This is a genomic window from Roseofilum sp. Guam, from assembly GCF_017746735.1.
GTDB classification, from domain to species: domain Bacteria; phylum Cyanobacteriota; class Cyanobacteriia; order Cyanobacteriales; family Desertifilaceae; genus Roseofilum; species Roseofilum reptotaenium.
Window position 1 is genome coordinate 1 of the sequence record NZ_JAGHZN010000007.1, and the last position, 57671, is coordinate 57671.

At 45.4% G+C, this 57671-nt stretch carries 47 protein-coding genes, 1 tRNA gene and 1 riboswitch; of the genes, 19 read left to right on the plus strand and 29 right to left on the minus strand.

All coding sequences use genetic code 11. From position 1 onward, the window contains the following. The 5 genes from J7529_RS24620 to J7529_RS03600 all read right to left on the minus strand — a co-directional run. Positions 1 to 172 (minus strand): PD-(D/E)XK nuclease family transposase (locus J7529_RS24620; protein ID WP_413038800.1); only part of this gene is annotated, 172 nt, incomplete at its 3' end. A gap of 218 nt (positions 173 to 390) precedes the next feature. Continuing rightward, entirely contained in the window at positions 391 to 645 is a 255-nt protein-coding gene (locus J7529_RS03585; protein WP_318727861.1) for a hypothetical protein, read from the minus strand. Positions 646 to 1089: 444 nt separating this feature from the next. Next, the gene (gene glgX, locus J7529_RS03590; RefSeq protein WP_318727862.1) at positions 1090 to 3210 is read right to left on the minus strand and encodes a glycogen debranching protein GlgX; all 2121 of its coding nucleotides are present in this window, start codon (positions 3208 to 3210) and stop codon (positions 1090 to 1092) included. Positions 3211 to 3252: 42 nt separating this feature from the next. Then, positions 3253 to 3597, minus strand: coding sequence for an STAS domain-containing protein (locus J7529_RS03595; protein ID WP_318727863.1), 345 nt, complete (start codon positions 3595 to 3597; stop codon positions 3253 to 3255). Between the two features lie 25 nt (positions 3598 to 3622). Continuing rightward, a complete protein-coding gene (locus J7529_RS03600; protein WP_318727864.1) occupies positions 3623 to 5668 on the minus strand; it encodes a SpoIIE family protein phosphatase in 2046 nt (681 codons plus the stop codon). Between the two features lie 401 nt (positions 5669 to 6069). Between J7529_RS03600 and J7529_RS03605 the strand changes: the two genes are divergently transcribed. The 4 genes from J7529_RS03605 to J7529_RS03620 all read left to right on the plus strand — a co-directional run bounded on the left by J7529_RS03605 (position 6070) and on the right by J7529_RS03620 (position 12550). Further along, the gene (locus J7529_RS03605; protein WP_413038801.1) at positions 6070 to 7314 is read left to right on the plus strand and encodes an OFA family MFS transporter; all 1245 of its coding nucleotides are present in this window, start codon (positions 6070 to 6072) and stop codon (positions 7312 to 7314) included. 47 nt (positions 7315 to 7361) lie between these two features. Further along, positions 7362 to 8717, plus strand: coding sequence for a nucleoside recognition domain-containing protein (locus J7529_RS03610; protein ID WP_318727866.1), 1356 nt, complete (start codon positions 7362 to 7364; stop codon positions 8715 to 8717). A 376-nt stretch (positions 8718 to 9093) separates the two neighbouring features. Beyond that, positions 9094 to 10137, plus strand: coding sequence for an AAA family ATPase (locus tag J7529_RS03615; protein ID WP_413038802.1), 1044 nt, complete (start codon positions 9094 to 9096; stop codon positions 10135 to 10137). Further along, positions 10130 to 12550, plus strand: coding sequence for a S8 family peptidase (locus J7529_RS03620; RefSeq protein WP_318727868.1), 2421 nt, complete (start codon positions 10130 to 10132; stop codon positions 12548 to 12550). Before J7529_RS03615 ends, J7529_RS03620 begins: the two co-directional genes overlap by 8 nt. 52 nt (positions 12551 to 12602) lie before the next feature. On the opposite strand, the gene J7529_RS03625 is transcribed toward J7529_RS03620, so the two are convergent. Beyond that, complete coding sequence (locus tag J7529_RS03625; protein ID WP_318727869.1) at positions 12603 to 13196, minus strand: chromophore lyase CpcT/CpeT; 594 nt, start codon at positions 13194 to 13196, stop codon at positions 12603 to 12605. 126 nt (positions 13197 to 13322) lie between these two features. Here J7529_RS03625 and J7529_RS03630 point away from each other — a divergent pair, with 126 nt between their 5' ends. Both J7529_RS03630 and thrC read left to right on the plus strand, forming a co-directional pair. After that, positions 13323 to 13880: a cyclic nucleotide-binding domain-containing protein gene (locus J7529_RS03630; protein ID WP_318727870.1), complete on the plus strand. Its 558-nt coding sequence runs from the start codon at positions 13323 to 13325 to the stop codon at positions 13878 to 13880. A gap of 178 nt (positions 13881 to 14058) precedes the next feature. Further along, on the plus strand, positions 14059 to 15147 hold the full coding sequence (thrC, locus tag J7529_RS03635) for a threonine synthase (RefSeq protein ID WP_413038803.1): 1089 nt from the start codon (positions 14059 to 14061) through the stop codon (positions 15145 to 15147). Positions 15148 to 15216: 69 nt separating this feature from the next. Here thrC and J7529_RS03640 read toward each other — a convergent pair whose 3' ends face one another. After that, positions 15217 to 17757: a CHAT domain-containing protein gene (locus J7529_RS03640; RefSeq protein WP_318727872.1), complete on the minus strand. Its 2541-nt coding sequence runs from the start codon at positions 17755 to 17757 to the stop codon at positions 15217 to 15219. 427 nt (positions 17758 to 18184) lie between these two features. Between J7529_RS03640 and J7529_RS03645 the strand changes: the two genes are divergently transcribed. From J7529_RS03645 to J7529_RS03670, 6 genes are all read left to right on the plus strand, one after another. After that, positions 18185 to 19996, plus strand: coding sequence for an aromatic amino acid ammonia-lyase (locus tag J7529_RS03645; protein WP_318727873.1), 1812 nt, complete (start codon positions 18185 to 18187; stop codon positions 19994 to 19996). A gap of 503 nt (positions 19997 to 20499) precedes the next feature. Continuing rightward, positions 20500 to 22011 (plus strand): long-chain fatty acid--CoA ligase, encoded by a 1512-nt coding sequence (locus J7529_RS03650; protein WP_318727874.1) that lies wholly within the window; start codon positions 20500 to 20502, stop codon positions 22009 to 22011. A gap of 74 nt (positions 22012 to 22085) precedes the next feature. Then, positions 22086 to 23114: a methyltransferase gene (locus J7529_RS03655; protein ID WP_318727875.1), complete on the plus strand. Its 1029-nt coding sequence runs from the start codon at positions 22086 to 22088 to the stop codon at positions 23112 to 23114. Positions 23115 to 23329: 215 nt separating this feature from the next. Next, on the plus strand, positions 23330 to 25213 hold the full coding sequence (locus J7529_RS03660) for a thiamine pyrophosphate-dependent enzyme (protein ID WP_318727876.1): 1884 nt from the start codon (positions 23330 to 23332) through the stop codon (positions 25211 to 25213). Between the two features lie 129 nt (positions 25214 to 25342). Beyond that, positions 25343 to 26461 (plus strand): ketoacyl-ACP synthase III family protein, encoded by a 1119-nt coding sequence (locus tag J7529_RS03665; RefSeq protein WP_318727877.1) that lies wholly within the window; start codon positions 25343 to 25345, stop codon positions 26459 to 26461. 111 nt (positions 26462 to 26572) lie between these two features. Further along, the gene (locus tag J7529_RS03670; RefSeq protein WP_318727878.1) at positions 26573 to 27715 is read left to right on the plus strand and encodes a 3-oxoacyl-ACP synthase III family protein; all 1143 of its coding nucleotides are present in this window, start codon (positions 26573 to 26575) and stop codon (positions 27713 to 27715) included. A 190-nt stretch (positions 27716 to 27905) separates the two neighbouring features. Here J7529_RS03670 and J7529_RS03675 read toward each other — a convergent pair whose 3' ends face one another. Continuing rightward, positions 27906 to 30653 (minus strand): S-layer family protein, encoded by a 2748-nt coding sequence (locus J7529_RS03675; protein WP_318727879.1) that lies wholly within the window; start codon positions 30651 to 30653, stop codon positions 27906 to 27908. Positions 30654 to 31028: 375 nt separating this feature from the next. Between J7529_RS03675 and J7529_RS03680 the strand changes: the two genes are divergently transcribed. Then, positions 31029 to 32825: a ShlB/FhaC/HecB family hemolysin secretion/activation protein gene (locus tag J7529_RS03680; RefSeq protein ID WP_318727880.1), complete on the plus strand. Its 1797-nt coding sequence runs from the start codon at positions 31029 to 31031 to the stop codon at positions 32823 to 32825. Positions 32826 to 32839: 14 nt separating this feature from the next. On the opposite strand, the gene J7529_RS03685 is transcribed toward J7529_RS03680, so the two are convergent. From J7529_RS03685 to J7529_RS03710, 6 genes are all read right to left on the minus strand, one after another. Beyond that, positions 32840 to 33127, minus strand: coding sequence for a DUF2288 domain-containing protein (locus J7529_RS03685; RefSeq protein ID WP_271943598.1), 288 nt, complete (start codon positions 33125 to 33127; stop codon positions 32840 to 32842). 38 nt (positions 33128 to 33165) lie between these two features. Beyond that, positions 33166 to 33804 carry a lysophospholipid acyltransferase family protein gene (locus J7529_RS03690; RefSeq protein WP_271943600.1) on the minus strand — a complete coding sequence of 213 codons (639 nt, stop codon included), beginning with the start codon at positions 33802 to 33804 and terminating at the stop codon, positions 33166 to 33168. Between the two features lie 65 nt (positions 33805 to 33869). After that, positions 33870 to 34673 carry an ABC transporter permease gene (locus J7529_RS03695; RefSeq protein ID WP_318727881.1) on the minus strand — a complete coding sequence of 268 codons (804 nt, stop codon included), beginning with the start codon at positions 34671 to 34673 and terminating at the stop codon, positions 33870 to 33872. 6 nt (positions 34674 to 34679) lie between these two features. Next, positions 34680 to 35219: a hypothetical protein gene (locus J7529_RS03700; RefSeq protein ID WP_271943606.1), complete on the minus strand. Its 540-nt coding sequence runs from the start codon at positions 35217 to 35219 to the stop codon at positions 34680 to 34682. A 93-nt stretch (positions 35220 to 35312) separates the two neighbouring features. Beyond that, positions 35313 to 35780, minus strand: a complete 468-nt coding sequence (gene smpB, locus J7529_RS03705; protein WP_318727882.1) for an SsrA-binding protein SmpB — start codon at positions 35778 to 35780, stop codon at positions 35313 to 35315. Between the two features lie 183 nt (positions 35781 to 35963). Further along, on the minus strand, positions 35964 to 36230 hold the full coding sequence (locus J7529_RS03710; protein WP_271943611.1) for a YciI family protein: 267 nt from the start codon (positions 36228 to 36230) through the stop codon (positions 35964 to 35966). Positions 36231 to 36278: 48 nt separating this feature from the next. Here J7529_RS03710 and J7529_RS03715 point away from each other — a divergent pair, with 48 nt between their 5' ends. Both J7529_RS03715 and J7529_RS03720 read left to right on the plus strand, forming a co-directional pair. Next, the gene (locus J7529_RS03715) at positions 36279 to 36836 is read left to right on the plus strand and encodes a 2'-5' RNA ligase family protein (protein ID WP_318727883.1); all 558 of its coding nucleotides are present in this window, start codon (positions 36279 to 36281) and stop codon (positions 36834 to 36836) included. A gap of 65 nt (positions 36837 to 36901) precedes the next feature. Further along, a riboswitch (Glutamine riboswitch) is annotated at positions 36902 to 36971 on the plus strand. 51 nt (positions 36972 to 37022) lie between these two features. Beyond that, complete coding sequence (locus tag J7529_RS03720) at positions 37023 to 37481, plus strand: DUF4278 domain-containing protein (protein WP_278003177.1); 459 nt, start codon at positions 37023 to 37025, stop codon at positions 37479 to 37481. A 401-nt stretch (positions 37482 to 37882) separates the two neighbouring features. Here the strand turns inward: J7529_RS03720 and J7529_RS03725 are convergent, their stop codons facing one another. The 6 genes from J7529_RS03725 to J7529_RS03750 form a co-directional block, all read right to left on the minus strand. After that, positions 37883 to 38734: a hypothetical protein gene (locus tag J7529_RS03725; protein ID WP_318727884.1), complete on the minus strand. Its 852-nt coding sequence runs from the start codon at positions 38732 to 38734 to the stop codon at positions 37883 to 37885. A 50-nt stretch (positions 38735 to 38784) separates the two neighbouring features. Continuing rightward, complete coding sequence (locus tag J7529_RS03730) at positions 38785 to 39699, minus strand: serine hydrolase (protein ID WP_318727885.1); 915 nt, start codon at positions 39697 to 39699, stop codon at positions 38785 to 38787. A 98-nt stretch (positions 39700 to 39797) separates the two neighbouring features. After that, positions 39798 to 40427: a Uma2 family endonuclease gene (locus J7529_RS03735; RefSeq protein ID WP_318727886.1), complete on the minus strand. Its 630-nt coding sequence runs from the start codon at positions 40425 to 40427 to the stop codon at positions 39798 to 39800. 65 nt (positions 40428 to 40492) lie between these two features. Further along, positions 40493 to 41737: an O-antigen ligase family protein gene (locus tag J7529_RS03740; RefSeq protein ID WP_318727887.1), complete on the minus strand. Its 1245-nt coding sequence runs from the start codon at positions 41735 to 41737 to the stop codon at positions 40493 to 40495. After that, the gene (locus J7529_RS03745; RefSeq protein ID WP_318727888.1) at positions 41734 to 42576 is read right to left on the minus strand and encodes a hypothetical protein; all 843 of its coding nucleotides are present in this window, start codon (positions 42574 to 42576) and stop codon (positions 41734 to 41736) included. Before J7529_RS03745 ends, J7529_RS03740 begins: the two co-directional genes overlap by 4 nt. Before the next feature lie 53 nt (positions 42577 to 42629). Beyond that, entirely contained in the window at positions 42630 to 42812 is a 183-nt protein-coding gene (locus J7529_RS03750; RefSeq protein WP_318727889.1) for a hypothetical protein, read from the minus strand. A gap of 133 nt (positions 42813 to 42945) precedes the next feature. Between J7529_RS03750 and J7529_RS03755 the strand changes: the two genes are divergently transcribed. Further along, positions 42946 to 43935 (plus strand): serine/threonine-protein kinase, encoded by a 990-nt coding sequence (locus J7529_RS03755; RefSeq protein ID WP_318727920.1) that lies wholly within the window; start codon positions 42946 to 42948, stop codon positions 43933 to 43935. Positions 43936 to 44102: 167 nt separating this feature from the next. On the opposite strand, the gene J7529_RS03760 is transcribed toward J7529_RS03755, so the two are convergent. Continuing rightward, on the minus strand, positions 44103 to 44438 hold the full coding sequence (locus J7529_RS03760; protein WP_318727890.1) for a XisI protein: 336 nt from the start codon (positions 44436 to 44438) through the stop codon (positions 44103 to 44105). Beyond that, positions 44426 to 44893, minus strand: a complete 468-nt coding sequence (locus J7529_RS03765) for a XisH family protein (protein ID WP_318727891.1) — start codon at positions 44891 to 44893, stop codon at positions 44426 to 44428. The genes J7529_RS03760 and J7529_RS03765 overlap by 13 nt, the downstream gene beginning before the upstream one ends. Before the next feature lie 324 nt (positions 44894 to 45217). Here J7529_RS03765 and J7529_RS03770 point away from each other — a divergent pair, with 324 nt between their 5' ends. Beyond that, positions 45218 to 46492, plus strand: coding sequence for a serine/threonine-protein kinase (locus J7529_RS03770; RefSeq protein WP_318727921.1), 1275 nt, complete (start codon positions 45218 to 45220; stop codon positions 46490 to 46492). Positions 46493 to 46658: 166 nt separating this feature from the next. Here J7529_RS03770 and J7529_RS03775 read toward each other — a convergent pair whose 3' ends face one another. Further along, on the minus strand, positions 46659 to 46985 hold the full coding sequence (locus tag J7529_RS03775; RefSeq protein ID WP_318727892.1) for a XisI protein: 327 nt from the start codon (positions 46983 to 46985) through the stop codon (positions 46659 to 46661). Further along, positions 46973 to 47392, minus strand: coding sequence for a XisH family protein (locus tag J7529_RS03780; protein WP_318727893.1), 420 nt, complete (start codon positions 47390 to 47392; stop codon positions 46973 to 46975). The genes J7529_RS03775 and J7529_RS03780 overlap by 13 nt, the downstream gene beginning before the upstream one ends. Before the next feature lie 140 nt (positions 47393 to 47532). On the opposite strand from J7529_RS03780, the gene recG reads away from it, so the two are divergent. Continuing rightward, positions 47533 to 49971 carry an ATP-dependent DNA helicase RecG gene (recG, locus tag J7529_RS03785; RefSeq protein WP_318727894.1) on the plus strand — a complete coding sequence of 813 codons (2439 nt, stop codon included), beginning with the start codon at positions 47533 to 47535 and terminating at the stop codon, positions 49969 to 49971. Positions 49972 to 50017: 46 nt separating this feature from the next. Here the strand turns inward: recG and cruG are convergent, their stop codons facing one another. From cruG to ftsH2, 3 genes are all read right to left on the minus strand, one after another. Continuing rightward, positions 50018 to 51202 carry a 2'-O-glycosyltransferase CruG gene (cruG, locus tag J7529_RS03790; protein WP_318727895.1) on the minus strand — a complete coding sequence of 395 codons (1185 nt, stop codon included), beginning with the start codon at positions 51200 to 51202 and terminating at the stop codon, positions 50018 to 50020. Positions 51203 to 51218: 16 nt separating this feature from the next. After that, positions 51219 to 52133, minus strand: coding sequence for a gamma-carotene 1'-hydroxylase CruF (gene cruF / locus J7529_RS03795; RefSeq protein ID WP_318727896.1), 915 nt, complete (start codon positions 52131 to 52133; stop codon positions 51219 to 51221). Between the two features lie 179 nt (positions 52134 to 52312). Next, on the minus strand, positions 52313 to 54199 hold the full coding sequence (ftsH2, locus tag J7529_RS03800; RefSeq protein WP_271944080.1) for an ATP-dependent zinc metalloprotease FtsH2: 1887 nt from the start codon (positions 54197 to 54199) through the stop codon (positions 52313 to 52315). Positions 54200 to 54420: 221 nt separating this feature from the next. Here ftsH2 and J7529_RS03805 point away from each other — a divergent pair. Next, a tRNA-Arg gene (locus J7529_RS03805) sits at positions 54421 to 54494 on the plus strand. Positions 54495 to 54835: 341 nt separating this feature from the next. On the opposite strand, the gene J7529_RS03810 is transcribed toward J7529_RS03805, so the two are convergent. Further along, positions 54836 to 55744 (minus strand): hypothetical protein, encoded by a 909-nt coding sequence (locus J7529_RS03810; protein WP_271944081.1) that lies wholly within the window; start codon positions 55742 to 55744, stop codon positions 54836 to 54838. Between the two features lie 107 nt (positions 55745 to 55851). Further along, positions 55852 to 57513: a D-Ala-D-Ala carboxypeptidase family metallohydrolase gene (locus tag J7529_RS03815; protein ID WP_318727897.1), complete on the minus strand. Its 1662-nt coding sequence runs from the start codon at positions 57511 to 57513 to the stop codon at positions 55852 to 55854. Between the last annotated feature and the right edge of the window lie 158 nt (positions 57514 to 57671).

The window sequence follows — 57671 nt, forward strand, 5'->3', positions numbered from 1 at the left end:
TTAAGTTGAGAACTTGTCCCGGATTATAGGGGTTTTTGATCGTTAAGGATTGTATGATTTTTTCTCCATCATAAACGATGGCATTCAGAAAGCTGATTAATATTTTTTGGCTTTGTTCTGAGCCAAATATTTTTTTGAAGGCATAATCTATCTTGGGGTTGATAAATTTCATGATTTGTTTCTTTTGAGTCTTAAAGGATACTTTGAGTTTATCACAAGCCCTAACTGACTCAATCTTAACCCCGTTGCGGTCACTTGAGCAGAAAAAGTGACTCATCATTCGTACCTTCTCAAATCCCCAAACCCTGAGTACCACAAGTAGGGGCGAAATTTCTTTCGCCCCTACTGCCTTTTTTCTATTCCTTTTCTTACCAGCGCAAAGTTCTGTAATTAGCGTCCATTACCCCAATAAATGCCTGGAGCATAAGCTTCTTTCACTCGTCCAGTACGGCTACAAGTGAGTAGGAAATAATCACAGGACGGGCATTCAATTTGAGTTTGCTCTAACTTAACTAAGTGCTTGCGTTCAGCCGATGAACCGCAGTTCGGGCAGGGTATAGGTTGAATGAGAGGAATATTAAACTCTGAGGCATGGATATGCATGGATGAATGTTGATTCTCTGATGTATTTAAGGAGGTTTTCATGGTTTTTGAAAAATAAGTTTACAAAGTTGATTACTAAAGGGTTGAGCCATCTTCCGGTTTCCTTGAATTAAAGATCTTGCCTTAAGCGACTCAATAGAGTATTTATATTATAGTCAAATTTTTAGAGGTGTTACTTAGCCTTGAAATTCGTAAATCGTCCATTTCCCTTGATCCCTGACTGTTTGAAACCCTTTATTCATCAAGGTTTTGGACTGTTTCATGGAGCATAAATCCTGTATTAAGTTCTATGATCGAGATCTTAAAAATTTATTAAATTTAGTATTTTTTGATGGAAACTTACCTATTGATTCTAGAAGAAAAAGATGCTTATCACAGTTTATAGCCTTGAGCAATTAACTACATAATATCTTTATATTGTGGGGAGGTACAGACCCCAAATATAGGGAATCAACGGCGGTTAATCCCTAAAGAATAGAGGAATATTTATCGTCCTACGAGGATTAAGACAGAGCGATCGCACAATTCCTGTTCAAATTGGTTTTCTAAAACCATTTCTGTACCCGGTTTCCAGCTTTTCTGAACTGAAGTTAATCCTGTATCGGCAAATAAATGCCACTGTTTCTCATCCGGCAATTGGGGAACTTCAAACGTCAGAGGTTCCCAGTGCATATTCATCCCCACATATATATAGTCATCTTCCCCTTGCCCATCTTGGGTATGTTTGCCGCAGAGCAAAAAGGCGAGAGTCCGAGAATAATCAGCCCAGTCCACATTCCACGCTTGGGTTCCATGCCAACTAATATCAGCGTATCCACTGCCAACCATATCTTGATGGTGGAAATGGGTGCTGCGTCGCAGTACCAGATGAGCATGACGGAAAGCGATACAGTGCTGGAAGAATTCAAAAATATCTTGATTCGTCTCCAATAAAGACCAGTCTAGCCAATTCAGCTCATTATCATGGCAATAGGTATTATTATTCCCCTGCTTCGTGCGTCCCATCTCATCTCCCATTAAGATCATGGGTACACCTTGACTCACCATTAACAGGGCGATCGCGTTTTTCACCAGTCGTCGTCTAAGTTCATTGATTTCCGGATCGTCAGTCAACCCTTCCTCACCGCAGTTCCAACTAAAATTATCATTCGCCCCATCTCGGTTCCCTTCCCCATTGGCCTCATTATGTTTCTCTTCATAGGAGAATAAATCAATCAACGTAAACCCATCATGGGCCGTAATAAAATTAATTGAGGTTGTGGGGGGACGGTTCGTTTCAGCATACAGATCGGGAGACCCCATTAAACGATGGGACATCTCCCAAACCTCTGCATCTCCCTTGACAAATTGGCGCAACATATCCCGATATTTACCATTCCATTCCGCCCAACGGCCAAAGGAGGGAAATGACCCCACTTGATATAATCCACCTGCATCCCAAGCTTCCGCAATCAACTTACATTTGGCCAAAATCGGATCGAACGCCAAGACTTCTAATAACGGAGGGTTAGTTAAGGGAGTGCCATCGCGATCGCGTCCTAAAATCGAAGCCAAATCAAACCGAAAGCCATCAATATGATATTCAGATGCCCAATAGCGCAAACAATCTAACACAATATTGCGCACAATGGGATGATTACAATTGAGTGTATTACCGCAGCCACTAAAATTAAAATAATACCCCTCTGGGGTCAACATATAATAAACCTTATTATCAATCCCTCGGAAGGAAATCATTTGACCCAACTCATTCCCTTCTGCCGTATGGTTAAACACCACATCTAAAATTACTTCAATCCCATTTTTATGCAGCTCTTTCACCAATGCCTTTAACTCATCCACCTGCATTCCCAACTTTCCGGTTGCTGCATAACCCGCTTTCGGCGCAAAAAAACCGACCGTACTATATCCCCAATAGTTATAGAGTCGCTCCCCTGTGTGTGGATTAAATCGATGATTTTCAAACTCATCAAACTCAAAAATTGGCATTAACTCCACTGCATTAACGCCCAACGCTTTGAAATACTCAATCTTTTCCCGCATTCCCGCAAACGTTCCCCGATATTTCTCTTTCACTCCCGATGAACGATGCTGGGTAAAACTGCGCAGATGCATTTCATAAATCACCAAATCTTCTGGCGGTAACTCTAAAGGCCGGTCATTTTCCCAATCAAAATCATCAATCACAATTCGCGCCCGATGTTGATAGATATCCTTAAAATTGGGCATCTCACCCCAAACATCTCGGCCGCCAATCACTTTAGCGTAGGGGTCCATCAAAATTTTGCTCGGATCAAACCAATGACCTTCGGTGGTCTCATGGGGACCATCCATACGATAGCCATATTCAATATTTTCATAGTCCAAGTCAAAAACCATCATGCAGTAAACATTGCCAATCCGAAATTCTTCAGGAAAGGGAATTTCTACTAAGGGTTCTGGATCGCCTTTCGTAAAGAGGACGAGAGTACAGGAAGTCGCATGACTGGAAAAAATGGAAAAATTTACTCCTCCTGGCTTTAAGGTTGCCCCAAAAGGAAAGGGTTTTCCTCGGCGCAATTTAAAGGTTTTATAGGTGCGCGTGGGATGAATATCAATACGTTCCATTGTTATAAGTTACCCCAGAGAAGATTGGTAAAAGATCGTGATTTAAGACAGGCGACGAGCTTCATCTATGGTTTCACAAAGGGTGAAAAAGTCGAGGAATCCAGTAATGGACATGGTGTCCCGAATTTCTTCTGATAATCCAACTAATATAATTGGTATTTTTTGCTCATCTATGTTTTTTTCGGCGGCTTTGCGATGTAAGACTAATAAGGTTCTCAGTCCCGCACTGGACATAAAAGACACTTCTGTCATGTTGAGCAAAATTTTGGGGGCTGATTCGATCGCGGGTAGAATTTGCTCTTGCAAAGTAGAGGCAGTTTGTCCGTCAATGCTGCCTTTGACTTCTATAATCGTTACTAAATCTTCACTGTGAATGTTAATGTCCATGGGGGTGTTGGTCGCCGTTTAAGGATTAATGGGGAGAAACAGAAGCAACTGAGGGTTCCTGATTTTCCGAGGGAGCAGAGAGAAAGGATCGCCTCACCACTAATAGGGTCATATCGTCAAATTGATCCGTTTGATTGCGATGGGCGTTGATCCGATGGATAATCCGCTCTAGCAAGACAGTAGCAGATGTTGCGGGTTGTTCCAATATTGAGAGTAAGCTTTCTAGGGAAAAGGACTCACCTTGAGGCGATCGCGCATCGGTGATGCCGTCAGTGTATCCTAATAAAAGATCCCCTGGATCTAAGGTAACCTGATGACTTTTATACTCTGCTCCCATCTGAATTCCTACGGCTGGTCCTGTAGGAGGTAGGGATTCTTTTACTCCACCTCTTGACTTGAGAATAAATAGGGGTAAGTGTCCAGCATTGATATAGACTAAGTTACCGGTTTTTCGGTCTAATATACCAAAAAACAATGTGGCAAACATGCCTAAGTTTCCATGGTTTTTGGCTAAATAGTGGTTGGTTAACTCGACTGCTTTTAGGGCATTGATGTGATCGGCAGTATAAAGGTTGTGGTGTTCAGTGGAAGGGATCATATCATCCACCGTGAATTTTCCAGTTAAGACCAAACCATCTAAGCTGGTTTGTCCGGAAAAAATTCGGATTAAACTTTGAATTAAGGGCATAAATAGGGCAGCCCCGACTCCTTTATCGCAAATATCAGCAATGACTAAGCCGATGTAGTCCTCTTCTAATTCAAAAGCATCATAAAAATCGCCAGCTACTTGACGGGCGGGCTTAAACCAAGCTAAAACTTCCCAATGGGGAGGATTAAGAATGACTAAGGGTTTGGCTTCATCTCGTTTGGGTAAAAAATTGCGTTGAATTTGCCGACCTTTTTCTAATTCAAAGGTTAAAGTGGTATTGGCGGCATATAAGGCTTTATTAGCCGTTTCTAATTCCCTTGTCCGCCGAGTTACTTTGTCTTCTAGAGTTTGGTTGGCTTGAGCGAGTTGACGAAAACTCTTTTGAAGCTGGTCGGCCATGCGATTAAAGCTATCAACTAAAATCCCAATTTCATCCTCTCGATTGACCTGAATTCTCTGCTTTAGTTCTCCCGTACAAAGGGTTGTCGAAACGACAATTAAATCGGTGATGGGACGAGTGAAGCTGGTGGCAATGAACCACACGGCTGCACCAATGACCAATAGCGTTCCTAGGGTTAAATAGACGGAAATTTGCCAAAATTGCTCTTCGGGTTGGCGCAGTTCACGGGTTTGTTCTTGTAGCAGGAGAATCAGTCCATTATCCAGGGGTAAGGAGTAGCCTAACCAATCATTTCCATCGCGATCTTGTCGTTCAAAATGCTGTCCAGACGAGGTGAGGGTGGGTTGAAGGTCTGGATGATTTTCCCAAGAGATAAATTGGGGTTGGGAGAGAAGAGTAACATCGGGATGTACAAGAATGTAACCCTGACGATCTAAGAGCATGGCATAGCCAGTTTTTCCCCATCGTAGCGATCGCAGTTGGCTACTGAGGCTGACTAAATTCATACAACTGCGCAGGACTCCCATCACCTCCGTTTTCTCCCCAATGGGTACCGTCGAACACAAAACAGGCTGATTATAGGCTGGGGAAATGAAGGCTTCCATGGAGGTTGAACCGGCGATCGCCTGTTGAAACCAAGACCTGTTAGCCACATTTTCTCCGGTCTTTTCCCAGGTACTGCTCATCTCTTTGCCCTGGCGATCGAAGGTTTGTGCCCAAGTCAGTCCATAAGTCGCCACTACAAACCTTAAAATCGGTTCCTGACGCTCTTGGTTCATACTGACCATATCTTTAACTTGGGCAATATTACTGAGAATTTCCTCGGTTTTACTACTATAAGTGGCCAGTTGCTGGACGAGTTCCTGGGCGCGAATCTCCCTATTTTGTTTAGCACTCTGACGCATCCATGCTGTTGCCATAGAACGGGTTAACCACGATATCGCCAATAAACCGGGGATCACAGCTAACAAAACCAAGATCGTAAGCTGAAAGCGTAAACTATGGCTAGAAAAAGATTTCATAGAAAAAGATTCCATATCCTCACCTTAAGCGGTGAATGGCTGGGTGCCTTAGTTCCTGAGATTCCAATCTTCAGGTCATTAATCAGAGCGTGTGGAGGAGAGCAACAAGACAATCTCAGCTATCCCCTACCCTTAAGATGAGCTAGATTAACCTTTTATTTTAACTGAAAACGAGCCTTCTCAGGGAGACCGGTTTGGCTTAAACATAGACCGAACCCAGAATTTTGGGATATTTTAATAGTCCCGTTCAGCGTTTTGGAGTATTTTGGTTCATGGCAGATTCAACACTGTCCCCGATAAAATTTGCGATCGCTAAAGTGTGTAATCTACCAGCAGGTTTGTTGCTGAACTTTCCTTGCTCACCTGATTTAAACTCTTCATCCTTGGAGAAGTCAAAGCGTATGAATATAACCACGAATTATGAGCCAAAACTCAATATCTTGGGAATACCCGCAGATCGGGGCAGATGGCTTTTCATTCCTTTCGGGATGATTATCCTGCTGTGCTTGGGTAGTGTCTATTCCTGGAGTATTTTTAGAACCCCTTTAGAAAATGAGTTGGGAATTAGTGCAACTCAAAGCCTATTGCCCTTCACATTTGTTTTGGTTTCCTATGCCATATCGATGCCGATCGCGGGTTTTTATATTACTCGGATTGGGGTGCGTGTCATGACGGCGATCGGGGGGATTATTGTAGGCTTAGGCTATATTCTTTCCAGCTTGGCGACTGATATTGGAATACTTATCTTCACCTATGGGGTAATTGCTGGAACAGGGATTGGTATTGCCTATGGTGTCCCGATGGTTGTGGTCTCTCGCTGGTTTCCTGATAAAAAAGGGTTGGCTTTGGGGTTAACCATCGTCGGATTTGGACTTTCGCCCCTGATCACTGCTCCCTTAGCCAACTCCTTAATCGATACCTATACGGTTCGACCCACGTTACGCATTCTCGGTATCGCCTTTACAGCCATTATTCTCGCCATTGCCTTCACTTTGAAGTTACCTCCTAAGGGCTGGCATCCTCAGCAAAATAGCGTTTCGTCCCAATCAAGCGTTGTTTCAACCTATTCTGGGAACTTGCTCAAGAGTCGATCGTTTTATGGACTGTGGATTTGCTACGCCATTGGAACCATCATTGGTTTGAGTGCGATCGGCATTTCTAGCCCAGTTGGGCAGGAAATCATTAAGATTAATCCCACTGTCGCTGCAAGCAGTGTTGCCTTATTTGCGCTCTTCAATGGGGCAAGTCGTCCGTTGTTTGGTTGGTTGAGCGATCGCTTTAAGCCTCACTACATTGCCATTTTGTCCTATGTGCTGATCTTAATCGGTTGTCTGTTAATGGCGAATGCTCAAACGGGACAAGTGGCGACCTATCTGATTGCCTTCTGCCTGTTTTGGTTCTGTCTTGGGGGCTGGCTGGCCATGGCTCCAACGATTACATTGTGCTTTTTTAACCCCGATCAATATGCTCAAAACTACGGTATTGTGTTCACAGCCTATGGTGTTGGTGCTTTGATTGGAACCTTAGTGACCGGCCGCATTCGAGATCTATTTGGCACATATAATTATGTGTTTTACTTTATGGCGTTTTTAGCGATTATAGGGATCGCGATCGCCCAGGTAATGCTCAAGCGGGAAAGGAACTGAAGAAAGTCATCGACGTTATAAACACTCAACCCGATATCCCTCTTTAAATGTCTCAAGCAGATCAACCGTCAGGAAAACCCAGTGCCATAAATATTGTTTTTGTCGGCTTCATTGCTGTCGCCATTCTCTTTGCTGGTTATACAGGCAAAATGGAAGAGGTGACGAATGCCAGTTTCGACTCCGCCAAAACCGCAGTCAATCTAGCCATTGATTTAATTGGTGTGATGGCACTTTGGCTCGGTTTAGTACGGGTACTCGAAGCAGGGGGACTGATGTACACTCTGGCGAATCTCCTGAAGCCCTTGATGGTTAAGCTGTTTCCGGATGTACCCCCCACCCATCCAGCCATGGGGGCAATGATCCTCAATATTTCTGCTAATATGCTCGGATTGGGAAATGCAGCAACTCCCTTTGGCATCAAGGCAATGGTTGAACTCAATAAGCTTAATCCCCTCAAAGGGACTGCCACGAACGCCATGTGCTTGTTTCTGGCAATTAATACCTCTAGCGTTGTGTTGTTTCCCTTGGGAGTCATTGGAGTCAGAGTAGCCGCCAATAGTACTAATCCGGCAGCGATTTTCCTGCCTACGTTATTAGCCACCCTTTGTTCTACGGTTGTCGGGATTTCGGTTGCGTCTTGGTTGGGTAGAAGAGATTCTAGCTTCCAGGAGGTTGAGTCTATCACAGAGCCGTCCCCAGAGGAATTAGAGATAGACAGCAGCGATAATCGAGTGGAAGAAGTTGAAGAAGCGGATTATTCTCACCTGCTCTATCCCACAGGTAGAGCGTCTCAAATGATTGCTTGGTTATTTATCCTTGGGTTTAGTGGGACACTGATCTATGGGGTGATTCGCAGCGACACCCTAGGGGATTTCTTTAACCCAGATTTCATTTCTCATTGGCTAATGCCGATTTTGATCCTCCTCATTATTACTTACGGAGTCGGGCGAGGGGTAAAAGTTTATGAAGCCGTCACTGAAGGAGCCAAACAGGGTTTTGATATTGCCATTCGGATTATTCCCTTTTTAGTGGCTATTCTGGTTGCTATTGGGATGTTTCGCGCTTCTGGTGCGATGGAAGCCGTCTCTAATTTACTGAGTCCCTTGACTAATTTAATCGGAATGCCTGCGGAAGTTTTACCAATGGCACTCCTGCGTCCCCTTTCTGGTGGTGGTGCTTTTGGTATCATGAGCGAGTTAATTGAGCGATCGCCGGATTCCTATAGTGCCTTTGTTGCTTCTACCATGATGGGGAGTACAGACACAACGTTTTATGTTCTCGCCGTATATTTTGGGGCAGTTGGTATTACGCGCATTCGCCACGCTCTTGCCGCTGGACTTCTTGCCGATGCTACGGGACTTCTATCAGCTTGTATCTTTTCGAGTTTATTTTGGATGGGTTAACAGTTGGTGGGGAATGGGGAATGGGGAATAGGTATCAGGCGATCGCTTAATTTTTATTAATCTGAGAATGACCTCAAGGGAGTTTACCCGTATCCTTTTGAAGGAATTTGGTTACGGATTATCATAGGTTTTTGCTGAAAAATGTTAGGAATTTTAAAGTTGATTAGTCCTGGATTAATTCGTGAATTGATTGACTAATATTTTTCGCCTAATTAATGACCCAATTAAATTTCCTAATTTAATTTTTTTTAGATATTTAGCTCTTACCGGGTTTTAACTTTCGACAATGTTGATTTTTTATGCTACGCTAGACATGGCAGCAAATAGCGTGGTAGTATTTGCCAGTTACCAAAACATCCCACGCTTTTTATTGAAGATGGCGGCACGGGGCGATTTAATCAGAAAATTGTTTAGAAGCTTTTCGGAAAATGACCGAGAAGAATTTTATGCTGCGGCAAGGGAATTGATACAGGAAGAGCGTAACAAAAACCACCTTTTATTAGCCAAGGAATTAGAAAAGAGTTTGCAACTGACGATCCCGCAAAAATCAATTGCTTCTAATAATTCTCCCTGGCAAATTTATCCCGAAGTACCTAAAACTAAAGATACAGGTTTGCCGCTAATTACTGTGAAACAATACGATTTTAACTGGGGTGATGTTGTTTTAACGGAGAAAAACCGCCAAGTTTTACAAACCGTTGTCTTGGAAAATACAAAGCAAGATATATTAAGCGCTTATAATTTAAGGCCGAGGTCTAACCTTTTATTCTGCGGGCCTCCTGGATGCGGTAAAACGCTAACAGCTAAGGTGATAGCAAGCGTTTTATCTTTGCCTTTGATTTATGTTAATTTATCTGCCGTTTTTTCTTCTTATTTAGGAGAAACAGCAGTGAATCTTAAATTAATATTTGACTATATCGAACAAGGACAGTGGGTCGTATTATTTGATGAGTTTGACGCTCTTGGGAAAGATAGAAATGCAGCTAACGAACATGGAGAAATTAAGCGCGTAGTTAATAGCCTCCTGCAATTAATAGACTCAGTAAATAGTACCAGTGTTTTCATTGCTGCCACCAATCATTCCTCTATGCTAGATACGGCGTTATGGCGGAGGTTTGACGAAGTATTTTTATTTGACAAACCACATCCAAAATTGATAACTTCTTTACTGTCGAAAAATTTAGGAAGTATTAGACATCAACTAGATTTAAAATATTTTGCCGATCGCTTAGAGGGAGCAACGGGTGCAGATATAGAGCGGATTTGTCAGAATGCAATAAAATCGGTTATTCTTCGAGGCGAAAAAGTGTTAAAATCACGAGATTTGGAAGCAGCAATCCAACATTATCAAGAGCGGATGCGGGCGATCGCTATTTCCCAACAAAATCAAGACTTGCTTATAGAAAAAACGAATGACTAATTACGAGCATTTACGATTACCGAAAGTTGAGATAGAATTGCCCAGGAGACCTAGACGAGGTGGTGGCGGAAATAGCAAAAGGAGCGATCGATCTTCTCATGGCAGTTTGCTATTAACTCAACTTTCCTCCCTAAGTAAAGATATAGAGGAAAAAGAATATTTTGGCATTAACCCAAAACTGATTTTTAAGATTAAGGTTAGAGAAAATGATTCTTTAGAAAATCATCTGCCTTCTTTGGGTCTTAATCTTTTAGCGAAGGAACCTAAAGCAAAACAGGCGATCGTGGTTTTTGCTGATGACAACCGCCTCACTGAATTTCAAAACAAATTAGAGTCCTATGCTGGAACTGACGGCCGTCCCGGTTATTTAGACGATATCGAAAAACTAGTCCCACTAGAACCGGAAGATAGAAAGGGACTTTTGCTCAAACGCGACCCTTTAAAACCTGGCTTGGTTGTTCCCTTGGATATGGAATTATGGCATACAGGAAATAAAGAGGAACTGAAGATCTATATTGATGAAGTGGATAATTTCTTGCACGATATTGAACCGGGTTTAGGGATGAGAGTAAGCGATCGCTATATCGGTGAGTACATTTGCAACGTTCGCATACTCGTCAATTCAGAGATATTAGAACTTTTATTGCAAGAATACCAAGTTAAAGAAATTGACAGAAGACCCAAACCTGCTTTCGAGTCGCCGGCCGAGTACAATATCCCCGTGTCAGATTTACCAGAAATCCCATCCCCACCAGAAAAAGCTGCTGGAGTCTTAGTCATTGATTCGGGAGTGCAAAGAGGACACCCACTAATTGGCCCGGCATTAGGAGACGCTGATGTATTCCCCGATCTCGAACACAAGTGGGTTACTGGAGAACCAGACGATGGTGATACCTTGACAGGAGGTCATGGGACAGGAGTTTCGGGGATTGCCATTTATGGCGACGTGGCAGAATGTATAAAGAATAAGTTATTTCAACCTCAAGTCTGGCTCTTTTCTGCTCGTGTGACTAATCAAAATAACGAGTATGAAGAGGAATCTCTTTTAGAAAACCAACTTGAGGAGGCGATCGATTACTTTGTTAGAAACTATCCCAACTGCAAGGTTATCAACATCTCCCTTGGCAACTCCAGTTTAATTTACCAAGAAGGAGAAAAGCAATTTAGATTCGCGGCTATAATTGATGAAATCGCTTACCGACTCCAGGAGAAAAACCTAGTTTTTGTCCTCTCAGCAGGTAATTTTTGGTATGATTCAGACTCGCAAGAACTCATTTACAAAGATTATCCAGATCACCTCCTCCAAGGAGATGCCCGAATTATAGACCCTGCCACAGCAGCGATCGCTTTAACTGTAGGTTCTTTATCAATGGGAAAAGGTAGTTCCAAGTATCCTAACGATGCAAGGCTAGCGATCGCCAAAGAAGAAAAATATCCATCCCCTTTTACTCGGCATGGACTTGGGGTTGACGGCATGATTAAACCCGACCTGGTAGAGTTTGGGGGAGACTATATTTTAGACCGTGGTCGAATCGATTGCAATGACTCGGGGCCAGCCATAATAACCCTAAATAAAAACTTTCAAGGTTCCTCCTTATTTAAAGCTTATGTTGGTACGAGTTTCTCAGCCCCCCGCGTTGCCAACGTAGCTGCTAAACTTTTTACTAAGTTTCCCAATGCCTCATCAAACCTTATCCGATCCCTAATTGCCGACTCCGCTCAAATTCCTACCAATATTCCGTCTTCTCTGGATGAACATTTAAGCAAACAAAAAATTTATGGATACGGACAACCCAATTTTGAAAGGGCTGCTTACTCCACAGAAAATCAAGTCTTGCTTTTAGAAGATAATCAAAGCCTATCTGTTGGCAGTTATTGTATTTACGAAGTTCCAGCTTTACCGCCAGAATTTTTTAAAATCAGGGGAACAAGAAGGATATCTGTTACCCTAGCATTCGATCCGCCAACGCGCCATACAAGGGGAGATTCCTACCTTGGCATTACGATGGAATTTCACTTGTTTAAGAATATTGCAAAGGAAAAACTTGCCCAAGCATTTACCGATGCTAAAAAAAATGATGATTCAGACTTTACAGAGATTTCTATAACAGATTTAAAGCAAGAATGTGGTAGTAGTATAGAAATTCCACTTTTACCTAACGCAACAACTAGGAAAAAAGGAACCCTACAAAAAGGACAATTTGAAATTAAGAGAGCCAACTGGAAATATGATTATAATAAACCCTTGTATTTAGTGGTTTCTTGTAACAAAAAGTGGATCGATCCGAAAGAAATTCCAAGTCAGAGATACGCTTTAGTTGTATCCATTGCTCATTCCGATCCGGAAGTTGATTTATATAACCGAATGGAATTAAAAATCCAAGGAAAAGCTTCTGAAAGAATCCGAATTTAGAATATTACTGTTCGCTCTCCTTACTCCCCCACAAGGCACTGTAAATGGGTTGCTACTGAGTTTGCACTTCGTGGGCAAAGTTTTCCCAGCGCACAAACTCGAAGGGACCAGCAATCGAACCCCACACCCTTTCACCGGTTTCTAGGTCGCGTCCGCGATCTAAACTAATCAGTCCAGAAGGACTAACTTCAAATTCACTATCGAGATAAGTAGTTTTGCCGTTACGAACAACTACGCAACCTTTTCCCGGTTCTACTTTGGCTTTGAAACTCTTGCCTGTCCATTCAACTTGGAAGGTGCATCCCGGCAATTTTTCGATTCGGTCTGCGGTCAGGTTTTGGAGGCGTTCGGGATGTCGAGATGCACCGTAGAATTCTTCTTCATGCAAAACTTTATGATTTTCGACCTCAATTTGATTATCCTTGAGAACAAAGTTGAGGACGCGGGTACGATAGGGTTGAGTGACATCTAGATGATAAGCTTGCTCTAGATATAAACTAATATTGCCCATCAGATTGAAGGGAAGCGGACGCATACAAACCCGAATATGAGCAAAAAAGGGTGGATTTTCAAAGGCTTGCTCTTGATTACTGAAGTCTGCGGCCATCCAGCGGGCAAAGGTGGCAATATCTGTAGAATGAGTCATAGGAATTAACTATTAATTATTAATGATTAACCATTGAAAAACTGGGACTGAGACTTGATGCCCAGAGTTGGGTTTATCTGAAAATTGTTTATCTTCAATTTCTCTGAGTAAAGGAACTAAGAGAGAGTGCATAATAAAACCAGCGTTAGGATAGACCGAGAGCTGAGTGCCATGAAGTATCAAGAGTTTCAAGCTTTTAATCACCTGAAAGCAACACAAGTTAAAGACTTCCTCAAAGTGGGCAAACAGGGAACGATCGCCGCAGGCAAGCGAATTTTAAAACAAAATGTTCTCTGTCGGCAAATTATTTTTCTTCTCGAAGGAGAAGTTCAGGTTTCCCTAGAGACTGCCAAAGGGGAACACCTCCTATCGACCCTCCAAGCTCCTACCGTATTGGGGGAAATCAGCTTTTTTAGTGGTGAACCGAGTTCTGCTCATGTTACGACCCTTACCCAGGTGAAGGTCATCGTGATTGACTTTGATGTTTTACATCAACAAGTTGTTGACGGCGATCGCGTGACGAGTTTGATTCTATTAAATATGTCCGAAGCCATGGCAAAACGAGCTTCAGCCATGACACGCCAATTGTCAGAAATTTATGCTAAACAGCAGGAAATGGAAACCCAGGTCTCAGAGGTGCAACAAGCACGCACGGCAATGTTTGGGGAATGGAGCTTTATATAGCGCTTCGCACTAGGGAGTTGGGAGGATGGGGCGACTGGGGATTGCTCCTTAATTCCCTATTCCCTAAATTCCCCCACATTTTCCTAAAAGCAACCCATGCATTAAACTATATAGAACAGATATATTAAACTTCATTTGGATTAACCAAGCGAACGTGACTGCCACTTTATCAACCTCGATCGGTCAAACTCATCCAAACTCGTCCGCACGCAGTATTTGGAAAGGATTAATTGAAACCTACCGCGCCTACCTTCCCGTAACTGACAATACGCCTGTGGTGACCCTATTAGAAGGTAACACACCTCTGATTCCTGTGCCGGCGATCGCTGCTCAAATCGGAAAACAGGTTCAGGTCTGGGTAAAATATGATGGCTTAAACCCCACCGGAAGCTTCAAAGACCGGGGGATGACGATGGCAGTCTCGAAAGCAAAAGAAGAAGGCTCGAAAGCCGTGATTTGTGCCAGTACCGGCAACACCTCGGCCGCTGCTGCTGCCTATGCTAAACGAGGCGGATTAAAGGCATTTGTTATTATCCCTGAAGGTTATGTCGCTCTGGGTAAACTAGCCCAAGCCCTGCTCTATGGGGCAGAAGTTCTTGCCATTAAAGACAACTTCGACCAAGCCTTGGCGATCGTACGTGAAGTCTCGGAAAAGTATCCGGTTACCTTGGTCAACTCTGTTAACCCCTATCGCCTCCAAGGGCAAAAAACAGCAGCCTTTGAAGTCGTAGATGCATTAGGGGATGCTCCGGACTGGCTTTGTATTCCTGTGGGCAATGCAGGCAATATTACTGCCTATTGGATGGGTTTTTGTGAATATCATCAAGAAAAGAAATGTAGTCAACTGCCAAAAATGATGGGGTTTCAAGCGGCTGGCGCGGCCCCCATTCTTGCTGGACATCCCATCGAACATCCAGAAACCCTCGCCACTGCAATTCGTATTGGGAACCCTGCCAGTTGGGATCGAGCAGTGGCAGCCCAAGAAGCCAGTGGTGGCCAATTTCAAGCGGTTACCGATGAAGACATTCTCAATGCCTATCGCCTGTTAGCCTCCGAAGAAGGTATTTTCTGCGAACCTGCTTCTGCGGCTTCGGTAGCTGGGTTATTGAAGGTGAAAGACCAAGTCCCAGAGGGAGCCAAAATTGTTTGTGTTCTCACCGGCAATGGTTTGAAAGACCCCGACACAGCGATTAACCATAGCCAAAATCCCTGTCATCAAGGCATCAAACCCGATCTAAAATCTGTCGCTGCTGCCATGGGATTTTAAGGGAATAGGGAATAGGAAGTCCTCCCGTCTTCGCATCTTCCCTATCCTCCTACTCACCAACACGGAGCGTTAGAGCCAATTCCCAACCATGACAAAAGAGGCCCAGAAGAAAGGTTCACGAAAGCTTTTACTCTCTAGGAGTTTAAGCTGCGCCTGGCGAAGGGCTTCAGCTTTGCCAATACCAGGTTGACGCAAGTCTTCATAGAATTGGGCCATCAGTTGAGCAGCAACTCGATCCCGGACGGGCCAAAGACTGGCAATGGTGGAGCGGGCCCCAGATTTAACAGCAAATCCGGCTAAACCTAAAGCTGCGCGATCATCTCCGGCTGCCGTATCGCAAGCACTCAAGACTAATAACTCTAGGTTATCTTTACTCCTGCGGCGGTCTTTGAGTACTTCGGATAATTCTCGCACATTCAATTGTCCATCCCACACCAGTAAAAAGGTATTCTCTTGAGTCGAGCCAAATTGTCCATGGGTAGCTAGGTGAACCACATTGGGATGGTCTCGTTTTAGTTTCTGTACCAATTTGTCTCGCGTAAAGGTTTGGTTGAGTAATTGAGTCGCCTGGATAGTATTGGAAATCTCTTGGACTTCCTGTTCTACTTCTGGCAGAGCAGCAAATCCATTAATCGCCTCACTAATGCCACCAACAAGAGCCTCAATCTCCTGTTCTTGCAGTTCGTTAGCTGGTAACAGTTGCAAACCTGGAGACAAGGCGATCGCATATTTTTCGATCAGATACTGTTGTCCGTCATGGAGGGCGGCTACAGGCACGCGCTGGAGGAGATCGTCAAGGACAAACACTAGGGTGTTATGACCTTGCAATGCATTATCTTCTTCTGCGGGCCGAATCAACCAATCATAGATCTGTTGGGAGAGTTCTAATCGTTTCGTATTATCTGAGACAGGATGTAGGGTAGCAAAAAAGGTTTGGAATGTTTGGGTTGCCTCCTTTTGAGAAATAGAATGAGTGTAGTAACGGATGGGTTCAGATGCAGCAGAGACAAGGACGACGAGGCGATCGCGAAGCATAATCACGTACAGGAGAGCCGCGTCAGGGTCAATGGCATCAATTTGTTGAGGTTTGGCTTCTAAACAGGCATCTTCAAAAAAGTCATCAAGTTCTGCCAATTGTAGGCTCTCAATGAGGGTGCGGACCTCCGCTAATTCGGTTTGACCAGGATGATTATCTAATAGGAGTCCAACTAATTCTCGGTAAACAGGTTCCACACTTTCGCGAAAGGAAAACTGAATCTCCCGGTCAACCCCGACTAAGTCACCTCGCAACGCTTGCAGAGCATCAATGGCTTCTCGGTAAGCGGCGATCGCTTCTGTCTGATTTCCTTCCTGTTGCAGTACCCGGCCTAAATTCCAAGCCGCTTGAGAAATAATCACATTGGCTTGCATAGCCTGACCCAAAGACAGGGACTGTTTGAGTAAATTTTCCCCTGCTGAGGTTTGTCCTTGGCGAGCATACAGTGCCCCCAATTGTTCTAGAGCATAGGCTTCTGCTGTAGCATCCTTCAAACTACGGGCATCTTGCACCGCAGCACCCAGAAGCTTGGCGACTTGGGATGGCGGTAGGATCGTGTCTGGCCGCTCAAGGGTATTTAAAGTATGAGCAAAGTTGACTGTTGCATAGATGCTAGAGCGGCTGGCAGGCAATGTATCAATTTGCTTTTGGAGAGAAGTGGCAATTGTTCGAGTCTCGTTCTGCTCTCCAAGTTCTGTATACAGTTGCAGGAGGTTGAGTTTTGCATCTAACTGAGTCTTTCCATTCTTGGCTGTACGGTCCGCTTGTTGGAAATAATAGAGAGCGTCAGGGGTATTATTCTGGTCAGCGGCAATATTCCCTAAACTTAATAAAATTGGACTCAGTTCGCTGTCTGCGTTGATCTGTTCTGCGAGAACCAAAGCCTGGTCTAGAATTTGGCGTGCATCGTTCCGATATCCATTCAGATGTAAGGCATTGCCCAAACTATGGAGGGTTTGAATTTTGAGCAGTGAATCATCAAGCTGATTGGTTTGTTGCGCTATCTCTTCAAGAGTATCATAGGCTCGGCCATAATACCCCAAACTATGCCAGACTCGCGCTTGGTTCAGTTGGCTCCCCACCACGCCTTGACGGTCTCCAGCTTCTTGGTAGTAGCTTTCTGCCATCTCCCAAGTGTCTAAAGCCTTTTGAGGTTGCCCCAAATAGAGAAAAAGATTGGCTTGCGTATTGAGAACTTGGCCCCAAAGAAAGGCTTGTGGCTCAGGATCAGACTCTAAGATCTCGATACTCTCTTCAATAGCTTCCTGGGCTGGTTCTGGAAGGTCTAGTTTTTGATAAGCGGAGGCGAGATAACTTAAACTCAAGGCTTGATAGGCATCATCTCCTGCACTCTCATAGGCCTGTGCTGCTTGCTTCCAAATTTTAGCTGCATCTGCAAAGCGACCCAACTGATAGAGTTGGCGACCTTGCTCCAAAGGAGTGGAGGTTTGTGCAGAGGCGACAGGAGTGGGATCAGGAACGATCGCGATCGCGCTTTGAACATATAAAGCGAGACCGATGGTTACCAGTGCAATTAAAAGATAATTCCAGTAACGTCGTAATTTTCTTATCATAGTGTTCTGTTTAAGACGTAGTGTTGTTGAACACTTAGAAAATAGCTCATTTCTTCTGCCGATGGGAGGGGTCTAACCCCCCTTCCTTAAATCGTCAATGCACTCCTCCACCCCTTTCTCTGTGTGGGACAGGGTTTAGAACCCAACGATTTAATTATTAAATTCTTCTATAGTGCTGCACTTCGCGTTCGGAAGTGGAGAGTACGCATTTTGCAGTAATAGGCAATCTTTCCATCTCCGCGTCCCCCTATCCTCTTTTCTGACTATCGATACTTATACCTATGTTGTATATACATAGATATATCTTATCAACGAGAGGTTGACTTTAGTAGGGGATCATCTATTATGTGTATATATAACGAATGAGCTGGTATCAGCCCATGAATAGATTTACTTAGCAATTAAGGCGGATTGAGGACGTTAGTACATGATAAAAACCCCAGACTTAATGGGTGCAAACACCAAAGCCTTGCGGGAAAAAGAACAAGTGACCTTGACAAGTAAACGGCAAAAACAACAGGGAAACCGTGTGCTTCAAGGGACTTCACAACTGTTTGGGGAAAGACCGTCTAGGCAAAATGCGCGATCGCCTATTCCGAGGCATGAAAATAAAATCGTAACGGTGGGGGATGAGAACCTTACCATCCCAGACGTAGCTGAAGTCGCTCGCCAGGGGACTTCAGTTCAGTTAGCAGATACGGAAGAACTGTTAGAACAAGTTAAGGCTGCTCACAACTATATAGAAGATGCAGTTGCTCAGAACAAAGCCATTTATGGAGTAACCACCGGTTTTGGTGGCATGGCAGATACTGTTATCTCCTCTCAAGAAGCAGCCGAATTGCAAAACAACTTGATTTGGTTCCTCAAGTCAGGAGCGGGAAAACCATTACCCCTAGCCGATGTCCGAGCAGCAATGCTCTTACGGATGAACTCGCACCTTAAAGGAGCATCCGGAATTCGACTGAAACTGATTAAACGGATGGCTACTTTTCTCAATCAAGGGGTTACCCCCCATGTCTACGAGTACGGATCGATCGGAGCAAGTGGCGATCTAGTGCCCTTAGCTAGGATTACAGGCGCATTGATTGGTATTGATGACTCCTTTACGGTTGATTTTCAAGGGCAATCGATGCCTGCCCCTCAAGCCTTGAAGAAACTGGGGTTGAAACCGTTAATCTTGCATCCAAAAGAAGGGTTAGCGATGACCAATGGCACATCGGTGATGACAGGTATTGCTGCTCTGTGTGTTCACGATGCCCAACAACTGTTAGCCTTAGCCATGGGGACTCATGCCCTCTTTGTGCAAGGATTAGCTGGAACCAATCAATCCTTTCATCCCTTTATCCATGACTTGAAACCCCATTCGGGTCAAAAGTGGGCTGCTGCTACGATGCTCGACCTTTTAGAAGGCTCTGTATTATCGCGAGACGAACGGCAAGAGCAGCAGCACTTTGAAGGAGAGAATTTAATCCAAGACCGCTATTCTCTGCGCTGTCTACCTCAGTATCTTGGCCCCATTGTGGATGGACTGAGGGAAATTGCGGGACAGATTGAAGTAGAAATGAACTCGGTTACTGACAATCCCTTAATTGATGTTGATAATCAAACTACGTACCACTGCGGAAACTTCCTCGGTCAGTATGTCGGTGTAGGGATGGATCGACTGCGCTACTATCTGGGACTTTTGGCTAAGCACCTGGATACGCAGATTGCTCTTCTGGTCGCCCCAGAGTTTAATAATGGCCTTCCCCCTTCGTTAGTTGGTAATACCGGCCGAAAGGTGAATATGGGCTTAAAAGGTTTGCAAATCACCGGCAATTCCTTAATGCCCCTCTTAACTTTTTTTGGTAATTCTATTGCAGATCGATTTCCCACCCATGCTGAACAGTTTAATCAGAATATTAACTCTCAGGGGTTTGCTTCTGCTAATTTAACCCGGCAAGCAATCTCCATTTCCCATCAGTATATGGCAGTGGCTCTCATGTTTGCTGTGCAGGGCGTGGATCAACGAACCTATAAAGTTGCTGGACATTACGATGCCAGGGAGTGCCTTTCTCCTACGACTGAAAAGCTCTATAGTGCTGTTCGAGCAGTGGTAGACAAACCACCTTCAAGTAGAAGGCCTTACATTTGGAACGACTGCGAGCAATCCCTTGATTATCACATCGCCTGTATAGCTACAGATCTAGCACAAGGGGGGCTTATCTCACAGGCAACCCAAGAGATGAGCTTGTCTTGAGCTGATTAGGAAGTAGCTATCTTTTTTAGATCCCACTCTAATGGGTTGGGTAAAATTATTTGTTTTACTGCTGATACTGTATTTTGCTTTCTTCACTAGGAAAGAGCACAATACGACTCGGTCGCTAAACAATATCTGCCTAACATTCCAACAACCTATATGGGCAGGTCGGCTGTGATATGGATCACTAAAAGCCTTCTTCAGATCTAAATATCTCCCTAACATTTTAACAACCTATATGGGTAGGTCGGCTGTGATATGGATCACTAAACTATTCCCTTTTGCCAAACTTGTAAGTGTCAATATGATTCAATTTCTCTATTCATTAATCATTCCTCGGAGTGTGAGGAATTGGAAGTTGCTGCGCCTTGGGGAGTCAGCCCTTGTGGAAGAGGGAGTGGGAAATCAGCAATCAGGAACAGTCAACAACAAGGGAATTCTCCACTCCCTAGCGCAAAGCATTCTCTCCATTCCCGAAATTTTTATCTGAAAAGACAACAGTCATGAACATTACAGAGCATTTGGAACGCGATCGCAAAATTTTTCCCCAGCGAGTCGCCCTACGGTTTGAAGGACAGGAATTTACCTATCAACATTTGGATGAATTGGTCAATCGCATGGCCAATGGACTGAAGCACTTGGGTGTAGAAAAAGGCGATCGCGTGGCGTTATTTTTGCCCAATATCCCGGAATTTGTAGTTGCCTATCTGGGCAGTCTCAAGATTGGAGCAGTGGTAGTTTCGCTCAATGTAATGCTCAAACAGGACGAGGTACTCTTTATCCTCAATGACTGTGAAGCCAAAGCGATCGTTACCACTCAAGACTTGAGAATGCAAATTTTGGCAGATGACCTTGCCCATCTCCAGCACATTTTAATTGCAGAAGGCAAAGCAGAGGAAGACGTGAGTTTGACCCGTTTACTCGCTCGCATGTCTCCTCATGCCAAGGCTCTCTCCATGCAGCTTCAAGACCCAGCCGCTATTATCTATACTTCAGGAACCACTGGATTCCCAAAAGGTGCAACCCTCTCCCATGGCAATGTAGTCTCCAATATGCACTCAGTGAAGCATAATTGCCAGATTCAGCCCCATGATAAGTTGCTGCTGTATTTACCCCTCTTCCACTGTTTTGGGCAAAATTTCATCCTCAATGGAGGACTCAATGCAGCAGCCACCATTGTCTTACAGCGTCGCTTTGACCCAGAGAAACTGGTCGAAACCGTACAATACGAAGGCATTACCATGTTCTTTGGCGTACCCACAGTATTTGCCAAGCTACTAGACATGCAGTTGCCCCCCTTAGCCCTGAGAACTATCCGCTACTACTTCAGTGCAGCAGCAGTACTGCCCGCTGAACTGACCAAACGGTGGCAGGAGCAATACGGCCAATGGGTGCATGAAGGCTATGGGTTAACCGAAACCTCACCGTTCTCCTGCTATAACCACGATTGGCACTATAAATTGGGTTCCATTGGAATGCCCATTGAGAATGTGGAAATGCAGGTTGTCGATGCCCAAGGTGAGCCACTGCCCCCTGGTGAAGTTGGAGAATTAGTGATTCGTGGCCCGAATGTAATGCTGGGGTATTTCAATAATCCCGAAGAGACAGCCAAAGTCTTAAAAGATGGATGGTTCCATTCTGGAGATTTAGGTCACATGGATGAAGATGGCTATTTCTACATTGTCGATCGCCTCAAAGACATGATTAATCAGTCTGGGTTCAAAATTTATCCAGCAGAAGTGGAACGAGTTCTTTACCAACACTCGGATGTGATCGAAGCAGCCGTCTATGGCGCTCCCCATCCTACCAAGGGAGAGGTCGTGAAAGCCAAGGTGCGCTTAAAAGCGGGGCGATCTCTCAAAGCTAAGGCATTGCAAGCATTTTGTGCCGATCGCATGGCCAAGTATAAAGTGCCCAGTTCCATTTCCTTTGTAGACAGTCTGCCGAAGAATCCCACAGGCAAGATTCTCAAACGAGTGTTGCGAGAAGAAGAACTCGCTCTCAAGAAAAAATAGGGAATAGGGAGTCGGGAAAACAAACACTGCCCACTCACCACTCCCCATTAACGTTACAACCTTTTTGGAGATTTATGATGACCTCAGCTACTTGTGTTCAAATTCACAAACCCCACACTGATGACCAGCCGTTATGGGATCTTATCTTGGGATATCTTCCCCAACGAGTGTTACTCTTGGCCCACGACCTCAAACTTTTTCCTCTGTTGGCACAACAGCCTCGCTCTATCGCAGAAATTTGTCAATCACTCAATATTGAATCCCGTCCAGCTTTTGCCATGTTGTCGGTGTTGGTATCGGTTGGATTAGTGGAAGAACAAGCGGGTAATTATTCGCTAACTCCTTTAGCAGAAGATTATTTACTAGCTAGCAGTTCCACTTATGTTGGTGAAGTTTTGGATTCAATGATTGCCAATGACACGGTCGTGTTTTCGTTTGAGAGTTTAAAACGCGCTGTCTTAACTAATTCTCCCCAATTCCAAGGGTTTGAGACCTTTAAACAACAAATGGATCTAGCCCGCTTGTTTACTCGTTCAATGCATAGTCATAGCATGGCAGCCGCTTTAGCTTGGCCAAAAGCCATTGACTTGTCAGGGTACAAGCAACTGTTAGACATTGGTGGTGGTTCGGGAACCCACTCCATCACGGCGATATTGAAATGGTCTGCTTTAAAAGCGATTGTGCTTGACCTACAGCCAGTATGTGAAGTAGCGAAAGAGTTTATCGCCCAGTATGGTTTAGAAAACCGCATTCAAACCCACAGCAGTGATATGTGGGAAGAACAGTTTCCAGTTGCTGACTGCCATTTCTATGCGGATATCTATCACGATTGGACACCAGAAAAAGGACGATTTTTAACCCAGAAAAGCTTCGATAGCTTGCCTTCTGGAGGTCGGTTGATTATTCACGAAATGCTCTACAACGACTCTAAATTTGGGCCACAAACTGTAGCCAATTATAACTTCACGATGTTAGTCACAATGCAGGGACAACAATATTCAGGTCGCGAGTTGTCAACCCTCCTCTCTGAGGTTGGGTTTGTGGATGTAGAAGTTATCCCGACAACTGGCTATTGGAGTATCGTCACGGGTTGCAAACCGTAGAGTCATATCAAACCCATTTGTTTATGCTACAGATCACCATCAGGGTAGAGATAAGCCATGACTTGTCTCTACAGTACACATGTGTAGCCAACATTTAAGGATTTGATATCAGAATTTATTCGATTGAGGGAACATTATTACAAGCTTCCCCATTCCTTCACCTGCTTACTCAACGTTCAACATTACAACTTTTTTGAATTAGGAGGTCAACAAAAATGGGTTTTGATGAAACCAAGGGACTATGGGAATTTAAATCTGCACAACCCTCTCAGGTAGAGTTAAATAGCCAATTCCAAAACACGAAAAAAGCAGTATCCGTGGCCCACGCTATAGTCAAAATGCTGGAACAATTTAAGGTCAACCATGCGTTTGGTATCTTAGGAGGTGCAATTACTCCTCTAGTGGAGAAGTTAGAAAACAGCTCAATTACAGTACATCACTACCGGCATGAGTCTGGTGCTGCTTTCGCAGCCTGCGAAGCCTACTTTGCCAGTGAAGACTACTCTGGTAAAAAGAATGCCAAGACTCCCCCAGTCGCCGTGTTTGCCACTACCGGGCCAGGATTGACAAACACACTCACAGGATTGTTTGCCGCTCGTGGAGAAGGAGCAAAGATCATTTTTCTCTCTGGTGCAACTTATGGGAAAAATAGGGGGCGCTTGGCAGCGCAAGAAACCAGTACTTATGCCATGCCTTCTGATCTGTTGGCTTCAGGAACCCTGTTTGATTATGCAAAAACCATAGAAGCGGTTGAGGAATTACCAGAAATTGCCCGTCGGTTAGCGAAAGGGTTAGAGCAACCAGGGGGATTTATTGCCAATATCAACATTCCCACTGGGATTCAAACCTTACTCACCAAGGCGCTTTCCCCAGCCGTTTTTTCCATAACTCTCGACCCAATTATCGCGACTAAGAAGAAAATAGTCAAACCTTGGGTTGATTGTTTGTCCAAAGAACCCTTTGTCATTTGGATTGGTTTTGGAGCGAGACATGCAGCAAAACAAATCCGTAAATTAGCAGAAGAAACAGGGGCGAAAGTCATCTGTTCGCCACGAGGTAAGGGCATTTTCTCTGAAGAAGAAGATGGGCAATTTTTGGGGGTAACTGGCTTTGGTGGACATGCAGAAGTCCTCGATTATATGTATAAAAATACTCCCAAGCAAATCCTTGTTTTGGGAAGCAATCTTGGGGAATTTACCTCGTTCTGGAATCCTGACTTGCTTGGAACAAATTTAGACTTGCTGCAGAAAGAGAATCTAGAAGGAAAATCCGAGAATCTAGAAGACAAATCAAGTTATAAATTAATTTATGTAAATCCCGACCAGACTTTGACAGGACTTGCGTATCCTGAAACCAAAACTTACTGCATCAGTTCTGAGATCCGTCCGTTTGTCAAAAAACTGCGGAAGCAACTACAAAAAAAACAATCTGATAAGAGTCTGACGGAAAAAATGGTTGGAAAAAAAACGTCTGAGACTCAAGTGGGTTACGACTATTCTAAAGCTTCTGGCCTCGTCAATCCCGCTCTGCTTATGGAGCAGATTCAAGAAGTGATTATCAACAACAGTACCGCATTGGTGATGGCTGAACCAGGGAACTCTTTTGCCTGGGCCATCAATCGTTTGAAATTTTCTCAACCTGGTCGTTTCCGTACCAGCACTTGCTTTGCTTCCATGGGTCACATGACTGCGGGAGTTGTGGGGGCAGCCGAGGCACGGAAGGATAAAGCTGTGGCCATTGTTGGAGATGGCTCGATGCTGATGAATGGTTGTGAAGTCAGCACGGCAGTTAAATATAACATTCCTGCCGTTTGGATTGTCCTCAATGACAGTCGTTACAATATGTGCGAACAGGGCATGGCGCTTCAGGGCTTTAAAGGTATCGATGTCCAAATTAATCAAGTTAATTTTGAGGCCATAGCTAAGGCCATGGGGGCTGAAAGTGTCCGTGTTACTAACCCTGTCGATGTGAAGAGTGCTTTAGAGCAGGCATTAGCATCAGATAAACCGTTTGTGGTCGATGTCGCAATTGATCCAAGCGTGCAAGCACCCATCGGCACTCGGATTCAGAGCTTAGTATCGCAAGGTTCTGCCCATTGATGAACTGATATTACAGGCTTGTGAAGAGGTGATGTTTGATGCTTTTTTTCTGCTCACTACTCTCCAGCACGTAGCACGAATCGTCACTTGTTTTTCTCATTGCTGCAAAAAATCACGACGTATATCACAATGAAACCCGTTGGAATTCAATCTCTAGCCATTACTCTTCCCCATGTCATTCGCACCAATGACTATTATCGGCAAAACTACCCTGATGCGGTGGCTAAAGCAGAACAAAAAAACTTGGCCAAGGTGTTTTCAGCCTCCCAATCTACCCCCAACCCAACTGAGTTTGACCAAGAAATGGCCAAATACCTATCCGATCCGTTCCGGGGGGCAGTTGAACGCCGAGTCTTAGGTCCTGGGGAGTCTCCGTTAACGTTAGAGTATCGTGCAGCCTGCGATGCTTTGGAAGCGGCTAATCTTGCTGCTAGCGGCATCGATTTGTTAATCAGCGCCTCGTGGTTGCCTGAATATTATGTTGCTCCTGGGAATGCTGTCTTCCTAGCGCGTCAGTTTGGCGTGAGTTGTCCAGCATGGAATATCGAGTCGGCTTGCTCGAGTGGTTTAGTGGCATTTCAAACTGCTTGCGCTCTGGTACAAACTGGACAATACCGTAACGTGCTAGTTACCTTATCATCGACTAATTCTCGGTTGGCCGCTGAGAGCGATACATTGTCTTGGTTCCTAGGTGATGCTGGTGGTGCTTTTGTGGTCAGCGAGTTGAAATCCAATCAAGGCATTTTGGGTGCGAAAGTGGTCAACACGGCTGATACTTGTGGCGTTTTTGTCCACGAGTTCGAGCCAACCGAACAGGGCGATATTCGAGTTTGCTTGCGAGCTGGGAAAACTGGGAGCCGTCCCCTGCGTGATACGGCTGGAGATTTAGTCCGGACTTGCTGCCAAGGGGCTGCGGCTGCGGCTGGTGTAAGTTTGCAAGACATTGACTTTTTTGCTTTCAATACTCCTCTGGCTTGGTATTCCAGCTTGTGCGTGAAGGCACTGGGTATTCATCCAGAACAGACACTTAATCTTTTTCCCAAATACGGTAATCTCGGTCTCGCGCTACCTGCCGTTACCCTCTATCATGCGGCTCAGTCAGGTAATATTCGCGAAAATGATTTGGTTTTGGTTTACACCGTTGGTTCCGTTTCTACGGCTGGAGCCGTGGTGATGCGTTGGGGTGATGTGGTACTTGGGCCAGCTCCTGCCCCCTCGCCCAGTTCTGTCATGCCCGCTTTGGTTTAGAGCGTTTTAACGTCTTTTGTTGGGGCAGTGTCCCTTTGCCTACCCCATTCCCCATCCATTGTTTCTTGGTCACAAACCAATTCTTAGTCAACAAACATAAGGAGTAAAATCATGTTCAATCAATCTGTAGGAATTCGTTCATTAGCAGTCAGCCTCCCTAGGGAAATTCGTACGAATGATTATTATCGGGAAAATTATCCCAAGTTAGTCGAGGAGGCAGAAAAACTAGGTTTAGCTCGAATTTTTGTTCCTGAAGAATCAAGCTCCAACCAGGTTGATATCTACACCGAAGAGATGCTCCCCTATTTGTCCGATCCTTTCCGAGGTTCTGTAGAGCGGCGAGTAATTGATAGGGAGGAAAACGCTCTCACCCTAGGATATCGTGCGGCTTACCAAGCTCTCGAAGCAGCTAATCTTACTGCTGAAGAGATAGATTTAGCTATTGTCAATACCACATTACCCAAAGGAGTTATAACCGGTGATGCAGCCTTTTTTGCTCGCGAACTAGGGCTGAAGTGTCCGGCTTGGAATATAGAGTCAGGCTGTTCTGCTGCTATGGTTGCTCTTCAGACTGCTTATGCACAAGTCAGATCTGGAGAATGTCGCAATGTTTTGGTGATAACCTCCGCAGCTTTTAGTGATTTTCTGTCTCCTAATGACACTCTTGCATTTATTTCAGGTGATGGTGCCAGCGCCTTTATTGTCAGTGAGGTGAATGCCAATGACGGAGTAATCGGCAAAAAGATTTTGAATGCTGGTGAGAGTTGGGGCGCTCTCGATAATCACTTCATTCTTGACAAACAAGGTAAAGTTCAAATTGAATTTCAGCCCACTGGAAAAGCATCAACTCAGACAGTACATAGCCAGCTTTTTTATCCCTGCTGTCAAGCCGCTGCTGCCGCTGCCGGAGTTACACTCAACCAAATCGACTTTTTTGCCTTTCATACCCCCACCGCTTGGATTGCTAAGGCTTCTACTCGGTCTCTCGGTGTAGATTTTGCTCGGACAGTTGACCTTCACCCTTACGTTGGTAACATTGGATCAGTTACAGCTCTCATCAACTTGTACTTCGCTGCTAAAGCAGGTCGTATTCGTGAAAATAACTTAGTTCTCCTCTATACTATTGGTTATGCTGGCAATGCTGGTGCAATAGTTATGCGGTGGGGCGATGTAGCTTTAGGCCCACTCCCTGAAAACTCAGAAAAAATCCTCCAGGCAGCTTGTAGCCAAGAGCCTGTTGCTGTAGTGGTTTGATCTTAGCTCCTTTAGGTTACATCAGTAGATACAAAGGGTAGGTTTAAAACCGGCATCTACCCATTTAGTCAATATGCCCCCCTGAAGATAGAAGAAACCCGGCGATCGCCACTAGGCAGAGACTGGGTTTCTAGCCCCTGCTCCCTTCGACTCTGCTCAGGGAGCGCAATCAGTGAATCCTCATTAATGGTTACGGGCAAACCCCCTGATGATTGCCCCCACGGAAATAGCGTACTGGCTTTGACCAGTCTACATACAGTTCCATCGTGCCATCGGACAGCCGTCTGGCTGCATTAGCCTCGATAATCGGAGGTACGGGTTGAGGTCGTTGTCTGGCTGTTCTGTCCATGTAAGGAGCAGGGTTGCGGATATCATGCCAGGTAGTTACGCCAGAGCGCCTGATACGGGGATTTTCTGGCGTTCCTCCCCGTCCACTGACCACAAAACGACTATTGCCCACCGCATCGCACCCTTGAACGATGATGGTCTCTGGGTCAATCACTTCTGATTCTAATTCAGTATCCTGTTCGGTGGGATTGACATTGAGGTTAGAAATGGTGACTGTCCCACTGAGTCCAAACTGGGAACTAGCCGTAATATCGCTCAACGGGGTTAAGTTTTTCCGGAATTCTAAGCCCAAGATACTGTTACTAACAATATTAATATTGCCCCCATTGCCTTCAAACGCATTGGCAATAATATCACTGTTTTCTTCAGAAATAGCAAACACAAAGGGACTGTTAATCGTAATATCCCCCCCATTGCCTGCACCTCTGGCTTCCGTAGAAATCAACCCGCCATTGCGCAAGAGGAGGACATCGCCCACTCTTAGCTCAATATTTCCCCCTTCACCCGAAGCCGTTTCTGCCGTTAACCGTCCGCCATCGCGTAATTCTAGACGATAGGCTTGCAGTTGTAAGTCCCCCGCATTTCCGGTTCCGTTGTTGCGAACCGTGATTTCCCCTTGATTGAGCAGTTGAATCAGATTACCATTAATCGTGATATTGCCAGAATTCGCAGACAGGGTTTGACTTTGCACCCCTACTTCTCCCACTTCCGTGGAAATTAAGCCTTGATTACGAACTAACAGTACATCCCCCACTTGCAGATCAATCTTACCCCCCCCACCGGAAGCAGTTGCAGTGGTAATTTGTCCTTCGTTGGTAACTTCAATACGGTTAGCTTGAATTTGGAGGTCACCTGCTGTGCCAGTTCCTTGATTTCCTACACCCACTCTTCCACCATCAGAAACAGTTAAGCGAGGGGTGTTAATGGTTAAACTACCTGCATCTCCAGAAGGGAGATCGGGAAGTCCTGTTGCTTGACGAAACACTTCTGGTAAAATCGGAGCATCTGATAGGATTTCAGCTCGAAGTTGCCCATCTTCTGTCTCGCCAATACCACTGACTTCTATAGAATCCGTAGCGTTGATCGTTAAGTTTCCTGCCGATCCCTCAGCCACTGTTGAGGCACTAATCGTTGCCCCATCTCTAATGACCAATCTAGAAGTGTTTACTAATGTTGTTCCTCCCTTTGCTTCAGTAGCTGTTGCATTACTGAGAACAGTTCGTCTTAAACTTACAGGAATAAATCCAATCAATGTAATGGATTCAGAAGCATTAATAGTAACGTTTCCAGCTTGCCCCCTACCTAGAGTGCTATTGCTGATATTCCCTCCATCCAGAAGGCTTAAGTCTTGAGTCTCAATGCTCAGATTCCCGGCATTACCTTCTCCTGCTGTCACAGCAACCAAACTACTGAAAATATTTGGATTGTCACTGGCAAAACTATTCACTTCTACCCCATCAGCCGCACTGACCGATACATCCCCTCCATCCCCACTGCTATAGGTTTTGTTATGTATAATTCCTCCTCCTGATAGCAACAGGTTTCCCGTAGAAATATTCGTTTGCCCTCCTGCTCCCTCACTGACCGTTTCATTAAATAAGAGACTTGGAAATGTCTGTTCTACATCAGTTCCACTAACTTCCAACATCTCACTCGCCTTCACCGTTAAGTCACCCGCAGGACTTGAACCCCTATTTTGAATCAATCCTGCTGACCCTCCTGTGAGCCGCACTTGCCGTCCCACCATCTCAATGGAACCGCGTCCTAATCCACTGGCATCCACTGCGGCCTGTTGTGATAAATTAATGTCTCCAAAACGTTCTACTCCCTCATATCCCAATCGCCATCCTCTCTCCACAGAGGTTAAACTCACTTGTCCTTCACCCACCCCCGCTAGAGCAATATGTCCTTCAGGCGCTCTAACTACTCCCCCAACTAAGTTCACTTCTCCTCCAATTAAGGCTAAAGTATTTCCCGAACTCACCTCCAACCCAGGATTGGCCTCGCTGCGGTCTACTGGAGAGGTCCGAATACTTCTAATCGTCAATCCATGTCCTTCACCGTCCACCTGAATGGGAGCTGGATTATCCATATTAAAATTTAACCCAATCGGAGAATTAATGGTCAACAACGGTTCCTCACTAGGGTCGTTCGTATTAAACACTACTCCATCATTGAAGATAATCCGATCGGCTGTTGTGCCAAAAAACGACCCACCCAACCTCAACTGCGCTCCCGAACCAAACCGAATTCCTGCCGGATTAATCAGGAATAGATTTGCTGTTCCTTGTGCTTCAATCAACCCATTAATAAAGGATTGATTCCCCCCAGTCACCCGACTAAAGATATTTTGAATATTAGGACTATTCTGGAACACTGCCGAACCCCCAAAAGGAACTGAGAACTCCCGGAAACTATGAAACAAATTCTGTCCCGCAGTTGTTCCTCCATCAATCATAAAATGGGGATTTCCATTTACCCTCGTCCCCAATGAGCCATCAGGAACTACCTGAGCAAAGGTGGGTGAAGCAGTAAAGGCAAAAGTCGCAGCAACCAGTGTCGTTGAAAGAGTGAGCCAAGTCCGTTGCATAGCTATGCTCCAGATGAAACGCTTTGCCTCGAACGTATATCTAGATAGCATGATTGTCAAGTAAATAATTAACCTTTATTAAGTATTAATAACGCCAATATTCTTCATTCCTCTGGTTGTTGTACTCTCAATCCCTAAAGTTGAGAAAGGCAGCTTTGGTAGATGACTGCTGGTTTCTTGGGGTTTTAATTCTCCGGAGAATAATACCTTATCTAATATTTATCTATCAATTGAGTTTGATTTTTTTAGCTTTTCTGTGATAGAAAAACATTGTGAAAACAGGGATTTACTGCTAGACTACACTCGATCCCACTGGCCCTGAGCGGAGTCGAAGGGAGGGGGATAGGGCACTAAAAAGTATCCTGGTTATAATTTATGCTTAATCGAGTTCAATTTAGCCGTAAAATAGGTCTTTTTTTAGCAACTGTGGTGCTATTAGAGGTCAGTCCAAGACCCGTTCTTGCTTATCGGAAATCTAGTCCAATGATTGCAGATGCGATCGCTCTAACTGAGTCTCCTGGCTCCCTCTTACCCTTGGATTCTGTAGGAATAAAAATTAGCCAGCGCATTACCCCTCCCATTCCTCAACCGCCACTGCCGAGTGAACCTCTACCCCTTCCAGAAGAGATCCTGATTCCTCCTGAATCTCCAGAAGACTCAGAAATCATACCGTCGGAAGGAGAAAGTGATTTTTGGATTGAGAGATTTGAAATTGAGGGGAATACAGTCTTTAGTAATGAGGAATTAACAGAAGCACTTGCCTCTTTTCTCCAGCAAGAGTTAACCTTGGTTGAACTGTTAAAAATCCGGTCAGTTATTGCTGAACTTTATAGCCGTGAGGGTTACATTTCTTCTGGAGCGATTTTTCCTCTACAAAGAATAACTGATGGGACGCTAAAAATTCAGGTTATTGAAGGCAGTTTAGAATCGATTGAAGTCATTGGAGTGCGTCGCCTCAGTTCTAACTATATTCGTAGTCGCCTCGCTTTGGTGGGTTCCCCTCCACTAAATATCAACCGTGTATTAGAAGGGATGCAATTGTTGCGCTTCGATCCTCTTATAGAGAGCATTACCGGCGAACTGCAAGTGGGGAGTAGCCCACAAACCCGCATATTGGTGGTCACGGTTACGGAAGCTGATAGTTTTACGATTACTACTAATCTGGATAATGCTCGTGTTCCTAGTGTGGGTACGTTTCGCCGACAATTGCTGATCGAGGAAGGCAACTTAACGGGTTTGGGGGATAAATTTCTCAGTATTTATACGAATACGGATGGCAGCAATATTTTTGATTTCAATTATACTTTGCCCTTAAATGCCAGCAATGGAACCTTGAGTGCTGGGTTTGGCATTAGTCGTAGCCGTGTGATTACAGAGCCTTTCGATCGCCTGGGGATCACTTCTGCCTCTAACTACTATAGAGTCAGTTATCGCCAGCCGCTTATTCGGACGACTCGACAAGAACTTGCCCTAGGATTGACGTTTTCTTGGCAAGATAGTCAAACGGAATTAGAGCTGGATGATATTGGGCCTTTTCCCCTTTCTCCTGGAGCCGACGATCGCGGTAGCACCCGTATTGCTGCTCTGCGGTTTTTTCAGGAATGGACAACCCGGAGCGAACGGGATGTTGTCAGTTTGCGATCGCAATTTAGTTTCGGTTTAAATCAACTCTTTAATGCCAGCCGTAACGAAGCTCCTCCTGACAGTAATTTTTACACTTGGCGGGGACAAGGACAGTGGGTGCATTTGTTGGCTCCTGATATGCTATCGATTGTTCGTACCGATATCCAACTAGCCGATCGCCCTCTGGTTCCTTTGGAGCAAATGGGACTAGGTGGAGTAGACACTGTACGTGGATATCGTCAAGAAGCTCTACTGACCGATAATGGAGCCTTATTCTCAGCAGAAGTGCAACTGCCTGTGGTGCGAGTTCCCAGGGTGCAAGGAATTTTACATCTGATTCCCTTTATTGATCTTGGGGTCGGCTGGAATGAACAGGATTTAGACCTGGAAGAAAACTTCTTAGCTGGAATGGGTTTAGGACTATCTTGGCGAATGAGCGATCGCTTCATAGCTCGAGTAGACTGGGGTATCCCCCTAACTTCCCTTTCCTCTGATCGCGAGAGTTGGCAAGAAAATGGCGTTCATTTTTCTATCCTCACGAATTTTTAAACTTTCATCGAACCCTAGGCTTCTTGCACGAGAACATAGGGTTGGACAATAAGAGCCTCAAACTGTTGATCTTCAACACGCTCCCAATGATTTAATTGTTCGAGGGTGGGTTTAGTGATCAATTGTTCGCTAATCCAGTGTTGTACGGAAGTGAGTTGATCCGTAGCGATCGCTACTCCGACATCGACTAAATCTAATCCTTGAGTCACCACTACCACATTATCCCTCGCAATATGAGGCTTGAGCCATTGCCATTGTGCCCGATCCACTTCTTGCGTGAGACGTTCCCTAATGTCTTCCATCTTTGAGGTTATCCATTCTAATTTTGCACCTGCTTATTCTACCGTCCTAAGTCATGGAGTGCATGGATAGCATCTTTACAGACTTCGGTCACTCGCTCTAACTCTGCTCGTTTGGTTGTTTTTGGCGGATCGATCGCAGAGCCAATACGGACGGTAATCGGAACAGAGCGCGGGAGAGGAGTCTCTTTAACGAGGATGTTTTCTGTACCCCATAAACTAATCGGTAATAGGGGCGCTCCAGCTTTAGCTGCAATCATCGCTGCGCCTAATTTCGGCGCACTAATGCGACCGTCTGGAGTCCGAGTACCTTGTAAAAATAATCCTGTCGCCCAGCCTTCCTCTAAAGCAGATAGGGCATTACGAATGGCACTGCGATCGGCGGCTGCTCGTTCAACGGGATAGGCTCCATATAAGCGGATAGCTTGTTTTAATACGGGAACTTTAAATAATTCTTCCTTAGCCATAAAAGCGACCGGTCGCCGCACGCAGTTGGAAAGAATGGGGGGATCGAAATAACTGGCATGGTTACTGACAATGACTAAAGGCCCCTCCTGGGGAACGTTTTCAGCCCCATAAATCTGACCTTGAAAATACACATGCAGCATGGGACTGACCACAGACCACTTGAAGAGGTGGTAAAGAACAAGACTTTTCAAGGGTTCGCGGTTTTGAGTCATGGTTTTGAGAACGAATCGGGATAGGGAAGAAAAGGTTTAGAGATTTTATCAAACTGAGCCGCTCTTTAGGGTTTTACTTTGATTAATTTATTGAGTCTAAGCTGATGGGAGGGACTTAATAGCGCTTGCCAGGTGAGCAGGACAACACCGAGAGTTCCTAATGCACTTCCAGAGGCGATCGCAAAGACAATGATGATTTGATACCGCACTGCATCCAAGGGGCTAGCTCCGGCTAAAATTTGACCGGTCATCATCCCGGGTAAACTGACCACTCCCATCACCATCATCGAGTTAATGATGGGAATCATGCCGCGCCTAACGGCTTGTTTGACTTCGGCATGGGTGGCTTCCCATCGGGTTGCTCCTAAGCTCAGAAGAGTTTCAATTTTGCCCTGATTCGTCACTAAACTCTCCATAAACTGCTCTAGCCCTAAGGACACTCCATTCAAAGCATTACCTAAAATCATACCCAATAGGGGAATTAAATATTGGGGATCGTACCAGGGAGTGACTTGAATTACAGCCAGGATAGAGAATTGGGTAATGAAGAACGCAGCCACTAAAATGGAGAGGAAGGAGCGCCAATAGATACCCACAAATCGCCTTGAGGTGCGGTTAACGCCAGACATTCCCGCGATGCTGGTCATTAGGATAGCCAGTAGTAAAATGGCGATCGGATTCGATAAGGAAAACAGCCAATTGAGGACATATCCAATTAACAATAGCTGGACGACCATGCGAATCGTGGCGATCGCTAATGTTTTCTCTAATCCTAACCGCAAACCCACCGATAATCCCATATTGATGAGAATTAATAGGGATGAACTGACCAATTGAATCTCACTAATGGAAATCGTGCTCTGGGACATGAATTCTTACCACTTCATCATCGGTAATGGGTTAAGGGGATTGTGCTTAAATTCTTCTTTAGTTAAGCGCAACAAGTTTTGATGAAAGCCAAGATTAGGAAAGGTTTTCAAGACTTCTTTAATATAAATTCTCGGTAAGCCAAACGATCGCCACCCCTGAGACACATCCACCCAATCTCCTTTTCTAAACACTTCCACTAACGGATACTCGCAGTTACGAACACGGGTAAATTTGTGGTGTAAATCGATCATTAGCGAAATTTCCGTTGACCATGACTCTTTACCTTGATTTTTGAGGTAAGTTTGAGCTAATTCAATCGATGGCGGTAAATAGTCCACCGTATCATCCGGCCAAATCCCTAGATCGTGAAAACAGCCAGCAATAATTAACTTTTCTCGATCGTCCTCCTGGCAATTATGAAAAATAAAGCAGAAATTCAATACTCGATAGACATGGTTTCTATATGGCTCGTATTGACTGCCGATCGCGGATTTCCACTCACCAAGAATGGATTCTAATAGGGGGATATGGGTTTCTATACACATATAGCAATTCTCTTTTCTATGGAGTACAGTTTTAACCCTTAGACCCTAAGCAATACAAGCCTATTGCCTAGCAGGAAGCACGATAAGAATGTACTAAAAGTTTTTCATTGCTCGTTGAATTTGCCGTTGATCGTCACGGCGTTTTATGTCTTCCCGTTTATCATGGAGTTTTTTCCCTCGACCTAAACCAACAGCGACTTTCACCCATCCTTCTTTTAAGTAAAGCTTGAGGGGAATTAAGGTTAAGCCTTTCTGTTCCACTTTACCGATGAGTTTACGAATTTCTTCTTTATGTAATAACAATCTGCGGGTTCGTAAGGGGTCATGGTTAAAGTAATTCCCTGTGGTTTTGTGGGGAGAGATATGCACATTGAGTAAGGCGGCTTCTTGATTGCGAATTAACACATAGCCATCCCGAAGATTAACCCGTCCTTCGCGAATTGATTTGACTTCGGTTCCCCGCAGTTCAATTCCGGCTTCATAGGTTTCTAATATTTCATATAAGTATCGTGCTTGCCGGTTATCACTTAAGATTTTATGTCCACTGCCTGTTTTAGCCATAGTTTTTCCTCAACATACATTATTTTCCAATCGCTCCATCCCCGTAAATCCCTCTTGGGAAGGGAGGCTTTTTTTACGGATTTATCCCTCTCAATTCCTTTGAGACAGCCGGACTTTCTCTAATTGGTTCTCTTTTTAAGGGGGATAGGCTAGAGCGAGATTAAATGTACTATACTTTACTCGTTACTCAACGACAATACACCATTCATAGAGATCGTAGGTGACACAATGGTTAAGAATCAAGGGATCTTGCTCAACGATCGCCTCTGCTTCTTCCCAAGATTCGGCTTCAAATACTAACATGCCACCGCCTCGTCTGCGCCAATATCCACTCCGGGCTTTATGTCCTTTATTCACGAGGTCTTGAACAAAGGCTTTGTGGGCGGGAACATATCGATCAAATGTCGCTTTATCAACGATTCCAGATTCGATTTTGGCAAACCAAGGCATGATCGAAGAAGAGTTATGATTTTTGGGTGATTCTTTTTTATTTTAGCGATGAATAGCAAAATAGAGCGTTTTTTTGTGGCTCTTGTGGTTCCCTCTGGGCTTCAGGAGGAAGTGGAGCAGATTAAGCAGGAGTTTAGCGATCGCTACCAGAGTCGCAAAGCCTTTAATTCTCCTGCCCATATTACCCTACAACCGCCGTTTGAGTGGGAACCCGGCAACATCCAACAGGTGGAAGAGTCCTTAGAAGACTTTGTGAGTAATGTTTTCTCCATCCCCATTCAACTCGACGGGTTCGCGGCCTTTCCCCCTAAGGTCATCTATATTAATGTGGTCAAAACCCCTGAACTGATGGCCCTGCAATCTGCCTTGATCCGCCATCTTCAAAGTACCCTCCCCTCCATCAAACGGTCCTGCCATCCCTCCTTTACCCCCCATGTCACCGTTGCCTTTCGGGACTTAACCCCCAAGAACTTCCGCCAAGCCTGGCCCAATTTTGAGCATCGTTCGTTTCAAGGTAAGTTTATCGCTTCTAGTCTGACCCTCCTACGCCATAACGGTCAACGTTGGCAGTTGTTTGCTGAGTTTCCCTTAACCGAAGAAATGTAAAGTTTTGTTGCGAATGCTGGACATTTTGCAAAACCGTATATTAGACTACAGAAAGTTAAAGATAAATCGTTCATCTTACTTTACTTCGTTTGTCGAGTAAGACGGAAGTAAGGAGAAATCCTGAAGGAACGCGCCTCTGTTAACGATGAAACAAAGCGAGTTTGATTATCTTAGGAGGCGAAAGCTATGGAACTTTGTTATCGCGGACTTACCTATAATTACAATCCTCCCACTATCGAAATGGGAGAAGAAAAGGTTGGTGGAACCTATCGCGGTTTAGAATGGCGGTTCCGCAACATCAAGAAAGCACCAGTGATGCAAACCAACCTGGATCTCAAATATCGTGGATTGAGCTATCATGTCGGCAGTGAAGTCAAAGCACCGCAAGCTATTCCAGAGGTAGCACCAGTTACCCCAGTGGTTGCTGCGGCAGCATCGATGGCTGGATCGGTAGCAGAAACAGCCAGAGCTTTAATGATTTCTCGCGATCGCAGCATCAAAACCCGTCAACAAGCCATGCTCGGCCGTTTAGCCACAGAAGTCGGTTTAACTGCTGATTCTGGAAAATATTGGAGCCGCATTCAAGGGAAAATCCAACCTACTTTCCGGGTGAACTATGAGCATCATGTAGGTTCCTACAGCTAGAAACGCTGTTTTGGATTAGCTCTTAGTTGGTATATTTTGAGTATCATCTCCCTCCAAGGCTCTTGGGGGGAGCTTTTTAGGATTGCTCTCTCTATAGAAGTCGACTCTTTAGCCTCCTTCTCACCCCTTAAGCAAAAATATTTCTCTTTCTTGAACACACCCGCAATCGTAGTCCTGTCAGTTTCTTCATTAATCTTGTTAGCTGGGCTAATTACCCATTGTCATCAATCTAAGAGCCTTCCCTTGGCTTCAAGACCTTTCTTGTCAACGATCGCTTAACCAAAACTGACATTATCTATTTAATTATTAGACGTCTTGCATAAATGGGCATACTATGAATAGTAATCAAATAATTATCTATTCTTCTGCCTATTGCCTGACTTCTACAAGAAGCCTATTGATTAACGGAAGAACAAACCAGGGAAGTTGTAACCTACTCCTAAGGTTAATCCCCAATCTACAGCTCGCACATCCCAAAAGCCAGTATTTAAGGTGGCATTAAACGTAAAGTTATTGCTAAAGGGCACATCAATGCCAGTGGTAACTAAGGGCCCATGAGTACCATTTTTGAGGTCTAAACCAAACCCACCGCCGATGAAGAGGGTGACGGGTGGAGCGTAGGGTTCGCGACTGAAGGGAATGTCATAGGTAAAGGGAATCGTGATGCTCGTACCATCCCCAATAATTACTGAGGGACGGAAGGAAAAATTTTCGGTAAAGGCAACCCGCGTTAACAAGGTACCACCAGAACTACCGAGAGAAGATTCACCATGAAAGCCAATGGTTCCCCCTAAACCAATATAGCTAAAGCCATTATAGTATTGGGCACGTTCGTACCGCCGACGCTCAACCGAGTAGCTATTCTGACCATCTGGAGCTTGGGCGAATTGTCCAGAAACGTTAGTTTCTCCGAGTCCTTGGGCATTGGTACTCCCTTGTCCTGGGACTTCATAGTTAGAGGTAGCTTTCACGTGTTGAGGGGAGGTAAAGCTAGGGGTGGGAAGGGTTTGAGTGCGTACTGTGTCGAGGGTAGCTTCAAAGGCTTCTGGACTAATAGCAGTGGGGGTTACGGGAATCTCTGGGGCTATATAGGGCGCTTCTAGGGGCGCATAATCTTGAGATTTAGTCGGATTTTCCCCTAGAGTTTGGGCTGATGTGGGTTGGGGGGAGATAATGCTCCACATCGCTGACGCGATCGCCAAAATACCCGCCAGATTAAGTAATAAATATAGATTAATACGCCTTAAAACCATGATAGTTAATGTCACTCCTCGATGAAACGGATACTCGCTCCAGGGATATCTTAAGCTAGATTGCCCATGGCGGCTACCACTTGCTGGGAAATAAAGGGCAGGAGGTGAAGATTTTGGCTTTGTTCAGTAAAAATGACCAGTAAGTAGGGCCGGAGATTATCCCCCATTTCAATATAGGCGCTTTCATGGCGCAGCGTTCCCATTAAACCCGATTTTGACCATAGAGCAGCCGTTGGCGGTAGACCTTGACCCAAGAAACCGAGGATAGAGTCTAGATTAGGGTCAATTTTCTGGCGCATCAAGGCCATCATTTCCTGAGAGGATTTGGAGGAAACGGCTACGCCACCGATAATACTATGTAGTAGGCGAGCGGTGGCATTGGTGGTTAAGCGATTTTGGTTTTCCATCTGGGGGCCTAAAAATAGGCGATCGCGGCCATAAGCTCCATACGTCCAATTCTTTTGGTTTACGTTAATAGACTCTAATTCTGGCCATCCCAAGGACTGAAAATAGCGGTTAACAATATTACGTTGGGACTTCCAGGTTTCAAAGGGGCCGCCGGAAAACGCGGGTCCGCTCGTCGTTCCAGTCAACACATCAAGGACTAAACTGGTAGCATCAGGATTGCGATCGCGGATCATATCTTGGATGGCTCGTTCTAATTCTGCACTAGGAAGAGCCATACCCGTTTCCAACCACTCATAGATAGCGACTAAATAAAACAGGGTGACCAAATGCGCAGGGGCGATCGCCTGTTTTCCTCGATATTCAAATCCCCTCACCGGGTGTTTCCAGAACTCTTCAGCCGATAGCGCTCCTCCTGTATTTACCCAAATAGGAGGGTCATAAACCACCCAAGTGAGCGCCACTTGATCTTGGCTCAGTTGGGGAAAAGCAGTCCAAGTATTATCCAAGATCTGATATCCCAGATGAGCTAAGTCTTTATCTTTGTGGAAAAAAGTCATGTTAATCAATTAAAAATAGGTCTAAGTTGGGCCCAGCTTGCTTTAGTGACCCTAATACAGGAGCATCAGTAAATCGCCGTATGATTGATGACATTTTCCTATAAAGCTAGGTTAAAAATCTCCTGTGCCGATAAATTGAACTGGGGAAAAGTAGGAGAAACAATGGGAGTATCTTCAGTAAAGGGAGCCATCTGATATTCCCCATCAACCAGGCTACAAACAAAAAAGGTTGGCTGCTTGGGGTTGCCGATCAGCTTTCTCGGCCCCAAGGCTGCATAATCAATAATCCAATATTCCTCGATACCCATTTCCTCATAATCTCGCAGTTTATTGTAGTAATCATCGCGCCAATTCGTAGAAACGACTTCAACAATTAATTTGACTGAATCAGGATGTTGAATAATAGATTCGCTTTCCCACCGAGCTTCCGCACCCATAATGTCTTTGTTCAAAACAATGATGTCCGGTTCATAACCTGATTTGTCCCCTGTGGGCTTGACAATAGATTCTCTAGGAATTGTCCAAATCCCTCCTTTGCCCATCTGCCGAATCGCGATCAAGAGTTGCTCGATCAGGGAACCTGTTAAATCAGAATGTTTCCCCTTGGGCTTGGGCATTTCGATAATCACTCCATCCTGCAATTCGTATCGGACTTCTGAGTTTTCAGAATACCAACTTATAAATTGATCAAAACTGTATACTTTGGGTTCGGCTTCAGCTTGAGTCATCGATCAGTTTTCTCAACGTTCAACGGGTACAACTCGGTTTTCCCTATTGCCTATTGCCCTATTCCCTAGTGTCTGCACCCAGTACTATATACTAATCCTAAAATTGACCCCAAGAGCCACCAGCCCAGAAAATTAATGCGAGAGTCGAAGAGGGTAATATCTAAAAGATGAAAGAGGCTAATTCCAGCAAAAGCAAGAAGATAACTGAATAAAATTGCCCCTTCAGTTTGACGGGGTAACCGGGAGAGGAGATGGGTGGCTTTGGCTAAGATCCAAGTGACTAAACAGAAGAACCAAATGGTTAGAGGAATACCCATTTCAGCCAGGAACATTAAGGGTAAATTGTGGGGATGACCGATCCAATAGTTCATTTGGGTTTCATAGAGTGGGGAAAAACTCCGCAGTCCCCAACCGAGAAAAGGGCGTTGATGGACTAAGTCGATCGCAAATTGCCATTGGGTCGATCGCAGTTGCGCTAGGGGGCGATCAGGAAACATCTCATCGGTGAGCCTAGCCCAAATATAGGCAGGGACTACCATCCGCACCCATTGGCGGGATGGATCGACCCCAAAAGCCGACCACAGGATAAGTCCACAGACAGCCATCACTGCGGCGACTAAGATGCGCCATCCCCAATAGAGAGCATAGGCTAAAACGGCTAAGGCGGCGATCGCCCAGGCATTGCGCGAATGGGTCAGAAATAAGGTGATGCCATCTAAAACGGTGGTTACTCCTAAGCCGATCCAAAACCAGCGTTTTTTGGATCGTTTCTCTAGCAATAATCCTAAAGCGAGTATCCAAACGATCGCGAGATAGGCGGCTAAATCATTGGCATAGCCAAATATGGAAGAAATGCGACCGGGGGGGATACCACCTGCAGTTAGGGGCCAGTCAATGACAATACCCAGCCATCGGATGGGCCCTGACCATCCCCGAAACCGTTGCCCTAAGCCAATGATAGCGACTGGTAGAGAAGAAAATACTACCCAGGTGGCCATTCGACGCAGATGACCTGATGTGCCGATCAGCTCTCCGAGGCCAACCAACAACAGAATAAAGGGCAGAAAATGGGCTAAACCGAGGGCTGCTTCTCCTGGAAACTCTGCCAGTAAGCACGTCAAGATTAAGCCTAAAGCAAAAATGATCAAGGCTTGGGTGAGGGGGCGACGTAAGGCGACCTCTCCCCGATCGCGTCCCATGTCAAAGAAGAAGACTAGCCCCAAGAGTAATCCCAATAAGGGGCTAAACACAAAGGTGGCTAACCAACCTTGCAGGCAAAACCAGGGTCTTTGGTCAGATGCAGAGGTCATGCCATTTCCCAAGCGGTGGAACGGGTAAGCCGAATTTGGGCGAGGGCAAAGATCATGGGAATGATACGGGTATAGTTGGTGGAGATCGCCCGCCAGCCCAGATCGGCAAAAAACCAGGCCCACAGGGTCGGCCCTAGGACGGCAAACAGGGTTCTGGCTGCCCCATAGCGAGCGGCATTAGTCGCCATACCAAGACTTGCTTTTTGCAGAATAATTTGGGATTGAATCTTGGTAGCGGCGATCGCTCCCCCGCGCACCAAAGCTTGTTTTGCAGTTTGATAGGCAGCAAAATGGAGAGCAAATTGTTGGGCTAGTTTTTGCACCAACAGGGGCCGAATCACAGAATTGACGGCTAAGGCACATCCCCCTTTCAGAAATACAGCGATCGGGTCTTTCTGAGTCGATAAAGGCAGGGGTTCGGCAAAATCCGCTTTTGCAAGTGCTTTACGGATACGCTGCTTTAAACCTCGTTTTTGCTCGGCTGGTAGCTTTTTCCAGGAGCGACGAATCAGGTGTAAAAAGATTTCGGCTTCGAGTTCTGTGGTGGAGAGTTCCTGAGAATAGGGCAGTTTAAGATAGCGACAGACTTGAATGAGCACTTGGCGATAGGTAATGGTCTGGGTTTGTCCCCGTAAAACCGTGAAGCCATCAGCAGCTAAGAATTGGAAGCGCTCTTCTATGGTATCAATCCACTGTTGGCGGTTTTGGCTTTGAACGGCGATCGGATCGGGGGTATAAACATAATCTAGGGGGTTTAGCTTACGCTGAAATAGCAGATGGGTTAACTGCTGTAACTCTTCTTCTGTGGCTAGTTCTAGGACTGCTCTTAGTTCATCCACATTCTTTACCTCAACTGAATTGGGGGGCGGTCAACTCCGATTATTTATAGAATCTACAGTAAAGATGATTTGAAAACGGTTAATACTATTGAAAATTTTAGAGTTGGGTTGAAGTCCACTTTCCATTTTACCGTGCGATCGCCATCCCTAGCTGGCCAGACCTTCAGCGTTGTCATTTTCTGGCGATCGGCCCATTCCTCCCCAGCACCCAGAGGCAACAGTATAATCAACTGCAATCCATTTTTCGACCTAGGAAATTTAGCCAGGAGTTCAACAGGATACAATGAGTCATAATTTCTGTCATGTTAGAGGGTAGTAATTATGACTTGAAACACAGGGGATCAAATCGGAGAAAATGGCAAATACACTATTGAGAAACTATTAGAGTCTGGGCGTTTTTCCTCCACTTTTCTGGCTTATTATACCGATGGTGAGAACAAAGAACGTTTGGTGATTAAGGCGTTGAAGATGTTTGATGGCAAAAACACGAGCAAAACACCAGCAGAAATCAAAGAGTTAAATAATAAATTACACAAGGAAGCGACCCGATTAGGCCAGTGCGATCATCCCCATGTGGTTAAATTGATTGATCAAGAATTTATAGAAACAGATAGTCATGAGAATGAATTAGTTTGTCTACCGATGGAATATATTTCAAAGGTCAGTTTAGAGGACTTAGACAAGCGAGTTTTACCGGAAAAAGAAGCCCTGCGCTATATTCGGCAAATTGGACAGGCCTTAATCGCTGTCCATAAAAAAGGGTTAGTGCATTTAGATGTTAAACCGAATAATATTTTAATCCGGCAAAAAACGGATGAGGCTGTTTTAATTGGATTTGACTTTTCCAGAGCGCCATCTCGTGGATTTAGTAAGGAAACTCAAAAATTTGTCTCTGATGGATTTGCGGCGCTGGAGTGGTATCGGACAGATCAAGAGTTAGGAAAATTGGGGGCGTGGAGTGATGTTTATAGTTTAGCGGCAGTATTGTATCGGTTATTAACTGGTGTAGTTCCCCCTAGTGCAGATGACCGACATCGTGGTAACGAAACACTAAAATCGGTGACAGAGTTGAATCCAGAGATTTCAAACAGGGTTAAAAATGCCATTGAGAAAGGAATGGCGATTAAGCGAAAGGATCGACCGAAAACAGTGAAAGAGTGGTTGAATAAATTAGGGGGATATCGACTCAGTTTAGATTGTTTTGATAGCCCGAAGTGGGGAGCAGTGGGAGCAATAGCAGGGGTAGTAGCAGCATTAGGTACGGTAGCTGGGCTATATATTGCGTGGATGAGCTTGAAAAATTCGACTCCATCTCCTCAAGTCGAACCCACACCCAATCAATTAAAAATTAAAAATTAAAAATGGATTTTGTAGGGGCGGGTTTAACCAAAAATCAGGAGAAAAACGATCGCTTTCCTAAACCCGCCCCCTTCGACTCCGCTCAGGGGGCACTGTTCCTATGAGAGCAGATGTAGGGTGAGGTAATAACGCACCATCCTACGAATTAATTCACACCATCCTACGAATTAATTCACAGCAAATCCGGTGTAGGGACGCATCAAAGGTTCGCGAAAAGCTAAAACAATATCAGATTTAGGCACTCCTTTTTCCACTAACTGATTGGCGATACCAATTTCTGTACCATCATGGTGTATCCAAATTTTGTCTTTCCTAATCGACAAGTGCAACATACATCCATACTGCGGTCTGCGGTTTTCCCAACCGGTATTGACGACTTGATAATGGTCGCGTTGGCGATCGAAAATGAGTTCGGTTTGCACTTCCCCCTCAGATTTAAAGGGTTTGGCGTGTTCGGTTAGGAGTTCTTGAATGTAGGAACGATAGCGCTCTATTTTTTCCATTCGGCAATCACCTCTTCAACGGAATCATAAATAATTAACGAAATTTCATAGTGATTCACAACCATTTGTACAAAGGGAAGTGAAAAGAATTGTTGGTGGATATCTAGGGGAACGGCTAGATAAAGAGTGCGTTCCGGTTGTTTTGCTTGTAGGGCAAGGCGATAGGTCATAAACTGTCCTACAGCTCCGTGGAATTCATACAGGTTAGAGGGGCCAAGAAAGCTCTTAATTTCAACAGCAATTTTTTCGTTATCTCGTTCTGCGGCTAGGATTTGTTCAGCTCCTAGGTCAATTTTTACGGTAGCACCACCCGTCCTGATTTCTAGGGGGTCGTCGGTAATCAGCCAACCTTCTTTTTCTAAGGCATTTTTCACCACATCATGAAATAGGTCTTTGGCCATAGTGGATTGAGTGAGGTTGTCGATTGTAGTCAGGGTAGTAGTGGACTGTTTCATCTAAAATAGGGCTTTGTTTGTAGTAAGCACGAAGAGTGCTTAAAAGCCTAGCTGGAGAGGGTTTTAACCCTCACTACGAACGAAATCTAATGCACATTTTTAGATGAAACAATCCACTACGCCTTGATTATAGCTTCCCTACAGCGCCCCCTGAGCGGAGTCGAAGGGGGCGCTTAGAGGGCAGCGCGGCTCGTGGGAGAGGGATTTTCCTTCGGACATGAAAGGGAGAGGGCAAAATCGTGTGGAATAATAGGAAGTATTGCGTAGCAGACAATTATCATATACTGGACAAGGGGACAACGCATTGGTGGGGGTCGATATGAGATTGTCGATGAGTTGGGACAAGGTGGGTTTGGACTGACGTATAAGGCTAAACATTGTGAGTTGGGTTCGTTTTGCGTGATTAAAGCCATTGGCGCGTGGTTGCGGAAACAGCCGAACTATAACCGGTTTGTGGAGCGGTTTCGGGATGAGGGGAAGCGGTTGGCTCAGTTGGCACAGGAAAAGCCCCATCCCCATATTGTGCGCGTGTTTGACTTGTTTCGGGAACCCCATCAGAACTATCCGGGGTTTGAGATTGATTGCTTGGTGATGGATTTTATTGCTGGGGAGACGCTGGAGATGGAGGTGCATCAGCGCGGGAAACTGCCGGAAACGGAGGCAGTGCGCTATGTGCGGCAGATTGGAGACGCTTTGATTGAGGTTCACAGGCGGGGGTTGGTGCATTGGGATGTCACGCCGATGAATATTATGATTCGCCCGCAAAAGGAGGCGGTGTTAATTGATTTTGGCATTGCCGGAGATTGTCCCCCCAGTTCGTTTTCGCGGAAGTTTGGGAATGAAGCGTTTGCGCCCTATGAGCAGTTGATGTTAGGAAAACGGGAAAAACAGTGCGATATCTATACGTTGGGCGCTTCGTTATATTATGGGGTGACGCAACAAGTGCCGACGCTTTCTAATGCGCGAAAATTGGATAATGAGCCGTTAATCGAACCGATTCAATATGCCTCGATAAGTTCTCAGGTGAATCAGGTGATTTTGTGGGCGATGGAGCTAGAGCCGGGAGACTGTCCGCAGTCGATGGAGGAGTGGTTGGGGTCATTTTCTGGGGAAGAGGAGGATGATTTAAGGTCGGATAAGGGGGTTGATTATCGCCGGTTGCAGCAACTTTTGCAGCAGCAGCAGTGGAAGGAAGCGGATAGGGAAACAGAGAGGAGAATGCTGGAAGTTGCGGGAAAGGAAGAAAATAATATCCTGTGGGATGATGATATTGATAATTTTCCTTGTACTGACCTGCGAACAATTGACCGGTTGTGGGTGAAATATAGCAAAGGTCAATGGGGGTTTTCGGTACAGAAGGAAATTTACCAGAGTTTAGGCGGCACAAGGAAGTATAATGAGGAAATCTGGGAAAAATTTTGCGATCGCGTCGGCTGGCGCAAGGACGGAGAACGGATGAACTACAAAGACCTCTCTTTCTCTCTTAATATAAAAGGTCACCTTCCTTCGATTGCAATGTTCGGGTTGGTGGTTGGTTACGGTTACGTTGCGCGTGTATTCGGCGGGTTGTGTTCTCTTCTCTCGCATCGAGACTTGTAGATTGTAACCTGTAATCAATTAAAAATTAAAAATTAAAAATGATTCTGGGACATTCCACACGATAACCTAGAAACCGGGTTTCTTGTTTATCTTCTCGTTGGTGTCCCCAACCTTGGTAGAAACCCGATTTCTTACCCCATTCTGCTCTTGAAATTGCCAGAAATCTCTATTCGCTATTGAAAAACTGTCGCACGTAAGGCGCTCGAAACCCTAAAACGATATCAGTTTTGGGTACGCCTAACTCTAACAACTGATTCGCCAAGCCTTCCTCAGTGAAGTCACGCTGAATCCAAACTTTTCCGTCCTTGATATCAATATGAATGGGACATCCATGCATCCGTTCTTCATCTTGCCATCCAACATATAACAAAAGATAGCGATCGCGCTCTGTATCAAACACAATTTCTGTCGTGTCTAAATCTTCTACCGATTGTTCTGTTGCATGTTGATGGATCACTTTTTGCACTAACTCTCGATAATTTAGTCCTTCCATAACACGATCTCCTGTTTTTGCACTTGAAACACTAATAGTTTAATTTCGTATCTCTCTAGGACAGCTTTCACAAATTCATCACTAAAGAAATCTCGATAGATATCTGTAGGTACAGCCAAATAAAGAATCCGTTCTGAATTGATTTTTTCTAATGCCACTCGATAATTCAGGAACTGCCCAACAGCTTTATGGAATTCAGATACTGTAGATAAGCCAACAAAACTTTTAATTTCTATGGCAACTTTTTGCGTATCTTTCTCAGCCGTCAGTAATTTTTCTGCTGCCAAATCGATATTAATTTTAAATTGCTCAGTTAGCTTAATAAATAGAGGATCGTGGGTAATTGTCCACCCATCTTTTTCTAAGGCAATTCGTACCGTATCATGAAACATATCTTTTGCTGACATATTTTCACGGCGACATACTTTCACAACCATATGCACGATAACACATTGGTATCACCCATGTCTGCTACTCCTCCCCTAGAGCCAATGATCTATCATCAAAGAGAACAGCCCTACCCTCACCTCTCTGCCCTCTCAGCATCATGACTCAAGAACCCGACTGGCAAAGACTCCAAAAAGCCTTGACAGTAGAACAGGAGCGCGGATTTAATGACCTGCAAGGCAAACAATATCGGTTTAGTGAGTTCCTCCAGCTCAGTTTTGCCAACCCTCCCGCGTCCTTTTCGCCACGGGAAAAGCGCCAGTGGACTCAACTCTCCGATCAATTCCAGACTTATCCCCAATTTACGTTTGCCCAGCGCCAACAGCTTGTTGCTCAGGCGCGGAAGTTTCTCTCAGACTCTGAAAAGCGGTTTCAACAACCTCCAGTTACGCCTTCTCCTAAGCCTGCTCCAGCACTGCATCAGCAAGTTCCAGAGACGACGGAGCATTATCGCGCTTTAACCGATCTGCCTGAATTTTCCGTGTATCATACGCGACAGTTAGCCAAACTGAACTTACATACCGTCCGAGATCTCCTATTTTATTATCCTCGCAACCATACCGATTATGCCTCACAAGTCTTTATTGCCGATCTCGAACCGGGGGAAACGGTGACAGTGGTGGGGGAAGTGAAGCGCATTAACTGTTTTTCTTCGCCTCGGAATAAGAAACTCACCATCTTAGAAATTATCCTCAAAGATGCCACGGGACAATTAAAAGTATCGCGCTTTTTTGCTGGAGCCTATTTCAGTCATCGAGGATGGCAAGAAAGCCAGAAGCGCAATTATCCGGCTGGTTCCATTGTGGCGGCTTCAGGTTTAGTGAAAAAGAATAAATATGGACTGACATTAGATAAACCGGAGTTGGAGGTTTTAGAGTCTTCGGGAGAATTGGATTCTCTAATTATTGGGCAAATTGTACCCATTTATCCTTTAACAGAAGGGGTGGCAGCAGATACCGTTCGTAAAGCAATTTGGCGAGTTTTGCCCACGGCGAACCAGTTAATCGATCCAATTCCCGAACCGATTTTAGCGCCCTATAATTTAGTGGGACTTTCTCAGGGGATTAATCAAATTCACTTTCCTGGAGATCAAGATAACCTGGAGCAAGCCAGACGGCGGTTGATTTTTGATGAATTTTTCTACTTGCAAGTTGGCTTTCTTCAGCGCCGACATAATCAGAAGAAAAATCAAAAAGCGATTCCCTTAATGCCGACGGGACAACTCATCGATCAGTTTTATCAAGGGTTGCCCTTTGCCTTGACTGGGGCACAGGAACGGGTGGTAAATGAAATCTTAAGCGATTTGCGATCGCCGACTGCCATGAATCGTTTAGTTCAAGGAGATGTCGGCTCCGGAAAAACCGTCGTTGCGGTAATCGCAATTCTAGCTGCCATTCAGTCCGGATATCAAGCCGCACTCATGGCTCCCACAGAAGTGTTAGCCGAGCAACATTACCGCAAATTAGTCACCTGGTTTAACCGCCTCCATTTACCTGTGGAATTGCTCACCGGTTCCACAAAAGTAAAGAAACGCCGGGAAATTCACGCCCACTTAGAAACGGGAGAATTGCCCTTATTGGTGGGAACTCACGCGCTGATTCAAGAAAGCGTAAACTTCCATCGTTTAGGCTTAGTCGTCATTGATGAACAACATCGCTTTGGTGTAGAACAACGGGCACTCTTGCAACAAAAAGGAGAATCTCCCCATGTTTTGTGTTTAACAGCTACACCCATTCCCAGAACCTTAACATTAACCATGCATGGGGATTTAGATGTGAGTCAAATTGACGAACTTCCCCCCGGAAGACAAGCCATAGAAACCCTGGCTTTAACCCATAAAGAACGGAAAAAAGTCTATGAACTCATGCGTCGAGAAATTGCCCAAGGTCGGCAAGCCTATGTCGTTTTTCCCTTAATTGAGGAATCCGATAAACTGAATGCTAAAGCTGCCATAGCCGAACACAAAAATCTATCAGAAACTATTTTCCCTGAATTTCAAGTGGGTTTACTCCATGGTCGCATGACTTCAGCGGAAAAAGATGAAGCACTCACGGCATTTCGAGACAATGAAATTCAAATAATTGTTTCCACCACTGTCATTGAAGTTGGCGTTGATGTCCCCAATGCCACCGTTATGCTGATCGAAAATGCTGAACGATTTGGCCTTTCTCAACTGCACCAACTGCGGGGACGGGTTGGACGAGGCTCTCATAAATCCTATTGTTTACTCCTCAGTAGTTCCAATAATCCTGATGCTCGCCAACGATTAAATGTTTTAGAACAGTCTCAAGATGGCTTTTTTATCGCTGAAATGGACTTACAATTTCGCGGCCCTGGGGAAGTTTTAGGTACTCGCCAATCGGGTTTACCTGATTTTGCTCTCGCCAGTTTAGTCCAAGATCAAGATATTCTGATTTTGGCACGGGAAGCAGCGGAAAATTTGATTGCTGAAGATCCAGAACTAGGCGATTATCTGTTAATTCGTGAAGAACTGCAACGGCGCTATGAACAGTTAATGGGGGGCACGATTATGACGTAATATCAATTATAGTGCTTGGCAGTGTTTCCCCAACCTCTACCCATTTTTAAGTAATCTTAGACTTAGCCTCGTAGGTTCGTCCACGCCATTGAATTGAGGTTTGAAAACTAGATTGAAAAATGCGGATAAAGGCTAAAGGATCGGCTAAAGGAGAGAACCAGAAGAGAAGAGAAAACCTCGCTTTTGATAAGTCGTAGGAGGAAAATATGGCGAACCCTAGGGCAAACCGAATGGCCAATAATGCCAGATTAAGGTTAATTAGACTCTGAGAAATTATTCCTTCTGGAAATGCGCCGATGATTCCCAAAATAATGACGGCTAGGGGTAAACCTTGCACGGCGAACAGAAACCAGAGGTCAATCCAGAGTTGCCAGGGAGAGCTTGCATCCTTTAAGTCTAGCGATCGCCCCCACTCTTGCCAAGTTTGCCACGCTCCTTCATACATTCGCACCTTCAGTACCGGAGCGCCATCCCAAAATGCAACCTTAAACCCTCGTTGGGCAGCAATGCGAGCTAAGGTAACATCATCACAAAAAGAGGACTTAGCAAGGGTATAGCCTTCTAGGGCTTCTAGTACCCGTCTGCGAGTTAAAAAACATTGACCATTCGCCATCACGCGATCGGCACTCTCAACAGTTCCTGTTGGCCCAAACCGATACACGAGGGTCATTAATAACGCGGGTTGTAGCCAACATTCCCCTGGGTACTTCAGAATAAACCGAGGGGAGAGAGATACTAAATCATACTCTTCTTCTTGGGCCATTTTAATCAAACCAGCAACCAATCCTGGATCGGGTACAGTATCAGCATCCAGGCCTAAAATCCATTCACTTTTCCGGGAACTGTGCAAAAATCCCGTATGTAGCGCCCAAGGTCGTCCAACCCAGTCCACAGGGAGAGGATCGTCAGAAAGCAAACGAAAACGGGGGTCTTGAGCTGCCGTTTGCACCACCAGATCCCCCGTGCCATCTGTGGAATGACTATCCACCACCAAAACTTCTCGCACTTCGTAGCTTTGGTGCGTTAAGCCTTCTAAACAAGGCGAGATGCGATCGCGCTCATTAAGAGTCGGAACCACCACACTCACCGTTCCCAGCATCTCCAGATCGGCAGATTGGGGTTGAATAGGAGGATGGCGAAAGGGGCCTTTGAGCAAGCGAAACAGGAGAATGGCGATCGCTGGAATTTGCATCACCATTAATCCCCACGTTAAGATCTGGCCCCCATCCATACCATTCTCCCCTCATTTACTTCACAACAACTTTGACTGGAGCGGGTTGACCCATTTGGGCAGCAGGAACACCCAAAGAGTCTGACTCCTTAGCCTGTCCTGGCGTTATCCACCACAACACCAACGCTGGAATTACTGCCATGAGGATACCTAAAACCACTGGAGTCGTAAATCCACTCACGCCACTCAACACTGCTGCATAAGTGAAGTTACTCAAATAAACGACTAAAGGAAATCCTAACTGAGTGCGACTCATTTGGGGGAGTTCTTGACCCCAAATCCAAGTTCCTACACTCATAAACAGCGATCCAGTCGCTAACCAACCCACAAAATTCTGATAAGGCATTCCAAAAAAGGGCCCTTCTTGTCCCCATTCCCAAAAATGGATAATCGTTTGGCTCATGGCTGGATCGAGGACAAAATCCCAAGCCGTGAGCAGGACAGCGCCCAAGATGATCGCCCCAACTTGTCTAATCATCGTTCGGTTTTGGGCTACCTGTAAGCCACCCAACGCAATCAAATAAGACACCAATCCCACATAAAACCAAGACAGGGGAATAGTAAACGGCACTAAACCGGCAATTTTATAGCCCAATCCACTCAAATACCCATAATCTCCAAAGGGAAAACCGGTACGGGTTCCCATCAGTTCACTACTCAGGGACAAACACACCGCCGGAACCATAAATCCCAACCAACGACGCACTCCCAAGGTTCGATACGCATAGAGGGCAACTGCCGTTGCACCTAATAAAATATTCACGACTCCTCCTCCGGACATACTCAAGCGAAACAGAGTTTGACCCATCGGAGGCAAGTTAACAATAATCTCTGGGTGAGGGAGAATGAAGAGCAAGCCCACCCAGCCAAAAGGCATGGTGGCCATATGACCCATTAAACAGAATCTTTGGGCAATCTCAAGCGGCTTCATAGCATTTGGCATCCAGTTTATATGAATCTATTAAGTAATGTAAACAGAAGTCCAATAAAATTCAACTCAGCTACGAGCCAGTCCTATCCTGTCCGATTCAAGAGTTGTGATTGCTTACTCAATTTCCATTAGAAGAATGGCCTTAAAAAAGCGCTGTTTTTACAGCGCTTTTTGAGGATTTAGATTTGAGGGATATAACTTTCCTTTTCAGGAACAGCCGTATATTCAGCCACGATCTGACGGAACTCTTCCCCATCAATGGTTTCTTTTTCGATCAGCAGGTCTACTAGGCGATCGATCACATGGCGATTATCCCGCATAATTTGCAAGGCTTGGTCATAGCAATGTTCGACAATAGTACGAACTTGGGCATCAATGCGAGAGGCAATTTCTTCTGAGTATTCAGAACGGGACATCAAATCCCGACCTAAGAATACTTCATTGGTTTGACCTTCTAGGGATAAGGGACCGAGATCTGACATCCCAAAACGGGTGACCATTTGCCGAGCCATTCCTGTCACTTGCTGCAAGTCGCCCCCTGCACCCGTGGTCACTTCTGCGTCACCAAAAATGATAGCTTCAGCAGCTCGACCCCCCAGTGCGCCACAGATACGAGCGGTGAGTTGAGCGCGAGAAATCAGGCTTTGTTCTTCGCTAGGGGTGAACCAGGTTAACCCTTGAGCTTGTCCCCTGGGAATAAGGGTGACTTTTTGTACGGGGTCGTGGTCTTTGAGCAAGGTGCCAACGATCGCATGGCCGACTTCATGATAGGCGATTAAGCGTTTGCTCTTACCATCGGTGAGGGGAGTGCCTTCCATTCCCGCGACAACCCGGTCTACTGCATCATCAATTTCCAGCATGGTGATCGCTTCTTTGCGCCGTCTGGCAGTGAGAATAGCCGCTTCATTGAGGAGGTTGGCTAAGTCTGCACCGGTAAAGCCAGGGGTGCGACGGGCGATCGCCTTTAAGGAAACTTCTGTTGCGAGTTTCTTGTTCCGAGCATGAACATCCAGAATTTCTAACCGTCCCTTCACATCTGGAGCATCGACAGTTACTTGACGGTCAAACCGACCGGGACGCAACAGGGCTTGATCGAGTACATCCGGACGGTTGGTAGCGGCAATAATAATAATGCCAGTATTACCTTCAAACCCATCCATTTCAGTCAATAATTGGTTCAGGGTTTGTTCGCGCTCATCATTTCCACCGCCAATACCGGCTCCCCGTTGACGACCGACGGCATCAATTTCATCGATGAAGATAATACAGGGGGCGTTATCTTTCGCTTTCTTAAACAGGTCGCGCACCCGTGAAGCACCGACTCCGACGAACATTTCCACAAATTCGGAACCAGAAATACTAAAGAAAGGAACACCTGCTTCTCCGGCGATCGCCTTCGCCAGCAAGGTTTTCCCGGTTCCAGGAGGACCGACTAACAACACACCTTTAGGAATACGTGCGCCTACGGCCGTAAACCGTTCCGGTTTTTTCAGAAATGTCACAACTTCTTGTAACTCTTCTTTCGCTTCTTCAATACCAGCTACATCATCAAACATTACGCCTGTTTTGGCTTCCATTTGAAATCTGGCTTTAGATTTCGCGAAGTTCATCGCCTGACCGGGGCCACCAGGGACATTACCCGAACGGCGAAAGAGGAAAAACAATCCCGCAATTAGCAATAGGGGGAAAATTAAATTACCCAATAATCCCCAAATCGCTCCTTCATTGCGAGGAGGATGGATCGCTAGATTGACATGGGCTTGACGAATTTGGGAAATCACTTCTGGGGAGTTACCGGGGAGGTCTACCCGCAAGCGTTGTTGGAAGTTATCGAGTTCTGGATCGACGGCTTCAACAATGGCAGTTCGACCGCCTTCGTAAAGGTCAACCTGAGTGACTCGACCTGCTTCCAAATATTCAATGAAGCGGCCGTAGGTCATGCGAGTAGTTGCTGCGTTCTGACCTCCGTCCACCACATTGGGGGCAAAGGCTCCTTGCCAGACGAAGAACCCAATGACCAGGGCAGGCAACGTCCACAGAAGTATGACTTTCCAAGATAATTTCATAATCAAGAAGCTCTCTTATATGAATACAAAACAGATATTGATGACTAAGGTGCTTATAGTTTGGGCGATCGCCTAGTCTCTCTTGGGAACAAAATTTTTCATTCTCCAGGAATCTTAATTAAATTTAACGTAATTTTCATAAATCCAGCAACTCATTCTGTGAGATACTACCCCTTTGGGGGAATTTGACCTATAATAAAGTGATGGGTTGCCCACCTTATGGGCCCTTAGTTCAGTCGGATAGAACAACTGATTTCTAATCAGTCGGTCGGGGGTTCGAGTCCCTCAGGGCCCGTTATAAAACCAACCTATGTGCTGAGTACAGATTCAGTCGGCAACGGGGAGCCGGAGTTAGATCAAATCCTTGCTACCACTGCCTAATCTAGAGACAAGGCGCTTATGTTGTTTCTACCCTGATGGCCATCTGTAGCAGAAATACATCGATTGGATATTACAGCAGAGAAAGGGAGAGTTAGGACATTTTCTATTGCGATTCGTGCCTATTGCCTATTGCCTCAAACCATAACCTCACTGTCTTAATCAACTCTTTCACTGCTTAGGAGGCAAGGGAGAGTACCAAGGATAGTGAGGACATTTTCTATTGCGATTCGTGCCTGCCCTCTCGCTCTATCACACTTACTTCGATCGCCGAGCTTGAGAGCGAGAGCGACTTGCTGAAGCCCTGCTTCCTGTACTTTTACTGCTGGTACGACTTCCAGAAGATTTACCCTTGGAGCGACCACTGCTCGAACGAGAGCTTCTTCCCGCAGCAGGAGGAGTGGGCGCATGGGTTTTAGTCTTGAATGTCACATTGCTTCCTTCATTCAGTTGCTCTAAAACCAGCAAAGGTGTAGGTTTTGCCTTTTGATCCCAATGTAAGTTAACCAACCGCCCCTGAATTGCAGGTTGCCAATTTGGGTCTGGATGGGGACTAAGATAGGTTTCGATACAATCAATAATATCCTGGATCGTTTTTGAGGTGGATTGAGTTGGCAGACGAGTCATATTAATTTGAATCCGGAATAAGACCCGCTTTTGAGTCGTCGCCCCATCGCCGGTTTCATAGGTGACATCAAACACCTCACTCACTTTACGGGGAGATGCAGCATTACTCTCACCAATTTTCCCTTCCTTAGCCTGGGTAGGGCGTAGGGCAATGGTAATTTGTTCTTTAACTTTAACTTTGATTTGATTGACAATGGCAAAATGGAATACTTCCTCATCCATCCGCATTCGCAGATAGTCAAGGTTAAATTCCCGTGAGTGAACCAAATCCGGGTTCGTCTCCATTTTGGTGATGGTACTCAGGGCGAGTTTGAGCTTTTTCTGGAGTTCCTTATTCTTAAAATCTTCAAACTTGACTTTTTTATTGACTTTTTCTATTTCAAGTTTGGAATAGATTCCACCTGCAACTAGGGCAATCAATAGGACAGCCGACAGACCCATAAAGATCATCGGCAACAGGCCCAGAGAGGGAGAATCGGCTTTAGCGTCGGGAGACGCTTGGGCTAGGGTAGGCGGAACAACAAGGATACGATGCTGCATGGTCAATACCGACTAGGAGCTTTGTTCTATTGTAGGCGTTCGTTCTTTTTCAGGTTATTTTCTCAGAGGGTCAATTCTGAAGAATCTCTAAAACCTAATTGACCATCTTAGCGAATCCATCGCGCTCGATAGCTGCGAGCATCAATATGGACGATATAGGGAAATCGTTGATATCGTCCTAAACCACCAGGCCACCAGGGATCGAGAAACCAATAGATTTGATTGCCAGTGAGTCCATCACAATAGAAGTCTATCCCATCTCCAACGATATGCCGACTATTTGAAACTCCGCCAACTCGCCGATTAATATCTGGGGGACGATACCAACTGGTGATATAGAAGGGGCGACCGATGCGATCGCGAGCTTGTTGTGCCAAAACCGCTATTCTGACCATAGCATTGACCGTCGATTGGTTGAGAGGGAGGCGAGTCCCCCCATGGGTAGCCTCAGCCCAGGTAAAATAGCCCCCGGGAATAATCGAGGCATGGAGTTGAATATTGTCCGGTGTCCAACGGTTGGGACGCGGTGGCAGAACAATGGGTCCGGGTTGGCGAGGAGCATCAGGACTGTTGCGGTGAGTGTTATTCATCCGCTTCAGGTCTTCAAAGAGAGTATAAATAGCAATTTCTCGCGAGTCCAGTCCTCGCCACAGTTGTACCATGCGAATCAGGGCGTTGCGCTGGTGTTCTTCTTCGGTGTAAGCAAAGGGAACTCGCTTAATAAAACCGAGCAACTCTCGATCCAGTTGGGCGGCAGTATTGGCGAGTTGATTGGGGTCTGTACTGCTACTTCGGAGCATTTTGATCTCTAATCCTAATTCTGCCAGCGCTGCTGTGCGGGAGGAGAGTTTGCGCCAAATGCGGAAGGCTTCGGTGAGGGCTTGGCGCTGATATCCGCGACCGGTGTAGTATTGGGGAACCCGTTGGGCAAAGGCAATCAGGGCAGGGTCGAGATAAAAGAGGGCCGGTTCTGGAGAAGTGTCTCGTTCCAGGGAGGATATCGCTTCTTCCCTAGAGTCGAGGTTACGCCACAGTTGGGTGAGACGGATCAGGGCCTCTCGTTGATGGGGATAGCCGAGATAATTTGGAGATAAGCGAGAGAGGAATTGGAGTAGGGGGGGATCGATGTAGGTTTCTTCCCAGTTGGGTGCTGTAGAGGGGGAGGTATTGGTCAGATCGGCGATCGCCTCTTCACGGGTATCAAAGTTACGCCAGATCCGAAACACCTCTAGCAGCCCATCCCGTTGATGAGGCAGCCCTTGATAATATTGGGGGATGCGCTCGACTAGAGATAACAGGGCAATATCCAGATAGGACAGATTCGAGGGTAGCTTTTCTAAACTATAGTCGGTTTGTAAATCTTGGACATAAATTCCATATAGCTTTTTCGCATCGCACGGTTCTAAACGGGCAGCTTTCAGCTCTTCCGGTGGCGGAGAATAGCCTTCTGCCACGCGCCCAATAAATTTTTCGCTATAGTAGCCCAAGGTCGTATCCCATAAGTCATCCCCTTGCCATCCTTGACTGATCAGCATATCCGTAATCACGCGTATTGTATTAGCAGCATAAATGACCTGACCTTCAAACTCATCAACGGATTCTAAAGCAATACGGTTGGCTGGGGAAATCCCCAGTCCTGTTTCTCCGTCCTTAAGTTGGGGTTTTTGCTGCACCTCATATAATCCTGCCAAAATCGATTTATGAATCCCTACCCGTTCCGATTCCACGGTATACAGGGAGTTACGTTGATCTGGTGATAATCGGGTCATGGAACATCTGGCCTAATGAGCAAAGGATTAACCATGGGTATTATAGTATTGCGCTTTGGGGTATTTTGGGCGATTTAGGCGATCTGAGTAGAAGAGATGTATCTTTAACACAACTTGGTCTTACGCTCAATCAACCCTTTCTGTCATTGCAAGGGACA

Bases quoted from the DNA above. Each gene is read 5' to 3' on its own strand.
- J7529_RS03585 (WP_318727861.1), bottom strand. From the start codon at position 645: ATGAAAACCTCCTTAAATACATCAGAGAATCAACATTCATCCATGCAT.
- glgX (WP_318727862.1), bottom strand. From the start codon at position 3,210: ATGGAACGTATTGATATTCATCCCACGCGCACCTATAAAACCTTTAAA.
- J7529_RS03595 (WP_318727863.1), bottom strand. From the start codon at position 3,597: ATGGACATTAACATTCACAGTGAAGATTTAGTAACGATTATAGAAGTC.
- J7529_RS03600 (WP_318727864.1), bottom strand. From the start codon at position 5,668: ATGAAATCTTTTTCTAGCCATAGTTTACGCTTTCAGCTTACGATCTTG.
- J7529_RS03605 (WP_413038801.1), top strand. From the start codon at position 6,070: ATGAATATAACCACGAATTATGAGCCAAAACTCAATATCTTGGGAATA.
- J7529_RS03610 (WP_318727866.1), top strand. From the start codon at position 7,362: ATGTCTCAAGCAGATCAACCGTCAGGAAAACCCAGTGCCATAAATATT.
- J7529_RS03615 (WP_413038802.1), top strand. From the start codon at position 9,094: ATGGCGGCACGGGGCGATTTAATCAGAAAATTGTTTAGAAGCTTTTCG.
- J7529_RS03620 (WP_318727868.1), top strand. From the start codon at position 10,130: ATGACTAATTACGAGCATTTACGATTACCGAAAGTTGAGATAGAATTG.
- J7529_RS03625 (WP_318727869.1), bottom strand. From the start codon at position 13,196: ATGACTCATTCTACAGATATTGCCACCTTTGCCCGCTGGATGGCCGCA.
- J7529_RS03640 (WP_318727872.1), bottom strand. From the start codon at position 17,757: ATGATAAGAAAATTACGACGTTACTGGAATTATCTTTTAATTGCACTG.
- J7529_RS03645 (WP_318727873.1), top strand. From the start codon at position 18,185: ATGATAAAAACCCCAGACTTAATGGGTGCAAACACCAAAGCCTTGCGG.
- J7529_RS03650 (WP_318727874.1), top strand. From the start codon at position 20,500: ATGAACATTACAGAGCATTTGGAACGCGATCGCAAAATTTTTCCCCAG.
- J7529_RS03655 (WP_318727875.1), top strand. From the start codon at position 22,086: ATGATGACCTCAGCTACTTGTGTTCAAATTCACAAACCCCACACTGAT.
- J7529_RS03660 (WP_318727876.1), top strand. From the start codon at position 23,330: ATGGGTTTTGATGAAACCAAGGGACTATGGGAATTTAAATCTGCACAA.
- J7529_RS03665 (WP_318727877.1), top strand. From the start codon at position 25,343: ATGAAACCCGTTGGAATTCAATCTCTAGCCATTACTCTTCCCCATGTC.
- J7529_RS03670 (WP_318727878.1), top strand. From the start codon at position 26,573: ATGTTCAATCAATCTGTAGGAATTCGTTCATTAGCAGTCAGCCTCCCT.
- J7529_RS03675 (WP_318727879.1), bottom strand. From the start codon at position 30,653: ATGCAACGGACTTGGCTCACTCTTTCAACGACACTGGTTGCTGCGACT.
- J7529_RS03680 (WP_318727880.1), top strand. From the start codon at position 31,029: ATGCTTAATCGAGTTCAATTTAGCCGTAAAATAGGTCTTTTTTTAGCA.
- J7529_RS03685 (WP_271943598.1), bottom strand. From the start codon at position 33,127: ATGGAAGACATTAGGGAACGTCTCACGCAAGAAGTGGATCGGGCACAA.
- J7529_RS03690 (WP_271943600.1), bottom strand. From the start codon at position 33,804: ATGACTCAAAACCGCGAACCCTTGAAAAGTCTTGTTCTTTACCACCTC.
- J7529_RS03695 (WP_318727881.1), bottom strand. From the start codon at position 34,673: ATGTCCCAGAGCACGATTTCCATTAGTGAGATTCAATTGGTCAGTTCA.
- J7529_RS03700 (WP_271943606.1), bottom strand. From the start codon at position 35,219: ATGTGTATAGAAACCCATATCCCCCTATTAGAATCCATTCTTGGTGAG.
- smpB (WP_318727882.1), bottom strand. From the start codon at position 35,780: ATGGCTAAAACAGGCAGTGGACATAAAATCTTAAGTGATAACCGGCAA.
- J7529_RS03710 (WP_271943611.1), bottom strand. From the start codon at position 36,230: ATGCCTTGGTTTGCCAAAATCGAATCTGGAATCGTTGATAAAGCGACA.
- J7529_RS03715 (WP_318727883.1), top strand. From the start codon at position 36,279: ATGAATAGCAAAATAGAGCGTTTTTTTGTGGCTCTTGTGGTTCCCTCT.
- J7529_RS03720 (WP_278003177.1), top strand. From the start codon at position 37,023: ATGGAACTTTGTTATCGCGGACTTACCTATAATTACAATCCTCCCACT.
- J7529_RS03725 (WP_318727884.1), bottom strand. From the start codon at position 38,734: ATGGTTTTAAGGCGTATTAATCTATATTTATTACTTAATCTGGCGGGT.
- J7529_RS03730 (WP_318727885.1), bottom strand. From the start codon at position 39,699: ATGACTTTTTTCCACAAAGATAAAGACTTAGCTCATCTGGGATATCAG.
- J7529_RS03735 (WP_318727886.1), bottom strand. From the start codon at position 40,427: ATGACTCAAGCTGAAGCCGAACCCAAAGTATACAGTTTTGATCAATTT.
- J7529_RS03740 (WP_318727887.1), bottom strand. From the start codon at position 41,737: ATGACCTCTGCATCTGACCAAAGACCCTGGTTTTGCCTGCAAGGTTGG.
- J7529_RS03760 (WP_318727890.1), bottom strand. From the start codon at position 44,438: ATGGAAAAAATAGAGCGCTATCGTTCCTACATTCAAGAACTCCTAACC.
- J7529_RS03765 (WP_318727891.1), bottom strand. From the start codon at position 44,893: ATGAAACAGTCCACTACTACCCTGACTACAATCGACAACCTCACTCAA.
- J7529_RS03775 (WP_318727892.1), bottom strand. From the start codon at position 46,985: ATGGAAGGACTAAATTATCGAGAGTTAGTGCAAAAAGTGATCCATCAA.
- J7529_RS03780 (WP_318727893.1), bottom strand. From the start codon at position 47,392: ATGTCAGCAAAAGATATGTTTCATGATACGGTACGAATTGCCTTAGAA.
- recG (WP_318727894.1), top strand. From the start codon at position 47,533: ATGACTCAAGAACCCGACTGGCAAAGACTCCAAAAAGCCTTGACAGTA.
- cruG (WP_318727895.1), bottom strand. From the start codon at position 51,202: ATGGATGGGGGCCAGATCTTAACGTGGGGATTAATGGTGATGCAAATT.
- cruF (WP_318727896.1), bottom strand. From the start codon at position 52,133: ATGAAGCCGCTTGAGATTGCCCAAAGATTCTGTTTAATGGGTCATATG.
- ftsH2 (WP_271944080.1), bottom strand. From the start codon at position 54,199: ATGAAATTATCTTGGAAAGTCATACTTCTGTGGACGTTGCCTGCCCTG.
- J7529_RS03810 (WP_271944081.1), bottom strand. From the start codon at position 55,744: ATGCAGCATCGTATCCTTGTTGTTCCGCCTACCCTAGCCCAAGCGTCT.
- J7529_RS03815 (WP_318727897.1), bottom strand. From the start codon at position 57,513: ATGACCCGATTATCACCAGATCAACGTAACTCCCTGTATACCGTGGAA.